This is a genomic window from Roseibium sp. (assembly GCF_965233565.1).
Taxonomy (GTDB): domain Bacteria; phylum Pseudomonadota; class Alphaproteobacteria; order Rhizobiales; family Stappiaceae; genus Roseibium.
Window position 1 is genome coordinate 114,792 of the sequence record NZ_OZ247494.1, and the last position, 56,856, is coordinate 171,647.

General features: G+C 58.4%; 57 protein-coding genes, 1 tRNA gene and 1 riboswitch (2 of these 59 running past the window's edge). Of the genes, 29 read left to right on the top strand and 29 right to left on the bottom strand.

The annotated features are described in order from the left end of the window. From ACO6TG_RS00455 to ACO6TG_RS00530, 16 genes are all read right to left on the bottom strand, one after another. A protein-coding gene (locus ACO6TG_RS00455) for a hypothetical protein (protein ID WP_422376396.1) crosses the window boundary here: on the bottom strand, positions 1-24 show its beginning. 198 nt of this gene lie to the left of the window's left edge; 24 of the gene's 222 nt are visible here — the first part of the coding sequence; the start codon lies at positions 22-24; its stop codon lies off the left edge, out of view. Then, the gene (locus ACO6TG_RS00460) at positions 21-467 is read right to left on the bottom strand and encodes a hypothetical protein (RefSeq protein WP_422376397.1); all 447 of its coding nucleotides are present in this window, start codon (positions 465-467) and stop codon (positions 21-23) included. The genes ACO6TG_RS00455 and ACO6TG_RS00460 overlap by 4 nt, the downstream gene beginning before the upstream one ends. A 4-nt stretch (positions 468-471) precedes the next feature. Further along, on the bottom strand, positions 472-1,710 hold the full coding sequence (locus ACO6TG_RS00465) for an agmatinase family protein (protein WP_422376398.1): 1,239 nt from the start codon (positions 1,708-1,710) through the stop codon (positions 472-474). An 11-nt stretch (positions 1,711-1,721) separates the two neighbouring features. Then, entirely contained in the window at positions 1,722-2,549 is an 828-nt protein-coding gene (locus tag ACO6TG_RS00470) for an ATP-binding cassette domain-containing protein (protein ID WP_422376399.1), read from the bottom strand. Continuing rightward, positions 2,546-3,367: an ABC transporter permease gene (locus ACO6TG_RS00475; RefSeq protein ID WP_422378970.1), complete on the bottom strand. Its 822-nt coding sequence runs from the start codon at positions 3,365-3,367 to the stop codon at positions 2,546-2,548. Before ACO6TG_RS00475 ends, ACO6TG_RS00470 begins: the two co-directional genes overlap by 4 nt. A gap of 63 nt (positions 3,368-3,430) precedes the next feature. Continuing rightward, positions 3,431-4,501: a putative urea ABC transporter substrate-binding protein gene (locus ACO6TG_RS00480; protein ID WP_422378971.1), complete on the bottom strand. Its 1,071-nt coding sequence runs from the start codon at positions 4,499-4,501 to the stop codon at positions 3,431-3,433. Between the two features lie 110 nt (positions 4,502-4,611). Then, positions 4,612-4,728, bottom strand: a riboswitch (guanidine-I (ykkC/yxkD leader). Between the two features lie 227 nt (positions 4,729-4,955). Continuing rightward, a complete protein-coding gene (locus ACO6TG_RS00485; protein WP_422376400.1) occupies positions 4,956-5,999 on the bottom strand; it encodes a glycosyltransferase family 4 protein in 1,044 nt (347 codons plus the stop codon). A gap of 263 nt (positions 6,000-6,262) precedes the next feature. Further along, entirely contained in the window at positions 6,263-6,451 is a 189-nt protein-coding gene (locus ACO6TG_RS00490) for a hypothetical protein (RefSeq protein ID WP_422376401.1), read from the bottom strand. A 54-nt stretch (positions 6,452-6,505) separates the two neighbouring features. After that, positions 6,506-7,093, bottom strand: coding sequence for an SRPBCC family protein (locus ACO6TG_RS00495; protein ID WP_422376402.1), 588 nt, complete (start codon positions 7,091-7,093; stop codon positions 6,506-6,508). Positions 7,094-7,114: 21 nt separating this feature from the next. Continuing rightward, positions 7,115-7,918 carry an XdhC family protein gene (locus ACO6TG_RS00500; RefSeq protein WP_422378821.1) on the bottom strand — a complete coding sequence of 268 codons (804 nt, stop codon included), beginning with the start codon at positions 7,916-7,918 and terminating at the stop codon, positions 7,115-7,117. An 86-nt stretch (positions 7,919-8,004) separates the two neighbouring features. Further along, complete coding sequence (locus ACO6TG_RS00505; protein ID WP_422376403.1) at positions 8,005-9,207, bottom strand: vWA domain-containing protein; 1,203 nt, start codon at positions 9,205-9,207, stop codon at positions 8,005-8,007. Positions 9,208-9,211: 4 nt separating this feature from the next. Continuing rightward, positions 9,212-10,093: an AAA family ATPase gene (locus ACO6TG_RS00510; RefSeq protein WP_422376404.1), complete on the bottom strand. Its 882-nt coding sequence runs from the start codon at positions 10,091-10,093 to the stop codon at positions 9,212-9,214. A 208-nt stretch (positions 10,094-10,301) separates the two neighbouring features. Further along, positions 10,302-12,722 (bottom strand): aerobic carbon-monoxide dehydrogenase large subunit, encoded by a 2,421-nt coding sequence (locus ACO6TG_RS00515; RefSeq protein WP_422376405.1) that lies wholly within the window; start codon positions 12,720-12,722, stop codon positions 10,302-10,304. Then, on the bottom strand, positions 12,719-13,228 hold the full coding sequence (locus ACO6TG_RS00520) for a (2Fe-2S)-binding protein (RefSeq protein WP_094070767.1): 510 nt from the start codon (positions 13,226-13,228) through the stop codon (positions 12,719-12,721). Before ACO6TG_RS00520 ends, ACO6TG_RS00515 begins: the two co-directional genes overlap by 4 nt. 23 nt (positions 13,229-13,251) lie before the next feature. After that, the gene (locus ACO6TG_RS00525) at positions 13,252-14,118 is read right to left on the bottom strand and encodes an FAD binding domain-containing protein (protein WP_422376406.1); all 867 of its coding nucleotides are present in this window, start codon (positions 14,116-14,118) and stop codon (positions 13,252-13,254) included. Between the two features lie 426 nt (positions 14,119-14,544). Further along, a complete protein-coding gene (locus ACO6TG_RS00530; RefSeq protein ID WP_422376407.1) occupies positions 14,545-15,807 on the bottom strand; it encodes an MHYT domain-containing protein in 1,263 nt (420 codons plus the stop codon). A gap of 231 nt (positions 15,808-16,038) precedes the next feature. Between ACO6TG_RS00530 and ACO6TG_RS00535 the strand changes: the two genes are divergently transcribed. After that, the gene (locus ACO6TG_RS00535; protein WP_422376408.1) at positions 16,039-16,803 is read left to right on the top strand and encodes an SDR family NAD(P)-dependent oxidoreductase; all 765 of its coding nucleotides are present in this window, start codon (positions 16,039-16,041) and stop codon (positions 16,801-16,803) included. A 103-nt stretch (positions 16,804-16,906) separates the two neighbouring features. Beyond that, complete coding sequence (locus tag ACO6TG_RS00540; protein ID WP_422376409.1) at positions 16,907-17,269, top strand: MerR family transcriptional regulator; 363 nt, start codon at positions 16,907-16,909, stop codon at positions 17,267-17,269. A gap of 112 nt (positions 17,270-17,381) precedes the next feature. Here ACO6TG_RS00540 and ACO6TG_RS00545 read toward each other — a convergent pair whose 3' ends face one another. Beyond that, the gene (locus ACO6TG_RS00545; protein ID WP_422376410.1) at positions 17,382-18,068 is read right to left on the bottom strand and encodes a hypothetical protein; all 687 of its coding nucleotides are present in this window, start codon (positions 18,066-18,068) and stop codon (positions 17,382-17,384) included. A 38-nt stretch (positions 18,069-18,106) separates the two neighbouring features. Then, positions 18,107-18,592, bottom strand: a complete 486-nt coding sequence (locus ACO6TG_RS00550; RefSeq protein ID WP_422376411.1) for a hypothetical protein — start codon at positions 18,590-18,592, stop codon at positions 18,107-18,109. Positions 18,593-18,973: 381 nt separating this feature from the next. On the opposite strand from ACO6TG_RS00550, the gene ACO6TG_RS00555 reads away from it, so the two are divergent. Continuing rightward, the gene (locus ACO6TG_RS00555; protein ID WP_422376412.1) at positions 18,974-19,750 is read left to right on the top strand and encodes a hypothetical protein; all 777 of its coding nucleotides are present in this window, start codon (positions 18,974-18,976) and stop codon (positions 19,748-19,750) included. A 106-nt stretch (positions 19,751-19,856) separates the two neighbouring features. Here ACO6TG_RS00555 and ACO6TG_RS00560 read toward each other — a convergent pair. Further along, positions 19,857-19,946: transfer RNA gene (locus tag ACO6TG_RS00560), tRNA-Ser, on the bottom strand. Between the two features lie 774 nt (positions 19,947-20,720). Here ACO6TG_RS00560 and ACO6TG_RS00565 point away from each other — a divergent pair. From ACO6TG_RS00565 to ACO6TG_RS00600, 8 genes are all read left to right on the top strand, one after another. Continuing rightward, entirely contained in the window at positions 20,721-21,839 is a 1,119-nt protein-coding gene (locus tag ACO6TG_RS00565; RefSeq protein ID WP_422376413.1) for a septal ring lytic transglycosylase RlpA family protein, read from the top strand. Positions 21,840-21,911: 72 nt separating this feature from the next. Continuing rightward, positions 21,912-23,108: a D-alanyl-D-alanine carboxypeptidase family protein gene (locus tag ACO6TG_RS00570; RefSeq protein WP_422376414.1), complete on the top strand. Its 1,197-nt coding sequence runs from the start codon at positions 21,912-21,914 to the stop codon at positions 23,106-23,108. Between the two features lie 189 nt (positions 23,109-23,297). Beyond that, positions 23,298-23,984 (top strand): dTMP kinase, encoded by a 687-nt coding sequence (gene tmk / locus ACO6TG_RS00575; RefSeq protein ID WP_422376415.1) that lies wholly within the window; start codon positions 23,298-23,300, stop codon positions 23,982-23,984. Beyond that, complete coding sequence (locus tag ACO6TG_RS00580) at positions 23,984-25,054, top strand: DNA polymerase III subunit delta' (protein WP_422376416.1); 1,071 nt, start codon at positions 23,984-23,986, stop codon at positions 25,052-25,054. Before tmk ends, ACO6TG_RS00580 begins: the two co-directional genes overlap by 1 nt. A gap of 139 nt (positions 25,055-25,193) precedes the next feature. Continuing rightward, complete coding sequence (locus ACO6TG_RS00585) at positions 25,194-26,000, top strand: TatD family hydrolase (protein ID WP_422376417.1); 807 nt, start codon at positions 25,194-25,196, stop codon at positions 25,998-26,000. Continuing rightward, a complete protein-coding gene (locus tag ACO6TG_RS00590; RefSeq protein WP_422376418.1) occupies positions 25,997-26,833 on the top strand; it encodes an MBL fold metallo-hydrolase in 837 nt (278 codons plus the stop codon). Before ACO6TG_RS00585 ends, ACO6TG_RS00590 begins: the two co-directional genes overlap by 4 nt. Then, a complete protein-coding gene (locus ACO6TG_RS00595) occupies positions 26,823-27,377 on the top strand; it encodes a regulatory protein RecX (protein WP_422376419.1) in 555 nt (184 codons plus the stop codon). Before ACO6TG_RS00590 ends, ACO6TG_RS00595 begins: the two co-directional genes overlap by 11 nt. 217 nt (positions 27,378-27,594) lie before the next feature. After that, on the top strand, positions 27,595-28,902 hold the full coding sequence (locus ACO6TG_RS00600; protein ID WP_422376420.1) for an ISNCY family transposase: 1,308 nt from the start codon (positions 27,595-27,597) through the stop codon (positions 28,900-28,902). Between the two features lie 34 nt (positions 28,903-28,936). Here the strand turns inward: ACO6TG_RS00600 and ACO6TG_RS00605 are convergent, their stop codons facing one another. Continuing rightward, the gene (locus ACO6TG_RS00605) at positions 28,937-29,614 is read right to left on the bottom strand and encodes a hypothetical protein (RefSeq protein WP_422376421.1); all 678 of its coding nucleotides are present in this window, start codon (positions 29,612-29,614) and stop codon (positions 28,937-28,939) included. 1,007 nt (positions 29,615-30,621) lie between these two features. Here ACO6TG_RS00605 and ACO6TG_RS00610 point away from each other — a divergent pair. From ACO6TG_RS00610 to ACO6TG_RS00630, 5 genes are all read left to right on the top strand, one after another. Further along, positions 30,622-31,422 (top strand): hypothetical protein, encoded by an 801-nt coding sequence (locus ACO6TG_RS00610; RefSeq protein WP_422376422.1) that lies wholly within the window; start codon positions 30,622-30,624, stop codon positions 31,420-31,422. A 110-nt stretch (positions 31,423-31,532) separates the two neighbouring features. Then, positions 31,533-32,624, top strand: coding sequence for a D-alanine--D-alanine ligase family protein (locus ACO6TG_RS00615; RefSeq protein ID WP_422376423.1), 1,092 nt, complete (start codon positions 31,533-31,535; stop codon positions 32,622-32,624). A 43-nt stretch (positions 32,625-32,667) separates the two neighbouring features. Further along, complete coding sequence (locus tag ACO6TG_RS00620; RefSeq protein ID WP_422376424.1) at positions 32,668-33,180, top strand: hypothetical protein; 513 nt, start codon at positions 32,668-32,670, stop codon at positions 33,178-33,180. A gap of 47 nt (positions 33,181-33,227) precedes the next feature. Next, positions 33,228-33,629 (top strand): NUDIX domain-containing protein, encoded by a 402-nt coding sequence (locus ACO6TG_RS00625; protein WP_422376425.1) that lies wholly within the window; start codon positions 33,228-33,230, stop codon positions 33,627-33,629. 122 nt (positions 33,630-33,751) lie between these two features. Then, on the top strand, positions 33,752-34,171 hold the full coding sequence (locus tag ACO6TG_RS00630) for a nucleoside deaminase (protein WP_422376426.1): 420 nt from the start codon (positions 33,752-33,754) through the stop codon (positions 34,169-34,171). A 20-nt stretch (positions 34,172-34,191) separates the two neighbouring features. Here ACO6TG_RS00630 and ACO6TG_RS00635 read toward each other — a convergent pair whose 3' ends face one another. Next, positions 34,192-34,848, bottom strand: coding sequence for a DNA topology modulation protein FlaR (locus tag ACO6TG_RS00635; RefSeq protein WP_422376427.1), 657 nt, complete (start codon positions 34,846-34,848; stop codon positions 34,192-34,194). Between the two features lie 93 nt (positions 34,849-34,941). On the opposite strand from ACO6TG_RS00635, the gene ACO6TG_RS00640 reads away from it, so the two are divergent. After that, a complete protein-coding gene (locus tag ACO6TG_RS00640) occupies positions 34,942-35,838 on the top strand; it encodes a bestrophin family protein (RefSeq protein WP_422376428.1) in 897 nt (298 codons plus the stop codon). 9 nt (positions 35,839-35,847) lie between these two features. Here ACO6TG_RS00640 and arfB read toward each other — a convergent pair whose 3' ends face one another. Next, positions 35,848-36,309, bottom strand: a complete 462-nt coding sequence (gene arfB / locus ACO6TG_RS00645) for an alternative ribosome rescue aminoacyl-tRNA hydrolase ArfB (protein WP_422376429.1) — start codon at positions 36,307-36,309, stop codon at positions 35,848-35,850. Further along, on the bottom strand, positions 36,306-36,986 hold the full coding sequence (locus ACO6TG_RS00650; protein WP_422376430.1) for a TetR family transcriptional regulator C-terminal domain-containing protein: 681 nt from the start codon (positions 36,984-36,986) through the stop codon (positions 36,306-36,308). The genes arfB and ACO6TG_RS00650 overlap by 4 nt, the downstream gene beginning before the upstream one ends. A gap of 506 nt (positions 36,987-37,492) precedes the next feature. Here ACO6TG_RS00650 and ACO6TG_RS00655 point away from each other — a divergent pair. The 12 genes from ACO6TG_RS00655 to ACO6TG_RS00710 all read left to right on the top strand — a co-directional run bounded on the left by ACO6TG_RS00655 (position 37,493) and on the right by ACO6TG_RS00710 (position 50,189). Continuing rightward, positions 37,493-38,821 (top strand): aspartate aminotransferase family protein, encoded by a 1,329-nt coding sequence (locus ACO6TG_RS00655; RefSeq protein WP_422376431.1) that lies wholly within the window; start codon positions 37,493-37,495, stop codon positions 38,819-38,821. A 65-nt stretch (positions 38,822-38,886) separates the two neighbouring features. Continuing rightward, on the top strand, positions 38,887-39,174 hold the full coding sequence (locus ACO6TG_RS00660; protein ID WP_422376432.1) for a cupin domain-containing protein: 288 nt from the start codon (positions 38,887-38,889) through the stop codon (positions 39,172-39,174). Between the two features lie 9 nt (positions 39,175-39,183). Beyond that, entirely contained in the window at positions 39,184-40,440 is a 1,257-nt protein-coding gene (locus ACO6TG_RS00665) for a Zn-dependent hydrolase (RefSeq protein WP_422376433.1), read from the top strand. Positions 40,441-40,470: 30 nt separating this feature from the next. Beyond that, positions 40,471-41,253 carry an endo alpha-1,4 polygalactosaminidase gene (locus ACO6TG_RS00670; RefSeq protein WP_422376434.1) on the top strand — a complete coding sequence of 261 codons (783 nt, stop codon included), beginning with the start codon at positions 40,471-40,473 and terminating at the stop codon, positions 41,251-41,253. A gap of 255 nt (positions 41,254-41,508) precedes the next feature. Next, positions 41,509-42,609, top strand: a complete 1,101-nt coding sequence (locus ACO6TG_RS00675; RefSeq protein WP_422376435.1) for an acyltransferase family protein — start codon at positions 41,509-41,511, stop codon at positions 42,607-42,609. Between the two features lie 43 nt (positions 42,610-42,652). Next, positions 42,653-44,110 carry a dihydropyrimidinase gene (gene hydA, locus ACO6TG_RS00680; RefSeq protein WP_422376436.1) on the top strand — a complete coding sequence of 486 codons (1,458 nt, stop codon included), beginning with the start codon at positions 42,653-42,655 and terminating at the stop codon, positions 44,108-44,110. Between the two features lie 7 nt (positions 44,111-44,117). Then, positions 44,118-44,765: a DUF2268 domain-containing putative Zn-dependent protease gene (locus tag ACO6TG_RS00685; protein ID WP_422376437.1), complete on the top strand. Its 648-nt coding sequence runs from the start codon at positions 44,118-44,120 to the stop codon at positions 44,763-44,765. A gap of 64 nt (positions 44,766-44,829) precedes the next feature. Then, positions 44,830-45,636, top strand: coding sequence for an ABC transporter ATP-binding protein (locus tag ACO6TG_RS00690; protein WP_422378822.1), 807 nt, complete (start codon positions 44,830-44,832; stop codon positions 45,634-45,636). A 233-nt stretch (positions 45,637-45,869) separates the two neighbouring features. Next, on the top strand, positions 45,870-46,793 hold the full coding sequence (locus ACO6TG_RS00695; protein WP_422376438.1) for an ABC transporter permease: 924 nt from the start codon (positions 45,870-45,872) through the stop codon (positions 46,791-46,793). After that, entirely contained in the window at positions 46,790-47,944 is a 1,155-nt protein-coding gene (locus tag ACO6TG_RS00700; protein ID WP_422376439.1) for an ABC transporter permease, read from the top strand. The genes ACO6TG_RS00695 and ACO6TG_RS00700 overlap by 4 nt, the downstream gene beginning before the upstream one ends. A gap of 556 nt (positions 47,945-48,500) precedes the next feature. Continuing rightward, positions 48,501-49,328 carry a nucleoside triphosphate pyrophosphohydrolase gene (mazG, locus tag ACO6TG_RS00705; protein ID WP_422376440.1) on the top strand — a complete coding sequence of 276 codons (828 nt, stop codon included), beginning with the start codon at positions 48,501-48,503 and terminating at the stop codon, positions 49,326-49,328. 114 nt (positions 49,329-49,442) lie between these two features. After that, a complete protein-coding gene (locus tag ACO6TG_RS00710; RefSeq protein WP_422376441.1) occupies positions 49,443-50,189 on the top strand; it encodes a hypothetical protein in 747 nt (248 codons plus the stop codon). A gap of 13 nt (positions 50,190-50,202) precedes the next feature. Here ACO6TG_RS00710 and hflX read toward each other — a convergent pair whose 3' ends face one another. The 6 genes from hflX to ACO6TG_RS00740 all read right to left on the bottom strand — a co-directional run. Then, positions 50,203-51,483: a GTPase HflX gene (hflX, locus tag ACO6TG_RS00715; protein ID WP_422378823.1), complete on the bottom strand. Its 1,281-nt coding sequence runs from the start codon at positions 51,481-51,483 to the stop codon at positions 50,203-50,205. Positions 51,484-51,603: 120 nt separating this feature from the next. After that, entirely contained in the window at positions 51,604-51,861 is a 258-nt protein-coding gene (gene hfq / locus ACO6TG_RS00720; protein ID WP_173006241.1) for an RNA chaperone Hfq, read from the bottom strand. 186 nt (positions 51,862-52,047) lie between these two features. Beyond that, complete coding sequence (locus ACO6TG_RS00725; protein WP_422376442.1) at positions 52,048-52,911, bottom strand: D-amino-acid transaminase; 864 nt, start codon at positions 52,909-52,911, stop codon at positions 52,048-52,050. Positions 52,912-53,013: 102 nt separating this feature from the next. Continuing rightward, entirely contained in the window at positions 53,014-54,390 is a 1,377-nt protein-coding gene (gene trkA, locus ACO6TG_RS00730) for a Trk system potassium transporter TrkA (RefSeq protein WP_422376443.1), read from the bottom strand. A 53-nt stretch (positions 54,391-54,443) separates the two neighbouring features. Continuing rightward, positions 54,444-55,811, bottom strand: a complete 1,368-nt coding sequence (locus ACO6TG_RS00735) for a sigma-54-dependent transcriptional regulator (protein WP_422376444.1) — start codon at positions 55,809-55,811, stop codon at positions 54,444-54,446. After that, on the bottom strand, positions 55,801-56,856 hold the end of the coding sequence (locus tag ACO6TG_RS00740; RefSeq protein ID WP_422376445.1) for an ATP-binding protein. Its footprint extends 1,209 nt past the window's final position; only the last 1,056 of its 2,265 coding nucleotides appear in the window; its start codon lies beyond the right edge, outside the window — the gene reads right to left on this strand; it ends in the stop codon at positions 55,801-55,803. The genes ACO6TG_RS00735 and ACO6TG_RS00740 overlap by 11 nt, the downstream gene beginning before the upstream one ends.

The window sequence follows — 56,856 nt, forward strand, 5'->3', positions numbered from 1 at the left end:
GGCAATGGTCAGGGTGGTTTTCATTCTGAAAAATCTCCTTGGGTTTGGCGCTTGAGAAGAATGTCGAGAAGGTCGATGTCAGACCGCTCGCTGAGCGAGACATAGGTGAAAGTCATGGTTTCCCGCGCCTGGACCATGCTGCCTGGGAAGGGCATGTAGACCAGTTCTCGCGAGGCAAAGGCCGGCGACGCGGTGCCGACTTGCCAGTTGCTCTCGATCCGGGCGTCTACCAGATGCTGTTCCAGGCCGTCCTGTCCCTGCCGGTGAAAAGGGACCCCTGAGAGGCGGAGATAACTTGTCTTGTCTTCTGCTGCCCGGAATCCGTCGATGAAACTGACCGAAAGAGCTTGCAGCTCCTCGGCGCGGTCGGAATTCGAGCTGCCATGAACATGCGAATGCAGGTGGTCGGCAGCAGCATGATTGTGGTCATGCGGATGGTGGTGATGATGAGAATGGCTGTGTCCCATGACGTCACACCACCTCCGGTCCGGCCGGAATGGAAACCGGCTTGTCGATGATCGCCTTGTGCGCACCCATCTTGCCGTGAGAGACAAGCGTTCCCAGCACATCGACAATTACGCGAGTAGCGAGCAGGGCGGTGATGTCGGAACAGTCATAGGGCGGCGAGACCTCGACAACTTCAAGACCACAAATGCCCTCCTTGGCGACCAGGGAAACGAGTTCCAGCGCTTCGCGCGGCAGGAACCCACCCGGCTCCGGCCAGCCGGTCCCCGGCACAAAGCCGCAATCAACGCTGTCGATGTCGAACGAGATGTAGACCGCGTCGGCATCCTTCCAGGCAAGCTCCAGAGCACGGGCAGCGGTTTCCGCCAGACCAAGTTCTTCCACATCGCGCATGGTGAAGATGTTGGTGTTTCGCTCGCGAGCCACCTCAACCCCTTCGCGTGGGACCTGCCAGCCCCCAATGCCGATCTGGACAAGGTTCACCGCCGGCACATTGACCAGATCCGTTGCATGGAACCAGGGTGTAGTGTGCATGCGTTCATCCAGGTCCTTTTCCTGAATGTCGATATGCCGGTCGAAATGCACAATGCCGATGCGTTTCGAGGTGCACTGGGCGATGCCCCGCACACAGGGGAAGCCGATGGAATGGTCCCCGCCGATCATGATCGGCAGAGCCCCGGAAGAGGCGACGTGGGAAACGGCCCGCGTAATCTGGTCAAAGGTCTTTTCGATATTGGCCGGGATTGTGAAGATGTCACCGACATCGCAAAGCGTCATCTGTTCGCGCAGATCGACACCCATCTCGTAATTGTAGGGCGTATAGAGCGCAGAGATCTTGCGCACGCCCTGAGGACCGAAGCGGGTGCCCGGCCGGTAGGTGGTTCCGCCATCGAAGGGAATGCCGATTACAGCGGCATCATAGGCGCCAACCTGTGTCACGTCTTCGATATAGGGAGCCTTCAGGAAGGTATTGATCCCGGCGTAATGGGGCAGTTCGCCACGCGCGAAGGTCGGGATCGATTTGTCGGTCAGGCTGTCCGATCCGGTCAGTCCCATTCGAAGCGCCCAGGCCTTTTCCTTTTCCCAGGCAGCTGAAGGCAACAGGCCTTCCTTTTCGGCAGCCTTCCAGCCTCTGAGTTGCAGCTTGTCGAAGTCCGGATGATGTTGGCGGCTGGCCGGCAGGCGTGACACGGCACCGGCTGCCTTGTGATACGTCTGCGGGCCCGCGAACTGAAAAGCGGTCATGGAAGTCCTCATCAAGGGTTGGTGACAGTTTTTGTTGAAGAAGGAAACGTTTCCGGCAGCCGCAGCGCACCGGCGAGCATCTCCGGATCGGGTTGGGTCTGGGTAGTGGCGTCCGTCAAAGGAAGATCGTAGGTGATCGTGGCGCCATAGGCCTGCGGGGCCTGCGGATCGTGCCGGATCTTGTCAAAGACGAGCAGCCTGGTTCCGAGCTTGAAGGCTTCGTGAATGTCATGTGTGACCATGAAGATGGTCATGCCGAGGTCCCGCCAAAGACCGAGCAGAAGCTCGTGCATGTCGACGCGAATGCCCGGATCAAGGGCGCCAAAGGGCTCGTCCAGCAGGAGGATGCTCGGTTTCTTGACGAGTGCCTGCGCAATTGCGAGCCGTTGCTGCATGCCGCCGCTGAGTTGGGCCGGGTATTTGTCCGATGCGGCATGAAGCCCGATCCTGTGAAGAAGCTCGTCGATCTCTTCCAGCGCGGAACCTCTTGCGGCACCAAACAGGCGGCCGGTCCATTTCGCGGCTTCGAATTCGCGGGCCAGGATCAGGTTTTCCGCGACGGTCAGATGTGAAAACACGGAATATTTCTGAAACACGATGCCCCTGTCCGGGGTCGGCTCATCCGGGAGCGCCTGACCGTCCAGCAAAATTTGACCGCGGCTTGGCAGCTCCTGGGACAACAACATGCGCAAGAAGGTGGATTTACCGCATCCGGAGGCGCCGACGATGGTACAAAATGAGCCGCTCTCGACGTCCAGGTCCACGCGCTCGAGAACCGGAATACCGTCGTAAAGCTTGGCTAGGCTGCGTACAGAAAGCTTAACGGAGGAGGAGGTCATAGCGCATCTCCTCCCAGATGGGCCCAGCGGAAGCTTCGGCGGGACAGAAAACGCAGCAACTGGTCGAGCAGGAAGGCCAGCAATGTGATCCAGACGACGTAAGGCAGGATTACATCCATCGCGAGGTAGCGCCGGACCAGGAAAATCCGATAGCCGAGGCCAGTCGTGGACGCGATGGCTTCTGCCGAGATCAGGAAGATCCAGGCCGGGACCAGACCGAGGCGCAAAGCCGTGATCAGCTTCGGCAAGACCTGCGGCAGAACCAGGCGCGTCACCATTTGCCAGACGCTGGCACCAAGGGTCTCCGCCTTGATGATCAACTCGCGTGGAATGTCCAGAACGGCCTGGGCCATCGAACGGATCATCACGGGTGCTGTCCCGATGACAATCAGGGCTATCTTGGCAACTTCGCCAAGTCCGAAAGTGATGAACAGGATCGGCAGGATCGTGATCGGCGGGATCAAAGAGAAAGTTGCGAGATAAGGGGCAAGGGCGCTGCGGACATGGGGAATGAACCCGATCGCAATTCCAAGAGAGAGCGCCAGCATTGTCGACACGGCCATACCGGTGCCGAGACGCCAGAGACTGTCATAGGTGTCGAGCCAGAGTAGCAGGTCGCCCGATCGCCGGTCAGGAACGGTCGCCATGCGCCAGAACGCATTCGCCATGCTGTCCAGCGAAGGCAGCAGCTTGTCCGCCGGGTTGTCGAGCCGGCGGTAGTGACTGGCAATGGCATAACCGATCACTGTAAGCGCGAAGGGCAGCAGCCCGAGCGCCAGCGAAGTTACGCGCGAAGGTTTGCGATTGATGATGCGCATTGGAAAACTCGCCCCGTCGATGCGCCCGGAAACAAGGTCCGGACGCACCCGTTTCAATCGAACTCAGAGCGTGCCTTCGGCAGCCATCGCCATGAAACTCGGATCGAACTTGAGTTTGACATTGCCGCTGTCGCCGTAGACCGATCCGTCGGGGAACGAGACACCGACAAATTCCGGGCTGGGCGCACCTTCGCCCAAGATGCCCTTTTCAAACAGGAATTCCGCCACGAATTTCATGGTTTTCGGAAGCTCTGGCGACTCGGTGAAGGCGACCGCTTCGGCGGGCGTGTAGAACATCTTGGTTGTGGCAAGCTGGGCATCATACCCGGCCAGGTCCGTCCCGGATGCTTCGGCCATCGCTGTCCGCGCGGCAATGCCTTCTTCGCTGTCTGAAGACATGATCCCCATCAGCTCATACCAGGCACCGACCAGCGCCTTGCCGAAGTTCGGGTTGTCCGCGAGCGTTTCCGTGTTGACCATCATGACGTCGATGATTTCACCGGGAATTCCGGAACTGTCGAACACCTTGGTCGCATTCGGCTGGGCTTCGATTTCAGAAAGAAGCGGGTTCCAGGTGACCACCGATGTAACGTCGGGCGTGGCATAGGCCGCGATCATGTCGGCGTCAGACGTGTTGACCACGGTCAGGTCACGTTCACTCAACCCCACGGTGTCGAGTGCACGGGCCAGAAGGTAGTGCGATACGGACAATTCAACGAGGTTGACGGTCTGGCCCTTGATGTCGGCCAGCTCGGTCTTGTCTTTCAGGATGATGCCGTCATTGCCGTTTGAATAGTCGCCGACGATCAGGGCGGTCGTGTCTACGCCGCCACCGGCCGGAATGGACAGGGCATCCATGTTGGTCATCGAGCAACCGTCATAACCCCCGGCTGTATACTGGTTGATGGATTCCACATAGTCGTTGATCTGCACGATCTCGACGTTGATATCGTACTTGTCGGCCCATTTCTTCATGATGCCGCTGTCCTGGAGATAACCCCAGGGCATCCAGCCGACATAGATCGACCAACAGACCTTGAAGTCGGACTTTTCTTCTGCCTGCGCAGGCATGTAGGACATGGGCAGCGAAAGCGCTGCGGCGAGAAGGGAAGCTTTGGCAATCGATTTCAGCATCTGTGCGCGTCTCCTGTCATGGGCCGGACCGAGAAACGGTCTGGTTTCCGTCATGAGATTTCTGCGCACGTCCGGGAGCCAGGTTCGCGCGCGCGAAACCTCGTGCAGTTGTCTCCCGGGTTTTTGTCCCGCCGTGTTACCGGTCTATGTCGGCAATGCACCATTTCGACCGGCTTGCACCTCTCGGTCCTGCGTCGTGTCCGACCGGATCCCTAGGCGCGCTGCACGATTACATTTCAGCAAAAGCGGTGCCAATTTTGACGATGAGAGGATTTATTTCGTTTTTACAGGCACTTAGGTAAAGGCATCTGGTCGGCTGAGGATGACAAGAAGAAATGCAGCCATGAATTTGAGTAAAAAACAGGCATCTGTGAGCAGAAACACGCCACGGCGCGGCAGGTGGGACTCAGGATTGACGAACGCTACAGGTGCCTGAATCAAACAACGGCACAAATCAGGCCGCCTTGTTCCGCTTTCCCTTTTCAAACGCCTCCTGGGCGCGTTCGATATTGTCCAGGAACTGATCCGTGCAGGCGGACCAGCTCTGTTCAAGGGCGACTGCCCGGCAACGCTCGCGCGGAACATCGAGAGCCTTGAGGCAGGCTTCGCGCAGGTCTTCCGAAAGGAACCCGACCTCATTACCCCCGATCACGTCGACCGGCCCCATGACAGGATAGGCCGCCACAGGCGTACCGCAGGCCAGGGCCTCCAGCAAAACCATTCCGAACGTGTCCGTTCTGGAAGGAAACACAAAGACATCCGCAGCCGCAAAATGACTGACCAGCTCCGGTCCGGTTCTGGCCCCAGCAAAATAGACATCGGGATAGCTGCGTTTCAGGCTTTCAAGCTGTGGTCCGTCTCCGACAATGACCTTCGAACCTGGCAGATCGAGGCTCAGGAACGCTTCCAGGTTTTTCTCCACCGCAACCCGGCCGACATTCATGAAAATCGGCTTTGGCAGATTATCCGGTAACACGGACGAAATCTTCGGCTGGAACTGCTCGGTATCCACACCGCGCGACCAACGCATCAGGTTGCCAAAACCACGTGTCTTCAAATCGGTCTCCAGCATGGTGGTCGCAACCATGCAACCGGAGCCGGAATTGTGAAAACGGCGTAACCAGGCATAGAGCGGTCCGAGCGGCAGCGGCATGCGGGCGGCGACATATTCCGGAAAGCGCGTGTGATAGCTGGTGGTAAATGTCCGGCCCATCTTGCGGGCGGCAGACGCAGCAAGAAGGCCCAGCGGGCCTTCGGTTGCGATATGCAGATGCTCGCAGGCGCTATCCTCGATGCGGCGCATAAGCGTGCGACGCCGTGTCAGCGACAGGCGAATTTCCGGATAGGTCGGGCAGGGGACTGTTCTGAACGCCTGAGGCGTCAGAAACTCCGACCGAATACCGCGCCTCGTCAATTCCCGAGCCGTGTATTCCAGCGTGCGGACAACACCATTGATCTGCGGATACCAGGCATCCGTGACAAACAGAACCGACGTCATGCGATGATGGAATGCATCTTGAGTGACCGGGGAGGCCTCGCACCACAGTCAAAGAATTTGCACAGGATCGTTTCGCTCAAATGCTTCTTCCAACAGCTTGTACTGGACTTCTCGTGTCGTTGACACGCGACTCATCTTGATGTTTCGAACAATAGACCGTTGAAACATAGGCGAATAGCGACGCAATTAAAGTCCAGTGCACATAATTCTGGTGGCAAGGCAAGCATTTTTCAATCTGGCGTCCCCACAAACGGGGATGTTTCTTAGCTGGCGAAAGAACAGATCTGTAACAGCGGGGCCAGGTGATCCTCTGCGAAGCCGAGGCAGCAGGAATGTGCGACGGCCAGAAATGCGGTCAGGACAATGCCTGTTCCCAGAGCCAATTGAAGCGACGGATCGCGCCGGATCTCGCGAATGCCGGTCTCCTGTTGTGCGTCCAACTGGTGATACATCTATGTTCCTCCCGATCTGATCCGGCGCTGTGTCGAACAGCGCCGGAGAATTGCTCATTCTGCGGCTTCCGACACCTTGTCGTCTTCGTCTGACGGTTTCTTCTTGCCTCCGAATAGACCGCCCAACCAGCCTTTCTTTTCAGGGGTATCAGCGGCTTCTGCGGACTCTGCAGTTTCCGGATTTTCTTCTTCGCTGGTTTGCGGCGCAACCTGTTCGCCAAAGGCCGTGAAAAACTCGCCTGCCAACCGCTTGGCGGTGGAATCAATCAGGCGTGCCCCGAGTTGTGCAAGCTTTCCACCGACCTTTGCATCGACATCATAATGCAGGATCGTTGCGTCCGGCCCGTCTGCTTCCAGGCGGACCTTTGCACCACCACGTGCAAAGCCCGCCACACCGCCGGATCCTTCACCCTCGATCGTATAGCCATTGGGCGGATCAAGGTCGTTCAGCGTGACTTTTCCGCCGAACGTCGCTTTAACGGGTCCGACCTTCAGCTTGACCTTTGCCTCAAGTTCCGTGTCGGAATGCTTGATCAGTTCCTCGCAGCCGGGAATGGCAGCTTTCAAAACGTCGGCGTCGTTCAGGGCCTCCCAGACCTTGTCTATCGGTGCGGCGATCCGCTGGCTATCGTTCATCTGCATGCAGAAGGTCTCCGTCAGGTGTTAGATGTGTTGAATTGTGCTTTGGCGCTGGTCTTTCCGGCGAACCATCAGGATTTCCGCCAGGATCGACATTGCGATTTCCTCCGGAGTGATCGCACCCAGATCAAGGCCCGCAGGCCCCTTGATGCGCTCCAGATCGAGTTGTGCCAGCCCCTTGTCCAAAAGTTTGGTCTTCAGGGAGGCCATCTTGCGCCTGCTGCCGACAAAGGCGATGTGCCGGGCAGGGACCTTTAGCGCCTCTTCCAGCGCTGAGAGGTCGCCGCGCCCCTGGGTGGAAACGATGATATACGTGTCTGCCGGAACCGGCGCCACCGCCTGGAAGCCTTCCACCTTGACCACAGCTCCCTGCACCGCCTCAAGGTCCTCAGACGGCGCACAGACCGTGATGTCAAAGCCTATGCCTGGCCCCTGAAGTGCAAGTGCCTGCGCGACAGGACTGGCGCCATAGATGACAAGGGCGGGGCGGGGCAGGACAGGTTCGATGAAAATGTCCATCGTGCCCTGGCTTGGGCACATGTTTTTCGCGAACTGCACCCCCTCGCGTTCTTCCCCCGGTTCAACACCGAGCTCTGCCAGCAAATCGGCAGGCTGAATGGAAATCAGCCGGGTCTCGCCATCCTCGAAGGCTGCCTTGGCTGCCATGATCACGGCCCCCCGCGCGCAACCGCCACCGATCCAGCCACCGACAATGGATCCGTCCCTGGCGATGACAGCCTTGGCGCCAGCCTTGGCAGCCGTAACCGAGATCGTCCTGACGACCGTTGCCAGAACAAAAGGTTCCTTGTCGCCCTGAAGCCGGTTCATCAGGGTCGCAAGATCGCGTGTCACTTCAGGCGTGGCCGACTGATGCGACCCGGGAACGGAATGTTTCAACGGAGCGTCTCCCATTGCTAGAGCCTTGCGAGATAGGGTTCGAGGGCCGCAAGGCTCTCCAGATTGTGGGCCGGAGCGAAGAGGTCCACGTGGGGCAGGGCTGCCTTCATGCCGGCCGTTGCCGGTTCATAGCCTTCCCAGCCGATCATCGGGTTGAGCCACACGATACGCCGGCACCGCCGGCGCAAACGCGCCATTTCAGCGGCCAGGGTCTCGGGTGCACAGGTGTCGTATCCATCCGACAGGATCATCACGCAGGTTCTGGAGTGAAGCACCCGGGCCGCATGCCAGCGGTTGAAATCTGCAAGAGCTTCGCCGATCCTGGTGCCTCCGCCCACGCCCTGTGCCATGAGGCCCATCCTGTCGAGCGCTCTTCCGGCATCCCTTTCAGACAGAGCGGACGAGACATGCACCAGCCGCGTGTGGAACAAAAACGCCTCGGCTTCCCTGAAGTTGTCGAGAATACCGTGAACGAAACGGGTGAAGACGCCCGTGTAATTGTTCATCGAACCGGACGCATCCAGAAGCACGACGAGACGAAGTTGGCGCTCGCGCGGTCCCTTATGAATGAGTTCAAGGGGCGTTCCGCCATGCGCGATAGAGTGCCGGATGGTTCGGCGCAGGTCGAGCCTCGGACCTTTCCGTTTCTGACGATCCCGACGGGTCAGACGCACGCGCATGGACCTGGCCAATCGTTCGGCCAGCTCATGAGCCTTCTTCTGAGCGTCCGGGTCCTGGATGTTCCTGAAGTCGACCTGGCCGAGATTTTCAGCAATGCTGGCACCTTCGCGACGGCCGGACGGCGTGTCGCCGGTCTCCTCATCCTCTTCGCCGGGCTTGCGCTCGACATCTCCGGCAAGCGTGTCCTGCTTTGTTCCCTGGGCGTCCATCAGTTCACGCACGGTCTTCATGTTCCGGCGTGTGCTTGTGCCGGACACCTTGACCCCGGACTTCACACCCCGACCCAGCCAGTAGGCGTCAAAAAGCTCATCGAAGCGCTGCCAATCCGAGTGGCGCCCGCAAAAAAGCGTCCTGAAAGCAGTCTTCAGCGATGACGGCCGATGCAGCATGGATGACCGGATCAGCGCCATCGCATCATCGGTCTCCGCGAGGCCGACCTTGAAACCGCTGTCCCGCAGAGATCGCACAAACCCGGCCAGCCGCATGCGCAGCACGGCACCGATATCTTCGCGGCTTTCAAGGGGCAGGGGTGTGCGCATCAGATCAGGCGACCTTTCCCAGAAGCCGGTCGGTCACATCCGCCGTAACCCTCGCCTTGTCCTCTCGGGTCTTGAGAACGCAAGTCAGGGTGTCGAAAACAAGTTCACGGCTCTCGTGGAGGTTCTTTGCTCCAAGGCCCAGCAAAGCCGCGGCCCAGTCGATGGTCTCCGCTACGCCGGGCACCTTCGCCAGGTCCTCCTTGCGCAATCGGCCCATGAGCTCTGCGATCTGGAACGCGAGCGCAGCATCAAGTCCCTCGACTCTTGACAGCAATATCCGGGCTTCCCGATCCGGTGTTGGATAGTCGACATAGTGATAGAGACACCGTCGGCGAAGCGCGTCCGATAGTTCCCTTGTGCCGTTGGAGGTCAAGACGACGCGCGGGACGGAGACGGCTTCCACCGTTCCAAGTTCTGGAATGGACACCTGGAATTCGGACAGAAGTTCGAGCAGAAACGCTTCGAATTCCTCATCGGCCCGATCGATTTCGTCGATCAGGAGCACCGGTGGTTGGTCCTTGCGGATTGCGGCGAGCAGCGGGCGTTCCAGAAGATACTTTTCCGAAAAGACCGCTTCTTCGACATCTTCCGCGTCGGCCGCCGTACCTTCTCTTGCCTTGATTGCAAGCAGTTGGCGCTGGTAGTTCCACTCGTAAATCGCGTCGGACTGGTCGAGCCCCTCGTAACATTGCAGACGAATGAGTTCGGCATCCTCAAGCCGTGCGAGTGCCTTGGCAACTTCCGTCTTGCCGACCCCGGCTTCCCCTTCAAGCAGCAGGGGACGGCCGAGCATTTCGGTCAGAAGCAGCGCGGTCGACAGTCCTTCGTCGGCCACGTATCCGGTCTCCGCCAGCGCTTTTGCCAGTTGCTCTTTGCTTTTGCTCATCGGGTCTGCAAACTCTTCGCTGAATTCATCTCGTCATGGCCGGACCGGATCCGGCAATCCATGCCGTTGCGGTGCCGTGAAATGTCGTTTCGACAAAACCGCTGAAACGGCATGGATCCCATGGTCTGGCCACGGGATGACGAATTTAGGCAGGGCCGCGGAACAGGCATCTCTTGTCCAGGCGCCTGTTTCGCGGTCCTGTTTCACATCAACCGTGTGCTCCAAGGTCCTTGGCCGCCTGCCAGATGCGCCATGAGTCATGCGGCATCTGGATATGGGTGGCGCCCAGGAACTGGAAGGCGTCGTTAACGGCATTGGAGAAGGCCGGTACGCCGCCGACATTCGGGCTTTCACCGACGCCCTTGGCACCGATCGGGTGATGCGGGCTCGGCGTCACCGTGTAATCGGTTTCCCAATGCGGGGTCTCGACTGCGGTTGGCAGGAAGAAATCCATGAAGGATGCGCCAAGCACGTTGCCCATCTCGTCGTAGCGGATCTCCTGTCCCATCGCGATGGCGAAGGCTTCCGTCAGTCCACCGTGAACCTGGCCCTCGATGATCATCGGATTGATGCGCGTGCCGCAATCGTCGAGCGCATAAAAGCGCCGTGTCTTGGAAACGCCCGTGTCCACATCGATATCCATCACACAGAAATAGGCACCGAACGGATAGGTCATGTTGGGCGGGTCATAGTAGCTGACTGCTTCCAGACCGGGTTCCATGTTCGGCGGCGGCGCATGGTAGGCCGCCCAGGCGATTTCCTTCATGGACTTGCGTGCCTGCGGATTGCCCTTCACCTGGAACCCGTCAATGTCCCATTCAAGGTCATATTCTGAGACTTCCAGCATATGAGCGGCAATCATCTGGGCCTTGTTGCGGATCTTGCGTGCGGCAAGGGCAATGGCAGCACCTGCAACGGGGGTGGAACGCGATCCGTAAGTGCCGAGACCGTAAGGCGCTGTATCGGTATTGCCTTCTTCGACCATGATGTCGGCTGCCGGAATGCCGATTTCCGTCGCGATGATCTGAGCCCAGGTCGTCTCGTGGCCCTGGCCCTGGGATTTTGTCCCCATGCGTGAGATCACCGACCCGGTGGGATGAACCCGGATCTCGGCACTGTCGAACATGGCAACGCCCAGAATATCGCAGTTCTTGGACGGCCCCGCACCGACGATCTCGGTGAAGAACGAGACACCGATGCCCATGATCTCGCGGGTTTCACCGCGCTTGAACGCCTCCTGCTTGGCCTTTTGTTCCGCCCGGAGCTCGCGATAGCCGATCGTGTCCATCGCCTTTTGCATGGCGGTGTGATAGTCGCCGCTGTCATATTCCCAGCCGAGTGCCGACTGATAGGGGAACTGTTCCGGCTTGACGAAATTCTTCATGCGAAGATCCGCCGGGTCCATGCCGAGTTTCTGCGCAAGCACGTCCATTGCCCGTTCAATGCAATAGGCAGCTTCAGTCACGCGGAAAGAGCAGCGATAGGCGACACCGCCCGGCGCCTTGTTGGTGTAGACACCATCGACTTCCAGATGCGCTGTCGGGAAATCGTAGGACCCGGTGACGATGTTGAAGAACCCGGCCGGCCACTTGGACGGATCGGCGCAGGCATCAAAACCGCCATGGTCGGCCAGCACATGTACTTTCAGGCCGGTAACGGTGCCGTCGCTCTTGGCAGCGATTTCCGTCGTCATGTGATAATCGCGCGCAAAGGACGTGGTGGAGAGGTTTTCCATCCGGTCCTCGACCCATTTCACCGGAACACCGGTGACGATGGACGCAACGATTGAACAGATGTAGCCCGGATAAGCGCCCACCTTGTTGCCGAAGCCGCCGCCGATATCCGGCGCGATCACGTGGATCTTGTGTTCCGGAATGGTGGACAGCAGTGAGGCGACCGTGCGGATGACATGCGGCGCCTGAAAGGTGCCCCAGACAGTCAGCTCGCCCTTCACCTTGTCCATGGAGGCGACACACTGGCAGGTTTCCAGCGGCGAGGGATGGGTCCGGTGATAGGAGATCAGTTCCTTGATGGTGACATCAGCCTCAGAAAACGCCTTTGAAGTCTCGTCCTTGTCGCCCACTTCCCAGGTGAAAATGTGATTGTGATGTTTGCGCGGCCCGTGCGCCCCTTCCATCTTGCCGTCGAGATCGGGTCGCAGAACAGGCGCATCCGCATCCATCGACTTGAACGGATCGGTCAGAACCGGCAGCTCTTCATACTCGACCTCGACCAGCTGAATGGCGTCGTCCGCGATGTAGCGGTTTTCAGCCACCACAAAGGCAACTTCCTGGTTCTGGTAAAGCACCTTGCCGTCGGCGAGCACCATCTGGACGTCGCCGGCAAGGGTCGGCATCCAGGCAAGATTGACGCCTTTCAGGTCTTCGGCCGTCAAAACGGCAATGACGCCCGGAATTTTCAAGGCTTCAGTGGCGTCGATCTTGGTGATCTTGGCATGCGCATAGGGTGAGCGAACAAAGTCGCCGAACACCATGCCCGGCAGTTTCAGGTCATCGACATACTGTCCCTGGCCCTGCGTGAACCGAACGTCTTCCACGCGTTTGCGCTTGCAGCCCATGCCTTCCAGGGCGGCTTCGCGCTGTTCCCGTCTCGGGGTCATGTCATTCATTCTGCAGCCTCCTGAAAGTCCGTGCCGTTCAGCTTGGCTGCGGCATACTGGATGGCCTTGACGATGTTCTGGTATCCGGTGCAGCGGCAGAGATTGCCGGCAATGCCCATGCGGATCTCGTCTTCCGTCGGGTTCGGGTTCTCTTTCAGCAACGTGTGCGCCCGCATGATCATGCCGGGCGTGCAATAGCCGCACTGAAGCCCGTGCATCTGGCGGAAGCCTTCCTGAAGCGCCGACAAGGTGCCGTCCGGATTGGCCATGCCCTCAACGGTGGTCAGGTCCGCCCCGTTTGCCTGAGCCGCAAACAGCGTGCAGGACTTGACCGACATGCCGTTCATTTCCACGGTGCAGGCACCGCAATGGGATGTCTCGCAACCGATATGCGGTCCGGTCAGGTCCAGGTCTTCCCGCAGAAAATGGATGAGAAGCGTGCGCGGCTCCACGAAGCGCTGCACTTTCTTGCCGTTGACGGTCATCGTCACCGGGATTTGTTCGATGTCACTCATGAATGTCTCCCATGGTCCCGGTTTCAACCAGCTGCACGGTCTGCGGCGCGCGCAAGAGCGCGTTCCAGCATCACGCCAGCCATTTTTGTGCGGTATTCCGCCGGTCCCCGGCCATCGGACGCCGGCTCAGTGATGGCTTCGGCAGCCGCAACCGCGCGTTTGACGGTGTCCTTGTCGAGGCTCGAGCCGGTCAGGATTTCGCCGGCTTCAGCGGCATGGAGGGGCGTGTCCGCCACATTGGTCAGCGCGATGGAGCAGGTCGCCACCGTTCCGCCGGACATGGTCAGTACGACAGCCGCTGCAGCGGTCGCATAGTCGCCGACCTTGCGCTTCAGTTTCTCATAGGCATAGCCGTGGCCCGCAGGTGGCACAGGGATTTTCACCGAGGTCAGGATTTCTTCCGGCGCGAGTGCAGTGAAATAGGCGGCTTCGTAAAAGTCGCGCGCTGAAACTTCCCGGGCTCCGTCCGGACCGGTCAGGACATAGGTTGCATCAAGGCACTGCATCAGGCCCGGCATGTCATTGCCCGGGTCGCCATTGGCGACATTGCCGCCGAGTGTTCCCATGTAGCGGATCTGTGGATCGGCAATGAGAAGGGACGTTTCACGAATGATGGGCAATTTTGCTCCCAGCAGATCCGAGTTGATCAGATCGTTCTGGGTGGTCATGGCACCGATACTGATCGCGCCACCTTCCTCTGAAATGCCTTTCAGATCGGATATGCCGCCGAGATCCACGAGATGTTCCGGCGCTGCCATGCGCAGCTTCATCATCGGTATCAGGCTGTGACCGCCTGACAGCGGACGGGCCTCGTCGCCATGGCTGACAAGAATGGCGACGGCTTCGGCCACGGTTGATGGCCGGTGATAGGTGAATTCACCAGGGATCACGTTCTTCTCCTCCCTCCTGCGGTCTCAAAGACGAAACCGTGAACCGGTGAAGGTGAGGGAAGACCAACTGTCTGGTTTCCGCCCGCTTCGCCGTTTCAACGCTGCCCCCGGTCGGGGACAGGTTTTCGCATGAGGAAAGCGTGCAGAAGGGTGCAGCGCACACTCAATGGCGCATGCATGGAGCGCTGCAAAAGTTGCACGGATAACGGGTTACTCTGCACGAAATACGGCAGTTTGCCTGTCGCATTTCGTGACAAGGAGATCGCCCGAACGTAACAATTCGTTAAAACGCAGACGGTTAGGAGCGGCAACTAACCTTTCGGGAAAACCACCCTGACGTGTACGCCGTTCGTGCAGGATTACATCAATGACGGTGATTTTGCGATCTTCTCGCAGCGCACACGCTTTCGGAGAGCACACAAAGGTCTATTGAGCTGCTGCCGGATGGTCCCGTGCGGGTTGCACCTCGGCAAGATCTGTCAGCTTCGCTTTCACGCGGCCCCAACGGGATCGGCTGACGGGAACCGTCTGGCCTTCGTCCCCCGCCAGAACCAGCACGCCGCCGTCACCGGAGCGGTTGAAGCTGGAGACCTGGTGCAGGTTCACGATGTGACTGCGATGCACCCGGCTGAAGACCTTTGGGTCCAGCTGCTGCTCGGCTTCACTGATGGAAAGCGGACAGAAAAACTCGCGGCTGCCGTCATAAAGCCGCGTGTAATGCGCATCGGCGTGAATGGCAAAGATCTCCGGAATCCCGATCTGGGCTTTTTGCCCGTCGCACTCGATCGGCAGGGTCCGTTTGGCTGTATTTGCCGCAGTGCGCACCGGCCTCGCTGCGGCCTGAAGCCCGCTGGCCGCTTTTCTCGCCGGTTCTGTTTCAGGCAATCGCGCGACGGAAGCCTCTTCCCCAGGAATTTGACTTGCAGCTTTTCCAACAACCTGCGTCTCTATCTCGGCATCGGGCGTGCTCACCGTGTCACTTGCGGCCTGGGCGGGCACCAGGGCCAGAAGAAACAGACCGGAGACGAGAAAGGCGACACAGGACACGACAATCGCCAACATGCCCGGGCTGAAAACCGGAGACAGTCCGGGGTCGGCTTTGGCCACCAGCTCATAGGTCAGCCCGGTCATGGCCGTGTAATGCATGGCTGCGATCGCCAGAGCCAGGACAATGGCTGAAATCAGGATGGGTGGGCGCCGCCCGAAGCCGAACAACAGCCAGATGGCAAGTCCGGCGGCATTGAAGGCGATCAGGAAACTGGCAAAGACATAGGCGGGATCGTGCTGCATGTGGAGCGAATCGTGCAGCGCATACATGCCGAGATAGTGCATGGTGCAGATGCCGCTGCCCATGACAAAGGCGGCAAGGCCCAAGCGAACGGGCGTGAGACGCGCATTGCTGGCAGCAAAGACCGCGATGCCAACTACCAGCACACAGACCAGGAAAGACAGGAGCGTCGGCAGCACCAGGAAATTGGCGGCAACCGGCAACCGGGCCGCCAGCATGCCGACAAAATGCATCGACCAGATGGCCAGCGCGAGCGTCAGTGCGGCCCCGGCCAGAAGCAGGCGCCGGCGCGCAGGATCGGCCCGGCCGACCTGGACGGCCAGGTTCAACCCGACAAAACTCCCCTGAAATGCCATCACGAGAGACAGCGCCACGAGCCACGGCTCGTGCATCACCGGCATGCCGACTTTCACCTCCCAGTCTTCCGAAGCACATGGCTCCGGTCTCCTCCTGCGGAAATGATAAGCGAAAGGGGAAGGGGCGGCAATTGGTCGTCTTTGAAAGACAAGAATATTTGCCGCCTCAGAAAAGCGCTCTGACCCGAACACTTTCCCCTTGACCCTGACACTAGTGTCAGGCCGCTAGGCCTGTCTGCACACCGTTTTCAAGACTTGCAGATTGGACAAGACAAGATGACCCAAGAACACACCTGGCAAGGCACCGTTGCAATCGTCACCGGAGGCAGCTCCGGCATTGGCAAGGCCACCGCATTGGCCCTGGCCGAGCGCGGCGCAAAGGTTCTGATCACCGGGCGCAGCGAAGAAAAACTTCAGGAAGTGTCAGCGCTCAAGAATACCATCGAGACTTTTCAGGCTGACAGTGCAGACCTAGAAACCGGTGAACGCCTTGTCGCAGAAGCAACCCGCCGTTGGGGGCGTCTCGACCTTGTCGTCAACAATGCAGGCGCCGGACAGCCACTGCCAATCGACGCCTATGAGGCCGACGCCATTGCCTCCATGTCTGCCGTCAACATCATTGCCCCGTCACAGCTGGTCAAGGCCGCACGGCCCGCGTTGCGCGAAACCAGGGGAGCCATTGTCAATATAGGGACCGCCGTCAGCCGCAATGCCGCGCCGATGCTTGCGCATTACGCCGCGACGAAAGCGGCGCTGGAACATCTGACCAGATCCTGGGCGACTGAACTGGCCGGCGACGGCATTCGTGTGAATGCCGTGGCGCCAGGTCCCGTCAAAAGCGGCGCACTGACGGGGATGATGGGTCTGCCGGAAGAAATGGCACGCCAGATCGAAGCGCAGGAGACAGAACAAATTCCGCTCGGCCGCCGCGGATTGCCATCCGACATTGTGCCGTGGATCCTGCAGCTGGGCAGTCCGGACAATGCCTGGCTGACGGGCCAGATCCTGACCGTTGATGGTGGCTGGTCGCTTCGAACCTGAGCAAGAACCTGCGCCGCACGGAGACCCGTTTCCGTGCGGCGTGGTGTTCGATCCGCCGTGCAGTCCCTACATAGATCTCGACACCTTCCGGAAAGGACACAGGATGCAAGCCAAGGAAGCCGCCGAAAAACTCGGGATCAGCCAGCGCATGCTGCGCCACTATGAAAAAGCCGGTCTCCTTTCGGTCGGCCGAACGGTCAATGGCTATCGCCATTACACCGAAACCGACCTGCGCCGCGCGGCCCGCATCCGAGATTTCATCGCCATCGGTTTTTCCACCCGGGAACTGCGCGCCATGAAGGCCTGTCTGGCAGACGAGGGGGCAGGGCCCTGCGAAGGCGGAATAGAACGCCTGACGGAAAAGCTGACCCACATCGACCAGCTTCAGGCCGATCTAGACCTCCGCCGCAACGCCGTACTGCAGCGCCTCACGGCATTGAGGCGCGATCTTGCGCTGGCAAGCTGACAGTTCAGCAAAGGCGAATTCTGGGTCCGGGTAAAAAAACAATCAAACGACCAGCCAAAATATAGATAGCCATCACTATCGCCCGAAACTGGAATTCTATGCTTCTCCGATATCAGGAAGCTGCCTTGAGCATTTTTTCTTCGCGCTCCTTCTTCCAGGGAAGACAATTGCGAAATTTTTGGTCCGACTGTCTTTTTTGCGCCTCATACCAATTCTTGAGATATGTCGCGTCTCCGTAACGTGCGTCAGACAAGAAAGTCATGTTGTTATGAAACAGAACTTCCCAACATGCCTGTCCCGGACCATCTATGAACCTGCAATAGGCCTCATCAGAAGACAGCAGTTCCGGGTTCGACAACGCGCTGAAACACATGTCCCGGTACACTTGAGCGCGTTCGGTCGGATTTCTGTTCTCTGTTCCCAATTGGTAACCGATGAAGACAGTTATCGTGAAGGCCAAAGCGGCAGGGACCGCAGCAACTCCCTTTCCCCCCTTGTTTTCAAATAGATAAACGGTGATACCGCCAATCAATCCCAAGACCGCTGGAATAATGTCGCCGACCACGCCGACGCGGCTCCAGCCTCCAGCCATGCCGACAGCCGTTCCAAGAAAGGCCATCGTGATGATTAGGAGTGCCAAATATCGTGAGGCCCTTGACCCAAGAACGGACTTGGACCGGAATCTCGTCCGTTTTCCAAACAGTTGAAAAAGGGCAATCAGAACAAATGAAACAACCAGGCTGACGATTAGATACGTCAGCAATCCATTTACAGATGTTGGCAAAACATAGAGCTGCAACGGTCATCTCCAACTTACTATTAAAAAGAATAAAAAAATCAGTTTCCTGAAACGGAACCGAGGGCACCGGGTTCCATTTCAACAATCTTGTTGAACTCTTGAATTTTGTTCAGTTGAAAAGTTCTGAGAGTTTGGTCGGAAACCGATGATTGGCCCCACATGCCCGGGTGCCAGTTTCCTCCAATAATGGACGGGTTCGAATGCATTGGTTTCGGGTCATAAACAATACCCGTCTGGCAACGCGCTTTTTCAGTCGCGTCTACGATTTTGTCACAGTCCTTTTTTTCCTCAGCCACCGAGATGACGGGGGAAAAGACCGTGAAAACGGCAATAATCAACAATAGCGTTCGAATGCGCGACATAAGTACAAACCACTCAAAAAAAGCAGGCTCAATTCTAGTTTGAAAACGCTTTTTTACGCAACCCCTTCTCAGAACCGGCAATGCTTTCTCGCTCTGTTTTAATAGTCGCAGAGTGACATCTGCGATCCGGACGGGTTCTGGAATCTCAAGACCGAAAAGCACCGTTTCTTGTGTTCGTGCCTCGCAGGGCAGCAGGGAACCAATGGTTCGAGAAGATTGTGCGCGGTTCGGGGGTGCTCAGATTTGTCGGAGTCGCAGTGTGGATTGTCGCGCGCCCGGAGCCGGTTGTCAGCTAGGTCAAACCCTAACTTCAAGCCCGTTTCGGGAAGGCGGAAACATGCGGCGATCTGAAGAAATCCGATTGTCGATTGTATCTAAACCGGTTTTGACGGAAGAGCCAGCAACTCGACCTGGACAAGCTTATCGGAAAACACGATCTGAGCACGTGTTCGTCAATGACACCGAGATTTCCGGCAAGTTGCGATGTCGCCATTGCGGCCGTAAAGGTGGTGCTTCGACGTTGATCCATGCCAGGGGGTGAGCATGAAATTGATGATGGGCGGATCAATTGTCTGGATCCTCGCAGGAATCTTAGTACTCGTTTCTTCTGCAGGATGTGAAACTTCGCCTGCAAGAGCTGTAGTAGCCTGCCTCACTGCGAACGAACTTGGCGACTTTCTCGCTGGTGTTTTTGCGCCACTGGCCTTTGCCTGGCTGGCGTATGCGGTTGTTATCCAATCAAAGGAGTTAGCCGCTCAAAAAGAAGAATTACGGCTAACGAGAAAGGAGATGGAGCTAACGCGAAAGGTCGCAATTGAAGCCGAAGATGCGACGAGAGCACAGGCCGAAGAGGCAAGGCGGAGTGCTGAGCTTTTCAAAAGTCAAACGCAGCTTATGGAGGAAGGCAAGAAAAGGGACCAAGAGGCTCGGTCACATGACGACTTTGATCACCTGGTTTCATCGCTATATGAGAGCATCCTGAGCGATGCAAACATGATGATCCCACCGGAAGAAAATTACATCAGGCGATCCTCTGGTGTGTCAGGCTTTAGAGCTGCACTAGGTAGTTGCATCGATACCTTTGCGGCGTGGCAATTCGCAGGAAGCTTCGAACTGAGTGAGGCGGAACTTCGAGGCTTCGTCAAAGCCTTTCACGTAAGCAAGGCGTTTGAGGCGCTGCTACCTGGCCTCTCAAAAGTTGACAAGCTGGTTTACGAAGAATGGGGGATAGCAAAGTTCAATGCCAAGGCTTCAGAAATCGCCAGCAGTCTCAACCCGAGTGACCTTGCAGATTTCATGGAACGCCATGCCATGGACTAACAACTCTGGGCGTCCCGTAAAACAGCAAGCCACAATTCGACCGGCACCAAGCAATAACGAGCTTCGCGCCGAAGGCCGGTCAAGCCGGTCAGTACAAGAAAGAAAATGGCGGTGAGGGTGGGATTCGAACCCACGGTACGCTCTCACGCACGGCGGTTTTCAAGACCGCTGCCTTAAACCACTCGGCCACCTCACCGGACAGCACGTGAAGCACCTTGGCGGTGCGGCTGCCGTTCCCGTTTCCTCTGTCGGGATTGGAAAGTCAAGAGATTGATTTCATTGACCAGCCAATAATCCGAAATACGTGTGGATCGGCAACGCTGCCCCCGCAGACAAGCGAAAGATCTCAGGAAGAAGGGAAGGGCTCCTTTGGGATGTTCCGGTGCCGCCGGCTTCAGGGTAGGGGCAGGACGTGCACAGCGGGCACCGGAACATCGCCAAAAGGCGTGGCCGCCGGTCCGGTGTCGTGGGCAGGGTTTTGAACCGGCGGCCGAAGCTGGAGGTGGGGTCCAGCATTGCTGTGACAGGGCGGTCATCAGCAATGAGTTGACCCTAGGCTGATTTGACGAGGCCGGATGTGACCTACGTCACACCAGCTGCGATTGACGATTTTTGTCCACCTGTGCCCCTACGGCAACAGTTGGCACAGGACACATTCGGGATGATTTTCTCAAAATATTTCAGTCTGTTACAAAGCCTTCCGGAAAGCTGAATGCTGCACCTGCGCTCGAAATCGGTGGAGAGGCAATTTTCACACGCTGATCTCTCTCGACGCCCGGTTTACTTTGAAGTAAGAAAGTTGCGCTTTAACAAAGGCATAAGCGGGACGTGCAGCGGGGGCAGTGTGTCTTGCGGGGACTGATCAACAGATCGGACTTGTGCCTTTAGGACCGGCGTGGACGAAAACCACACGCCGGAATAATTGCGTGAGCTGCGGGGCCGCCAGCGCGTAAGTGAGTAGGACGGCAGTATGCAAGGGACAGGCGGGCAATCCAGCCATATGGCAGAGACGTCTTTTGGGCGCGCAGCCAGGTCACCGGAAAAAGGCGCTCGAAAAGAGCGGTCTGTCTGGAAACAGGTGCGCACCAGTCTGATCACGATTGCGGCTGTCTCGGCCGTCGCGGCCTGCAGCTCCGCACCTCAGGAAAAAGCCAAGTTCAGCCCGAAAAAATACGGCGTCAAAGGCAGCCCGCGGGTCGTCGCCGCCGGTAAGCCTGTGCCGAAGGGTGGCGGCCGTTACGTAGTCGGAAAGAAATACAAGATTGCCGGCAAGTGGTATTACCCGAAGCATGAACCGAACTACAAGAAGACCGGCCTGGCATCCTGGTATGGCCCGACCTTCCACGGTCGCAAAACCGCCAATGGCGAGGTGTTCGACCGCAACGCCCTGACCGCCGCGCATACGACGATGCCCTTGCCGTCTTATGCCCGCGTCACCAATGTCAACAATGGCCGCTCGATGATCGTGCGCGTCAATGACCGCGGTCCGTTCCACGGCAACCGCGTCATCGACCTGTCCGAACGTGTTGCGGGCATGCTCGGCACGAAGGAATCCGGCGTCGGCAAGGTCAAGGTCGAATATATCGGCAAGGCGCCGCTCCACGGTCAGGATGAAGCCTACCTGATGGCCTCCTATCGTGGCCCGGGCGCTGTCGAGCCGGGCGCGACCATGCCGGGAACCCTTCTGGCTCAGGCACCGATCGTTACCCAGCCGGTGACCTTCGGCAAGGTACCGGCACCGGCCGCACGTCCTTACCAGACCGCAGCAGCGGCACCGGCACGCCAGCAACCACTAACCGTTGCTTTCGATCCTGCGATAGCGTTTGAAGCTGGTGCACCTTCCATTAAGGTGGCCTCGAACAACAGCTTTGAGCCGGTCGGCACCGCCTACACAGCTGAGCCGGCTCCCACCGGACAATCTCTCGGCGTGCTGAGAGTTCCGGCGCCCGGCACCTTGAGCGAAGGCAGCGCTGTTTCTTCCTTTGCCGCGAATCGTCGTATCTCGGACGCTCATTCGCTTCTGGCAGATCTTGGCGACACCGGCTTGTCCATGCGCCAGCTGACAGCCAAACTGCAAAACGGCGGCTAAGCGCTTTCGCGCCGGTTACGGCCGGCGCCACCTTGCCGCGATCTGAACGCTAACGGCAAGGCAGACGGATTGATGCATCCGGCACACAAGACTTCCAGTTCCTTTGGTTATTCAGTTGTTTTCGCCTTTCTGCTGGGGCTCGGTTTCCTGACAGGCCTGGTGGCAACGAGCAAAGCCGCTGAAACCATCGTCACCAAGGCGCCGATGGCGTTTTTATACGAACCGTCCTCCGGAACGATCCTATTCGCCAAGAACGCCGACCAGACCTTCAGGCCTGGCGCCCTCGCCAAGGTGATGACGGCCGCGACCGTATTCCAGGCGTTGAAAGACGGCGACATGTCTCTGGATCAGCTCTGCAAGGTCAGCGAGCACGCCTGGCGCACGGGGGGAGCGCCCTCCGGCCGCGGCGCCACCATGTTCGCCGCGATCAAATCCGATATTGCCGTTGAAGATCTGTTGAAGGGTCTTTTGGTCCATAACGGCAATGACGCCGCCATTATCCTGGCGGAATGTCTGGACGGCTCGGAAGAGGCTTTCGCGGGCCGCATGACGTCGCTGGCTGAAAAGATCGGCATGGAAAACAGCCGCTTCGCCAACCCGACCGGCTACGCGGAAAAACCCAGCCAGACCTCAGTCCGCGATCAGGCCCTCCTGGCCGAATACATCGTGGAGACCCACCCGGACCTCTACCAGATATTCCAGATGCCGGAATTCACCTGGAACAAGATCTTCCAGCGCAACAAGAACCCGCTTCTGGGCGAGATACGCAATCTCGACGGCCTTGGCGGCGGAAACGATGTTGAGGACGGTTATTCCGGTCTCGGCTCCGTCGACAGAAACGGGCGCCGGGTGATCGCCTCCGTTGCCGGGCTGACCTCCGACAAGCACCGCCTGCAGACTTTGAAGGAGGTTCTTGAAGGCGCGTGGGAATATTTCACCATCAAGACCGTCTTCACCGCCGGCGAAATCATTGCGGACGGCCGGGTGTTCGGCGGAACGCAAAGCAGCGTGCCGCTCGTTTCGCAAAACAATGTCGACGTGTTGTTGCCACGCGGCCCGACGCTCGATTACCGGATCCGGGTGGTCTATTCCGGTCCGCTCGCCGCACCCGTCGCCGAAGGCACGCCCGCAGGCGAAATCCGGGTGATCGGAAAAAATGGCATTATCTATCGTGCTCCGCTGGTGACCGGGGCGTCCGTCAAGTCGGGAACACTGATGGGGCGCGCCCTGGACGGGTTGCAGGAGCTGCTGTTCGGCTGGATCGGCTAGGGGTCTCCACAAAGATGACAGCGACAGGCTTTGCCACAAAGGGATCCGTCTCCGGGCAAGGACACGCTGCGCATCGACAGCGGATTGGCCCCCTTCACGACGCGATAGCAGAAACCTTTTGCTGTGAGGGAACTGCTGCTAAGACAGCGCGACGTGGAACAGCGTCGAGAATCGAGAGGCCGAAGGCGGTTGGCGGGACATTTCATAACTTTTGAAGGCGGTGAAGGCGCGGGCAAATCCACCCAGATCGCCCGGCTCAAAACCTGGCTGGAGGCGCAGGGAAAGACCGTGATCGTGACACGGGAACCCGGCGGATCGCCGGGCGCGGAGAAGATCCGGCAATTGCTTTTATCCGGCGAAGCCAAGGATCTTGGCCCCAGAGGCGAGGCGATGCTGTTCGCCACTGCGCGCGCCGATCACGTCGACACCACCATCCGGCCTGCGCTGGAGCGCGGCGACTGGGTCCTCTGCGATCGATACGCCGATTCCACAAGGGTCTATCAGGGTGAAGCCGGCGTTGACATTGCCTACCTGAAGCTTCTCGAAACGGCAGCTGTTGCCGGAACCTATCCGGATCTGACGATCCTGATCGACGTGCCGGCCGAAATCGGCCTCAGCCGCGTTGAGGTGCGCTCCCAGACCGATAACAGCGGTGGCCCAGACCGGTTTGAAGGCGAAACCATGAAGGTCCATAAACGCCGGCGGCAGATGTTTCTGGATCTGGCAGAAGAAGAATCCCATCGTTTTGCCGTCATTGACGGGTCCAAGGACCTTGAACAGGTCGAAACGGCGGTGCGGTCATCCGTTGCAACCGCATTTGCGTCGGAGTTGAGGCCGGACGGTGAAACGGCCTCGATCACGGAGGCGTCGCGCTGATGGCCCGGTCAAGCGCCCCGATCGAGATCCCGGAAGTCGATGCCCTGCCGGGCTATCCCTTGCCGCATGAGCGCAACCGCCTGATCGGTCACCGGCAGACAGAACTAAAGCTGCTCGACGCTTACCGCTCGGAACGCCTTCACCACGCCTGGATCCTCGGCGGTCCCAAGGGTATCGGCAAGGCGACGCTCGCCTTTCGGTTCGCGCGGTTCGTGATTGCCAACCCGGACCGCTTCGGCAGCAGCGTTGCTGCTGCGCAGGACCTCTCTGTGCCGGAAGGCCATCCGGTTTCGCGCCAGCTGACGGCCGGCGGACATCCCAACATCCTGCATCTGCGCCGGCCCTGGGATGACAAATCCAAGCGGTTCAAGGCTGATCTGCCGGTCGATGAAGTCCGCCGCACGGTCTCGTTCTTCGGAACGACGGCCTCTGCCAAGGCCTGGCGACTGTGCATCGTTGACGCCGCTGACGATATGAACATCAGCTCGGCCAACGCCTTGCTGAAAATCCTCGAGGAGCCGCCCGAGCGCTGCCTGTTCCTGGTTCTCAGCCACGCCCCCGGGCGGCTTCTGCCGACGATCCGCTCCAGATGCCGTCGCATCGATCTCGCACCGCTCAGCGAGACGGATATCGCAGAAGGCCTGCGTGACCTTGCAGGCGACAGTGTTCCTTCCGGTGAAGACCTCCATGAAATCGCCCAGTCTGCCGATGGCAGCCTGCGGTCTGCCATTACGCTTCTGTCCGGCGACGGTCTCGCGATTGCGCGCGGCGTCAAGCAGCTCGCAGAAACTGCCGGCCAGCTGGATCTGGCGAAGGCGCACGCACTTGCCGATCTGGTGGCGGCCCGCGGCCAATCGGACAACTGGGAGAGTTTCCAGCACATTGCCCAGATCTGGCTGCATGAGCGCATGCGCCAAAACCTTGGTGCCGGTGTACACCAGGCCAACAGGCTGATCGAGATCTGGGACCGGACCAACCAGGCTGTGCGGGACGCGGATGCGTTGAACCTGGACCGGAAGCAGGTGGTTCTGGATTTCTTTCTGGCACTGCGTGCCCACGCAGCCACCTGAACTGATTTCCGCGTTTTACCGATCCTGGCCACCATCCAAATGAGCCGCGAAACCTCTTCAGTTAACGTCCGATTCCATGTATCAAGACGCGCTGAAGACACCGAAAAGAAGCCCCAATTCCACGCTGTGCGGACCCTTTATGCTAGTAGACAGCCACTGCCACCTCGACTTTCCCGATTTTGACGGCGAGCGCGCCGAATTGATCGAGCGCGCCAGGAGCGCCGGGGTCGAGCTCATGGTGACCATATGCACCCATATTCGGAAATTCGACCAGATTCGTGCAATTGCCGAAGAGTATCCGAATGTCTACTGCTCCGTTGGCACCCATCCGCACAATGCGGGGACCGAACGTGGCATACCGGTCGAAGACATCGTGCAGCTCGCAGCCCATCCCAAGGTGGTTGCCATCGGTGAAGCCGGCCTCGACTATTTCTATGACAAGGCACCCCGCGACGCTCAGGCTGAAGGCCTGCGCATTCATATCGAAGCCGCACGGCAAACCGGACTGCCTCTGGTCATTCACGCAAGAGACGCCGATGAGGACATGGCCGCAATCCTGCGCGAGGAAATGGGGAAGGGGGCCTTCCCGGCCCTTCTGCACTGTTTTTCCTCTGGCCACGAGTTGGCCAAGACCGGAATTGAGCTTGGGCTCTATGTTTCATTTTCCGGCATCCTGACATTCAAGCGCTCCGATGAGCTACGCGCCATTGCCAGAGACCTTCCGGCTGATCGTCTGCTTGTGGAAACCGATGCCCCATATCTGGCACCGCAGCCCAGGCGCGGCAAACGCAATGAACCCGCCTACACGGCGATGACGGCAGCGGTCCTGGCAGAAACCCGTGGCGTCTCAGAAGAGGAGATCGCCCGACAGACAACGGAAAACTTCTTCCGTCTTTTCAAAAAGGTGCCTCAGGCAGCTTTCCAGACCGGAGCCGGCACTTCGTGAGCATCGAACTGACCATTCTTGGCTGCGGGTCTTCCGGCGGTGTTCCACGGATTGGCAACGACTGGGGAGATTGCGACCCGAGCGAACCCAAAAACAACCGTTCACGCTGTGCGCTACTTGTGGAAAAGCGTGTGGATAACGCTTGCACAACCGTGTTGATAGACACAGGCCCCGATATCCGGACCCAGCTTCTAAACGCAAGGGTTCAGCACGTTGACGCGGTGCTTTACACTCACGCCCATGCCGACCACCTGCACGGCATCGATGACTTACGGGCCTTCTGGGTGCGCAGTGGTCAAAGAGTGCCGGTCTTCATGGACGACGACACATATCAGCGCGCGACTTCCAGCTTTGGCTATTGTTTTCAAACGCCGCAAGGCTCCAACTATCCACCCATCCTGGAACGGCGGGAGATCCGGAACGGAGAGACGATTACAATCGAAGGCGCCGCCGGTTCCCTGCAATTTGAACCGTTTGAAGTTATCCACGGCGAGATGAAGGCGCTTGGCTTTCGGGTCGCGGAGGCCGCCTATGTTCCCGACATATCGGAATTCCCGCCAAGCGCCCTTAAAGGTATGAAAAACCTGGATGTTCTCATTCTGGATTGCCTGCGAAGACGGCCTCATCCCAGCCATTTCTGCCTGGCGGATGCTCTGGAATGGACAGAGAAACTCGCGCCGAAGAAAGCTGTTTTCACCAATCTTCACAATGACTTGGACTACAAGACACTAACAGATGAACTCCCGGCATCCATTGAGCCTGCCTTTGACGGCATGAAGATCAGGCTCAAGGGCCAAATGCGGCCGGGCACACCGGCACTTCATGCCGAATAAGCCGCGCTACAAACCTCCGACACCGGAACGGCTCACCAGATCCGCGCTCCATTACCTGGAACGGTATGCGACTTGCAGATCCAATTTGCGGCGCGTCCTGGAACGCAAGGTCAACAAGGCCTGTCAGGCACTGGAACTCGATCCGGACGACTTCGGTTCCATGATTGACACGGTGCTGGAGACTGTCACACGTAACGGGCTTGTTGACGATGCGGCCTATGCCGAAACCAAAACCGCAAGCCTTAGACGCCGTGGCGGCTCACGGCGAAAGATTGAAGCGCAGCTCGCAGCCAAAGGTGTCGACCGCGACACCATCGATGCCGTTCTGAACAAGGACGACCACAGTGACGAAGACGCCGCCAGAACCTTTGCCAGACGACGGCGGCTTGGACCTTTCAGAACCACAGGATCGAGAGCCGAACGGCGCGAACGCGATCTGGCAGCCATGTGCCGCGCAGGTTTTTCCTTCGAGATCGCCAAGCGCGTCATCGACGCAAAGGACGGTCTGGCAACCTCGGACGAAGAGACGCCGCGAGAGGACTGACAAGCCAGGTGACGGCGTGAGCTTGGTCAGACAACGTTGCGAGAGGCCGATGCATCGGCTAAGCCGCTGTTCCATATCGGCAAATAACCTAGTAGGTTTATGTTCCATAATATTGATTATGCGAATTTAAGATGTGAGCGCCGGTCTAAGATGTCACGGTTGGTCTATTCAGGAATGTCACACTTCCCGTTTTGTAGTTTGAGCTGGGAGATGCGGCATGGGATGGGTGTTGATGAGCGAACGTGACTTGCAGCGGATTGAAGTGCTGGCCCAGGTCGATGACGGCGATATCGGCGTCACGACGGCGGCCCATCTGATGAACATGTCCAGGCGGCACGTCTATCGTCTGCTGGACCGGTTTCGGTCCGAAGGTCCTGGTGGGATCCGGCACCGGGCTCGCGGCCGCCGTCCGAACAACGCCATCCATCCGGCCAAGCGTGAGTATGCGATGACCTTGGTGCGTGAGCGCTATGACGATTTCGGACCGACGCTGGCCGCCGAGATGCTTTTGGAACATCACGGTTTCAAGGTTGGCAAGGAGACGCTTCGTCAATGGATGATCGAAGATGGACTGTGGTTGTCGCGCAAGCAGCGCCGGCGTTTCCATCAACCGCGACTGCGCCGGGAATGTTATGGCGAGCTGGTTCAGATCGACGGCAGCGAGCACCGCTGGTTTGAGGACCGCGGCGCTCCATGCACGCTGCTGGTGTTCATCGACGATGCCACCAGCACCGTGATGGAATTGAGGTTTGTCCGGTGGGAAAGTGCCTTCAGTTATTTCGAGGCGCTGGAGACCTATCTGACGTCACATGGCCGGCCGGTGGCGTTTTATTCCGACAAGCATTCGGTGTTCCGGGTCAACAAGGCTGAGCGGGCCAACCGCACCCTTCAGGACCGTTTGGTAAAGGCTCTGAGGCTTGCCAATATCAGCACGATCGAGGCTGCGAACGCTTTCCTGCCTGAGTTTATGGAGCGCTACAACGCGCAGTTTTCCAAGGTTCCGGCGCGATCTGACAATCTCCATCGGGCGCTCAATGTGGAACCGGACCGGCTCCAGGAGATCCTTTGCTGGAAGGTAACACGCTATGTGACAGCACAGCTTGCGATTTCCTACGAGCGCAAGCGACTGATCCTGGATGAGAGTGAGGTAACGCGCGCCCTGCCCGGCAAATATGTCGAGGCCCGGGAGTTTGCTCACGGCCGCTTGGAGGTACTCTGGAACGGTGTTTCCCTGCCGTTCCGCATCTTCGACAAGGATCAGCGCGTGTCGCACGCGGCTGTCACCGAGAACAAGCGTCTGGGCGACGTTCTGGACTGGGTGAAGGAACAGCAGGAAGCTAATTTGCCACCGCCGAAGGTCAAGTCAGCCAGCGAGAAAGGCGGATACAAACGGCGTGGGCTTAAGCCGGGACGCAGGACGGATTTCATCAATGATCCGGAGGTGAATGCCAAAAGGAAGAAGGCACTTTCTCGCATTGACGCCGCTCAGAAGTTCTCACAACCCAAACAGGAGACAGCGCGCTAAATATAAACACATTGATACTGCTCGCCAGAGATCCTCATCTCTGAATCAGTTTCTTTTCCACGATGGTCTTGCTGTTCTTAAATCCGAGGTTCGAGTTATCTCGCAGGAGCTGAATTGCCGCTATATTTCTGTCGGCCTTAATTAGAGCGGCGACTTGTTTCTGAATCTCATCAGGTACCGACTTCAGTTCGTGGAACAATTGACATTCATTATCCGAACCTTCGCCAATAGCCTCGTAGGTACCAACACCCCACAGTTGAGCTCGTTCAAGTGCAGGACGAGCAGCATCGGTCCAAGCTGAACCACTATCGTGCGGTTCCAAGTAACCTACCTGCGTTAGCGCATCGCCAATCTGTTGATATTCGATTGGAACCGCAAAACATCGTTGATATGGCGTTGGGAAAATGTGTGTTCCATATTCGCCTGTATTAGCAACGAATACTGCAAGACATTCGTCAAAATCGATCAATTCATCAGGTGTCTTATCCAACGTTGCAGACAACTCTTCCGGCGCGATCAAAAAATATCCGGACCTATCCAGAACCCCTATCTTTTCAAGCAATGCATGAGCACTTTCCCTCGCAAATTCATGCTGGTGGTAGAAACAATACTCGCCAATGCCTCCCTTTTTGCTTTTCCAACATGGATTACCAATACTAACCGCTAACCAATGCAACATTGACTTAGCCGCCAAGTGACTTTTTCGCGACATAGTTGCCTCTTGAATTACATCCCTTTTTGAACTTTGGCATATGGCCGTCTGCTATTTTAGGTGGTTGATATTATCAAAACCACTGAGGGCTGTGCGATTTAGAGAATTCTCTGCAATAGGGACTGGCGCATTATCTTCCCGCAAGGCTTCCCTGCCCTTCGATATGTTGGGTCTGCGGGCGCTCAGCCTTGCTCACGCCTTGCCCTGTCACACCCCTGTTTGTGCCCTTTCTGCCTGGCCCAAATCGTGACCGTTCTCACTAGTGACAACATAAGATGAGCTGAACAGGACACCCACCTCTGCTGCGCCTGAGCACCCATATTGCCTGCTTCCCAAGATGACGACATGAACCTGGGCTTATCGTGGTCGATGTTTTAGGAACCCTAGATAGCTTTGCAGCGTCCTGACGCTGGAAATGAGCCCTCTGCAACAGGCAGCCAGCTTGGACCACCTGACCAGTCGTAAGCAACACGAGTTCGATCGGAGAGACACCGGTATGAGTTCCTTTTATGGTGTAGCCCCGTTGATTGGATTGTTTGACCTTCGCCGTATTCACGTGGTCAGCGCCGGTCACTGTGCAGCAATTCATTCTAGTCTGCCGGCCTTCAAATCGCACTCGCCTGGTCTGCTCGTCATCATAGCTGCGCAAACAGAATGCCCACTGTTCATCAGGTTCGTCTGTAAACGTCATGGCGCTGACGACGTGCGGCGCGTTGACTGGTTTGCGCTTGCACAACGACGTAGACTGGCGCGTCAGCGTCTTCGGCGAGAGCGTGGCAATTCAAAGACCATGTAGTTTTGCAATCTCCGACCGCCAAATCGCACTCCATTTTACACATTTATAAGATTTGCAATCTAAAGCTGTTTTATTCGTGTTAGTGACAGTTACATCTTTTCGGAATGCGCCTCACAACATCTCAAATTTGACAGGCCAAAAGGTCGGTTAAAATGCTTCGAAGTCCGAGATCTGACCAGGTGCATCGCCATGAAAAGCAGGATGGTCCCCGATGGCTTTTGGGAATAACAGACAAGGTCAGGCGTCCTATCGGGAGCGTCTTGCGTCCCAAAACCTCAATGTGACCCCTGCCCCTTCGTCAAGCGGCGGGTTTGGCGCAGGCTTTCTGGGTCTCGCGCTGGCGCTGTTCGTCGTCTCCTTTGCCGGCATGTGGGCCTTCCACCACCTATCGACTGGCGCCAGCGCCAAGCCGGATCCGACCCTTCAAGCCCTGTTAGCCTCAGAGCCCACTGCAAGGGCTCGTACCTACGACACCGAGGGAGCTGTGCCTTTTGCGCTTGCCGGAAAGACGTCGGTGAACATCACTGTCAACAGGACCGAAACCGGGCTGGATGCCATCGACAGCGAGTTGCATGAAAACTGTACGCGGCGGATCAGTGAAACCGCTGCGGAGTGGTCGGTCAAACGGGGTGTCGCAATTTTCAGGGTGCCGGAAGGGGCCGAGTTCCTGGCCTGTTCCATGCGGCATCAGCGCAGCCGGTTCTGCAAATCAGCCTATCGGGAGCGCCTGGTGCGCCGAATCGAGGAATATCTGCGTGCGCACAAGGCGCGTGAGAAACTGCTTGCACGGCACTCCAAAATGACCGAGCGCTTCGTTGCCGTTCAGCAGAACATTGACCAGGGTCAAAATGGCGACCCCCGCGTTCTCGATCTCGTTCCGGACGACCTCGCTAAGGCACTCGAGAGCCTGTCCGGCACAGGCCTGATCGGCAAGCGCGACTTCGGAGGTTTCTTCAAAACCGCACCGGAAGTCCTGCTGCCTTATCTCACGGATGTGCCGCGCCCCTGCTGAGTGACTGAAAGGAGGCTTCAAGTCCTCGCAGGCAGCCACATGTGCCTGTGGTACACGGAACCGCCATGTTTCAGGGTCATTGCTGACGTTTGACGAGAATCGGAAGAACAATGTCAGCAGCAAATAGAAGAACCCGCATCGGCGTCCTGTTTGGCGGCCTGTCCGCGGAGCACGAAGTCTCGGTGTTGTCAGCGACCAACGTTCTGAAGGCGCTGGCGCCGGAACGCTATGACGTTGTCCCCGTCTATATTACCCGGGAAGGTCAATGGCTGTTGAGCTCCTGCGAAAACGGCATTCTGGCGCAGCCGGCAAACGGTGCGCATCTCTGCTTTCTGCCAGGTGGCAACGGAAGGCTTGTCGCGCTTGAGGCCGACGGCCACTGCCGTGAACTGCCCCGGATCGACATCCTCTTTCCAGTTCTCCATGGCTTGCCGGGTGAAGATGGTGCTGTCCAGGGCTTGGCCGAAACGGCCCGAGTGCCCCTCGCCGGCTGCGGCATCGCCGGATCGGCAAATGCGCTGGACAAGGACCTTGCAAAACGGCTCTTGTCAGCCGCCGGAGTACCGACTGCGGGCTCGGTAACAATTCCGAAGGGCAGGCCGAAGAGCTTTCTGGAAATCAGCGAACAGCTTGGTCTGCCGGTCTTCATCAAACCCGCACGGCAGGGCTCGTCGGTCGGCGTGAGCAAGGTCATCACGGAAGAAGATTATGAGGCAGCACTCATCGAAGGTTTCCGTCACGACCATAAATTACTGGCGGAAGAGTTCATCCAGGGACGCGAAATTGAATGCGCCGTCCTGGAGGAGCCGGACGGGCACTTGTTCGTCTCCCGGACGGGTGAGATCGTTCCGGCTGAAAAGCATGGATTTTATACTTACGATGCCAAATATATTGATGGCGAAGGCGCGACCCTCATAGTGCCCGCGGACATTCCCCAAGTCCTTGAAGACAGCATTCGCGAAACGGCCGCCATGGCCTTCGACGCTCTTGGTTGCGACGGCATGGCAAGGGTCGATTTTTTCCTGTGTCCCGATGGCCGGCTGCTGGTCAACGAACTCAACACGATACCGGGCTTCACCGACATCAGCATGTATTCCAAGGTGATGGCAGCCAGCGGTGTCGACTACGCCGAAGTGATCGATCGCCTCGTGGCGCACGGACTGGCGCGGTCTGAGCGAAACACTTTCTTGAACAAACGATAGGTTAAGGACGAAAATGCCCGTTCTTGAGGTTCGTCGACACACCATGAGATCCAAACCCGGACAGCACCTGTCGCAACAGGGAGTGACCCTCGCGAGTTTGATTGGCAATTCCACCGGTCCGTTTGATCTGGTTTGGACCAGTGAAAAACCTCGTGCGATCGAGACGGCAATCGCAATGGGGTACACCCTTACCCGCCAATCCGCCGCCTTGGGCAACCTTCCAAAATCCATTCTTGATGCGGTGGCTTGGCCAAACGATCTCGAAAGCATTTCCAAGATCGTTCGTCGAAACAACGCATGTGAAAGGTTTGCTCGGGCGCAGGCCGAGGAATGGCGATCGATTGCAGGTGAGCTCAAGGACAATCAATCTGCGTTGATCGTTACCCACGGAGCAATCATCGAGTTGGGAGCGATCGGGTTTATGCCAAATGCAACCTACTCAACTTGGGGCGACGCCATCGGCTATTGTGAAGGTTTTCGATTTTCTCAAGTTGAGGGCTTGGAAACGTGCGAGCTATTGCGAGTGCCAAGCCACTTGCAACTGATCCACAACTAGTAACAATTTGAGGCACCCAGGGTCAGGGCCCAGTTTGAAGAGGTCTTATGACGCATATTGTAAACGGACTTCTCGTGAAAGATGAAAAGATACTTATGGCGCTTCGCTCGCCGGTGCGTCGGACCTATCCGGATATGTGGAGCTTTCCAGGAGGCCACGTCGAGCGGGAAGAAACACTTGAATGTGCTCTTGCTCGGGAATTGTCGGAAGAAACCGGCATTCAGATCGAAACGGCTACGTTTTTGAAGAGCTTTGAAATTGGCTCAACCGATAAAACTGAGCCAGTGACCTTTCATTTCTTTGTTGTCCGCAATTGGCAGGGAGAGCCCCAGAACCTGGGAGATGAACACAGCGAACTGCGCTGGGTGGAGTTCGCGAAAGCATCTTCTTTGCCGAGACTGGCTCTTCCCGTCTACACCGAATTGCTTTCATCCTTGCAGAGAAGCTAGTTCGTCCCTCTGCATTCCGAAGCTGCGCTGCAAAACCGTTTGGAACGGTCACGCTCGCGTTACATCATTTATTTAGCCTTCGGCGTATGAGGGCACTTCAATACATAGACCATCAAACCTTCATGTCCGCAGCCTTACAGGAAGCGGAGCAGGCAGGACTTGCGGGCGACCTGCCGATTGGTGCGGTGGTAATCTGCGATGGCGAGATTGTCGGCCGCGGCCGTAACCGGATCCGGTCCCGGTCGGACAAACTTCAGCATGCGGAAGTTGAGGCACTTGAAACTTCCAGACACGTGCGCGCTAGCCGACACGAGGATTGTGTCCTCTACACCACGACGGAACCCTGCGTGATGTGTCTGGGCACCATCATCATGGCGGATGTCAGGCATGTTTTCTTTGGCCTTCCGGACCCGGCCCGAGGCGGCAGCGACATGATGGCGCTTGTGCCCTACGCGGCAGATCAGATCCACACCTATGAAGGCGGTATTCTCGCGCGGGACTCAGAGCAACTCTGGAGACGTTTCGAACAGCGCCTGCCCTGAGGCGATCCTGCGGGTCAGGCTCAAGACTGCCACTTGGAGACCGCCTGCTCCACGTCGCTTTGTGTCCTGCAGTGCCAGACACTTTGCCCTTGCACAGAGTGAAGCTGGCTTGTGATCTGCGCTCTGAACCGGTCCCGCTTCATGAGACTTTGGAAGGCAAAACGATATTGCTGAAGCGGCCAGTCCCTGTTGCCCGAAGGAATTTCGGTGCGTTCCTTACCGAAGTTCCGCCAGGGCCGGCAGGCTAGTCTCCAAAGTCTGAGAAGTTCGGGCGGATCAAGCCAGATGACCGCTTCCGCCCGTGGAAGTGCTTTTCCCAGCACGCTTGGTCCCCCTTCCAGGAGCCAGGCATCCGTTGCAACAACCCGGGCCAACTCAGCGTCAATGTCCTGCTGTTTCCTCCGATGCCAGTCTTTGGTGAGTTTGATCGCATCAAATGCGACCAGGGGAACATCGGGACGGATCTTGTGAAGTCTCGCCGCCAGAAAGCTCTTACCAGAACCGTTTGCGCCAACGACAATCAATCGTCGCATCGTCACCCCCTGCCCGCAGGACCCGTTGCATTGCTGCGATATACCCAGCCGTTCTGCACTTCTTGTGACCACCTCACCTTTGGCAAGAACCCCTTGGGTGAGAATCAGCTTTAGACACGGCTTCCCTCTTAGATCCGACTCCATTACAGCGTTGTCACAGCGGCAAACTTTCTGGCGAGTGATAGCCAGAACTTTTCGTTCAAGGGCCGTTTGGCGGCAAACCCGGTGGGTGTAATCATGATTCTTCGAGATCCCCCCAATCACCTGAAACTGTTTTTTGTCATGCAGGGTTCCATCGTGCCCCGGATCGCGCCGCTGATTGCACTTGTTGCGGCATTTGCATTCCTTGTCGTGTTGCTCGACCGGTTTCTGGTGCCACTGCCGCATATCTCGCTCGCCGCAACGGGGGTTTTTGGCATCGCTCTCTCCCTGTTTCTCGGGTTTCGGAACAACGCAGCCTATGAGCGCTGGTGGGAAGCGCGCAGGCTCTGGGGGCAACTGGTAGCAGATATGCGCAGCCTTGGCCGCGAGAGTGACCTGTTTCTGCAAGACGATATCCTGCGCCGGCGGTTTCTGCGCTGCGCAATCCTGTTCACACATCTTCACCGAAGCGGCCTGCGCGGAACTGAAGACCCAGAGGCGCTCGAAACCTGGTCCGGTACAGATCAAGAGCTGAAAGCACTTGCCACGCCCTGCGCAGCCCTGAACATGGCAAATCAGGTGCTTTGCACGGCGGCATCGGCCAACCACCTCGACGGGTTCGGGCAAAAGGCGTTGAGCGAACGTCTTGCGGCAATCAGTCTGGCTCAGGCCGGATGTGAGCGGATCAGATCAACCCCTTTGCCGTTCGTCTATTCCCTGCTCGTTTTGCGCACGACCTGGATCTACTGCCTGGCGGTTCCCTTCGCTCTGATCGACGGCACCGGCTTCCTCGCCCCCGTCTTCGCCGCGGTCATTGCCTATGTGTTCTTTGGACTGGCGGCGGTGACGGAAGAACTGGAACATCCCTTTGCCGACGGGGCTCACGGTCTGCCGATATCCGCCATGACCCGCACGATTGAAATTGCCCTGGCGGAGCGGATCGGCGAACCGGTCCCCGAGCCGCTGAAACCGATTAACGGCGTTCTCGAGTGACAAACGCCGTTAATCGTCGAGCCGTCCGCCCCGCCCGCGCATCTTCTTGATCTGTCCACGCTGTTTCTTGGCGTCCAGCCGGCGCTTTTTCGAACCGAGTGTCGGTTTGGTCGCCTTGCGCGGCTTCGGTTTCTCCGTGGCCTTGCGCAGCAGGTCCAACAGGCGTTCAAGCGCGTCCTCGCGATTGCGCTCCCGGGTCCGGAACCTATCGGCCTGCAGCACGATCTCACCATTCAGCGTCAACCGGCTTCCGGCCAGCCGTGCTGCCCGGGATTTGACGTCCTGCGGCAGCGTCTCGTTGCCGGAAAGGTTGAAACGCAGCTGTACGGCCGTCGAGACCTTGTTGACATTCTGACCGCCCGGCCCTGAAGCCCGGATAAAATCTTCGCTCAGGTCATCTTTCAGGATATGGAGGCGGTCAGTGACGGCAATGCGGGAGGACGCACTGACATGATCGTCGTCGCTGCTCATTCTCCCGGACCGGTTTTCGCCGGCCAGTCGAGGCCGGCCCCATTGAGGATCAGCGAGGTAACCGCACTTGCTGTTTCTTCCAGGAAATCCGGGTCCGACAGGTCCCTGCCCGTCAACGCCCTGATCTGGACGGAAAAATCCGCATAATGCTGGGTTGTCGCCCAAATGGTGAAGATGAGGTGCACCGGGTTGACCCAACGCATCTTGCCAGCCGCGATCCAGTTTTCAATCACCTGGGATTTTTCGGCGACAAGTCGCTTCAGGTCCGTTTCGAGGATCGGCAGGATTTGCGGCGCGCCTTGCATCACTTCATTGGCAAAGAGACGCGAGGCTTCCGGAAAGCTTGCCGACATTTCGATTTTCTGACGGATGTAACCGGCCAGTTCCTCGGCCGGTTCCCCCTCAGGCCGAAGTGTTTTCAACGGCGCCAGCCAGACTTCCAGAATATGGGCAAGCGTTGCGTTGTAGATCGCCTCCTTGGAGGAGAAGTAGTAAAGCAGGTTTGACTTCGACATCCCTGCCTCGGCCGCGATCCGTTCCACCGTCGCACCGGAAAAACCTTTCCTGGAAAACTCCCCCAGGGCGGCGTCGAGAATCAAGGATCTGTTCTTTTCCTGGATCCGGCTCAGTCCGACCGGTTTTGATGGGTCCTGCGTCTGCCCGCCAAGTTCTGTCATCAATCGTCCCGCTTCCCGCCCCTTGGGTATTCTCTCAAACTCTTGCCAGAACGAGCCGATTCCGTCCAGTTTCAGCCCGTTTCAAGCCTGTCTGGATGCATTCTCAAGGTCAGTGACCAGAAATTAGTCAGGCCGACTTGATTTGCATCTTGACCATTTGGTCAAATCCCTCCTAGGGTAAATTGACCAGATGGTCAGAAGGCTAGTCGATCCCCTCACGCCCTGCAACGGGCCAATTTGCCGGACGCGCGGCAACTTGCCGGGACCTTTCCTTCGGATCGTCGACAAAATATGCCGGAAACCCGGCACAGGCCAAACGGCCAACCAGAGAGATTTGGCTCCTTCCGATACAGAGGCAAAGCCCAACGGAAGGACCGTGGGAACAGTTGGGGAGAGGACCAGCGCGAACGGCACTGCCTTTGGCCGGTGCCGCGTGCTATGGCTTCCTCCATATTGAATAGCAACAGTCGGCGCTTTCCGGAAAGGAAGGCCCGCAAGGAGGACGCATGTCAGCACCGAGCCAGGCTGCAACCAACAATCTCGAAGCCTTCTGGATGCCGTTCACGGCCAATCGCCAGTTCAAGCAGGCTCCGCGCATGTTCGTGTCCGCGAAAGACATGCATTACACGACGGCAGACGGCCGCCAGGTGCTGGATGGCACTGCCGGCCTGTGGTGCTGTAATGCCGGCCATTCGCGCCCGAAAATCGTCGAGGCGGTGCAGAACCAGGTCGCCACACTGGATTATGCACCTGCCTTCCAGATGGGTCATCCGAAGGCCTTTGAACTGGCCGCACGCCTCGCGGCCCTGATGCCCTCGCCGCTCGACCACGTCTTCTTCACGAACTCCGGTTCGGAGAGTGTCGATACGGCTCTGAAGATCGCGCTCGCCTATCAGCGCGCCATCGGTCAGGGTACCCGCACACGCCTCATCGGTCGTGAGCGCGGCTACCACGGTGTTGGCTTCGGCGGCATTTCCGTGGGCGGCATTGTCGCCAACCGCAAGCATTTCGGCTCGCTGCTGACCGGTGTCGACCACATGCGCCACACCCATGACCCGGAGCGGAACGCCTTTTCGCGTGGCATGCCGGAAAGCGGCGCCGAATATGCAGAAGATCTGATCCGCATCATCCAGCTGCATGATCCCTCGACAATCGCTGCCGTGATCGTCGAACCTGTTGCAGGTTCCACCGGTGTCCTGATCCCGCCGAAGAATTATCTGGAACGCCTGCGCGAGATCTGTACCGAGCATGGCATCCTGCTGATCTTCGATGAAGTCATCACCGGTTTCGGCCGTCTCGGCTCCCCCTTTGCGACCGACTATTTCGGCGTCACGCCGGATCTCGTGACCACGGCCAAGGGCCTGACGTCGGGTGTCATCCCGATGGGCGCTGTCTTCTGTTCTTCCGACATCTATGACGCGTTCATGACCGGCCCTGCGCACATGATCGAGCTGTTCCACGGTTATACCTATTCGGCCCACCCGATCGCCTGTGCAGCAGCCCTAGCAACGCTCGACACCTATGACGAAGAAGGCTTGCTGACCCGCGCTGCCGACCTGGCGCAATACTGGGAAGACGGCCTGCATTCCCTGAAGGATTGCCCGAATGTCATCGACATTCGCAATCTCGGCCTGATTGGTGCAATCGAGCTTTCACCGATCGCCGGTGAGCCGACCAAGCGCGCCTTCTCCGCCTTCCTGAAGGCCTATGATGACGGCATCCTGATCCGCACGACAGGCGACATCATCGCGCTCTCTCCGCCGCTGATCATCACGAAAGAACAGATCGACGAACTCTTCGGCAAGCTGCGCGATGTGTTGAACACGATCGACTGAAACCCATGAAGCGGGGGTGCGGTTCGGCCGCGCCCTCCCCCTGCAATCCGGAAAGGCATTGCGGCATGCCACGCCCCAAGGCGACAGCGGAAAACCTGATCGACGACGACCGTGTCCGTGTGACCCGGTTCGAATTTGCCCCGGGGGCCGAAACCGGCTGGCATCGGCACGACCTTGATTACGTCATCACGGCGCTCACGGACTGCCGGATGCTGCTCGAGGAACCCGGTGGCGAGACCCGGGAAGCGGTCGTCCCGGCCGGAACCGTTTACAGGCGCCACAAGGGCGTTGAACATAATGTCATCAACGGCGGAGAGGCTCCGATGTCCTTCGTCGAAACCGAGTTGAAATAGGAGATCATCATGGCAGCGCCCGGCGAAAACCTCAGGATCAACGCGGACCGGCTGTGGGACAGCCTGATGGAGATGGCCAAGATCGGCCCGGGCGTCGCCGGTGGCAACAACCGTCAGACCGTCACCGACGAAGATGGCGAAGGCCGCAAACTGTTCCAGAAGTGGTGCGAAGAAGCCGGCATGACCATGGGCCTGGACACGATGGGCAACATGTTCATGACACGTCCGGGCACGGATCCGGACGCCCTGCCGGTCTATGTCGGTTCCCATCTCGACACCCAGCCGACCGGCGGCAAATATGACGGCGTGCTCGGCGTGCTCGGCGGCCTGGAAGTTGTGCGCACCATGAACGATCTCGGTATCAAGACCAAACACCCGATCGTGGTCACCAACTGGACCAATGAGGAAGGCACCCGTTTTGCGCCGGCGATGCTGGCCTCCGGCGTCTTTGCCGGCGTGCACACCCAGGACTGGGCTTATGACCGGGAAGACCATGACGGCAAGAAGTTCGGCGATGAACTGAAGCGCATCGGCTGGGTCGGCGACGAGGAAGTCGGCGCCCGCAAGGACAAGATGCATGCCATGTTCGAGCTGCATATCGAGCAGGGACCGATCCTGGAAGCCGAAGGCAAGGATATCGGTGTTGTCACTCATGGCCAGGGCCTGTCCTGGACCCAGGTGACCGTGACCGGCAAGGACAGCCACACGGGCTCCACACCGATGCCGATGCGCAAGAATGCCGGTCTCGGCATGGCTCGTATCCTGGAGCTGGTCGACGAAATCGCATGGTCCCATGCCCCGCACGCGGTCGGCGCGGCCGGCCATATCGAGGTCTTTCCGAATTCGCGCAACGTGATCCCCGGCAAGGCGGTCTTCACCATCGACTTCCGCTCACCCGACATTGCCGTCATCAAGGATATGGAAGACCGATTGAAAATCGGCGCCAAGAAGATTTGCGATGACATGGGCCTGGAAGTCGACTTCGAGAAAGTTGGCGGATTCGATCCGGTCGAATTCGACAAGACTTGCGTCGAGGCGGTGCGCAATGCGGCCGAGCGACTTGGATACACGCATCAGAACATCATTTCCGGCGCCGGACACGATGCCTGCTGGATCAACAAGGTCGCTCCGACGGCGATGATCATGTGTCCTTGCGTTGACGGCCTGTCGCATAACGAAGCGGAAGAAATCTCCAAGGACTGGGCAAAAGCTGGTACCGATGTCCTGTTTCACGCGGTGGTCGAAACAGCGGGAATCGTGGAGTAATGCCGACGGTCTGAAGAAAAGGGTGGAAGCGTGGGCAACAGCGGAAAAGCACTGGCATTATTGGGTAGCCTGCTTCTGGCGCCCACGCCCGCCCTCGGCTTTTCCATCGGTGACAGCTGGGACTGGCAACTGACAGCCCCGGTCGATCTAAATCGCGATGTGGATGTTCTCGACCTTCACCCGGCTCTGGTCACGGCAGATGACATCGCCGGACTGCGTGAAAAGGGCATCAAGACCATCTGCTATGTCAGCGTCGGCACCCTGGAGCGGACCTCGCCTGACCGGACAGATTTTCCGACGGAAGTCATCGGCAACACCTATGAGGACTGGCCGGATGAAAGGTTCCTCGACATCCGGCGCCTGACCATCCTGCAGCCGCTGATGGCCGCCAGGTTCGAGCGCTGCAAGACTATGGGATTTGACGCCATTGAACCGGACAACATGGATGTCCACGACAATGACAGCGGCTTTCCGATCACGGCAGAGCACACCATCGCCTATGTCAGACTGCTGGCGGCAACAGCCGAAGGCATGGGGCTCAAGATCGCTCAGAAAAACGTGCCTGACCTGACGGAGGACCTGGTCGATACGTTTGACTTCGCGATTTCGGAAAGCTGCTATCAGGACCGCAGCTGCAAATCCTATTTTGCCTATGGCGAGGCAGGCAAACCGGTGTTCAACGCGGAATACACCGACCGGCCGATCCATTTCACCAAGGCCTGCGACATCGCGCAGAAATACGGCCTGTCGATGATCCTCAAGGACCGAGACCTGACGGCGCCGGCCCTGTGGTGCCCCAAGACCGATCGCTGACCCCGTTCAACCAGCAAAGAGACCCGAGCAACGTGAACACCGCCATCCAGACAGCACCTGCCGAACTCTCGTACTCCACGACCGCAGCGCGTCGGCTTGTGCGGTTCACGGCGATGCGGGTCGATGATCTCGGGCTGGACATTGGCACCACAGACTGGGTCGCCATCGAAAATGCGCTGATACTTTGGCCAGGTGAAGAGCAATCAGCTCCTCTTTTGTCAATGGTCTCAAGGGACAAAGGGAGGCCTGATGCCAATGTCTAGTGCCTCGGCAGCAACAAGCCCTGCTGGTGGCAGGTCGAAGCTGGAGTCGCTTCAGGCCGGACGCGGACTGGCTGCGCTCGCGGTCCTCTTGTTTCACATCAACATCATCTACACGACCGAGATCGACATGATCGACCGGCCCTACCCCATTCTCAATATCGGGGCGGCCGGGGTTGAGTATTTTTTCGTTCTGTCCGGCTTCATCATCGGCCTCATTCATGCCGGCGACATCGGACAGCCGGAAAAATTCGGCCGTTACGCGCTCAAGCGCTTCATTCGTATCTATCCGATCTTCTGGATCATCCTGACCGCCTTCATCTTCGCAAAGCTTGCGATCGGCCGGCCTGAAGCAAGTCTTGACAGTGGCCTCAGTTATTTCTGGTCCTATGCGCTGCTGCCCTTCGCCAAGGAGCCACCCCTGGTGGCCGCCTGGACCCTGTCTCACGAGCTCCTGTTCTACGCGGTGTTCGGTCTGGCGATCCTGAACAAGCGTGTCGGCAGCCTCGTCTTTCTCCTCTGGATGACGGCTTGCGCAGTGTCCTTTCTGCTGATCGGAACCGGCTTCACCGAGCTGCAACACCCCTTTGGTTTTCTGCTGGCGGACTACAATCTCCTGTTCGGCTTCGGCGTCTTTGCCGCCAGCCAGTACCGCTCCCTGACGGTGCGCGGTGCCTGGACACTGATCGGCTGCGGGCTCATCACATTCGTGATTGCCGGCTACCTGATGGTCGGCGCGGATCTGAGCAACCTGGAACTGCTGTTCGGCGGTGCCGCGGCCTGCGTTGTACCCGCCCTGGTGCGCCTGGAAGAACTGGGGTGCCTGTCAGTCCATTGGAGCCTGTGCCGCCTGGGCGATGCATCCTATTCCATCTACCTGATCCACGGACCAGCCGCGGTCGTGATTGCGATCCTGCTGGTCAAATTGGGCCTGGCAGCGCCGCTTGGTCTCAACGGGTCACTGCTGATCATGGGTGCAGGGGCCCTGATCGCCGGGCTGCTCTGCTACCAGCTGTGTGAGCGACCTCTGCTCGCCTACCTGTCAAAATCGCTGCTTCGGCGGCCGCAAACTGAAACCACGCAAAAAGCATCCTGAACAAACCGACCAGAACCAGATCAACACCAGAAGGGGACAAACAATGGCTAGCAAAGTGATCAAGGGCGGCACAGTGGTGACCGCGGACCTGTCCTACGACGCCGATGTGAAGATCGAGGGCGGCAAGATCGTCGAGATCGGGCCCAATCTCTCCGGTGACGAAACGCTCGACGCCTCAGGCTGTTACATCATGCCGGGCGGCATCGACCCGCATACCCACCTGGAAATGCCATTCATGGGCACGTTCTCGTCCGACAATTTCGACAGTGGCACCCGCGCGGCCCTGGCCGGCGGCACCACCATGGTGGTCGACTTTGCCCTGCCCTCACCCGGCCAGTCGCTCCTGGAAGCGCTGCAGATGTGGGACAACAAGTCGACCATGGCCCATTGCGACTATTCCTTCCACATGGCGATCACCTGGTGGGGCGAGCAGGTCTTCAACGACATGCAGGAAGTCGTCCAGAAAAAGGGCATCAACACCTTCAAGCACTTCATGGCCTACAAGGGGGCGTTGATGGTGAATGACGACGAGATGTTCGCCTCCTTCCAGCGCTGCGCCGAACTTGGCGCCCTGCCTCTGGTCCATGCAGAAAACGGCGATGTTGTCGCCACGCTGCAGCAGAAACTTCTGGCTGAAGGCAACAATGGCCCGGAAGCCCATGCCTATTCGCGCCCGCCGGAAGTGGAAGGTGAAGCCACCAACCGCGCCATCATGATTGCCGACATGGCCGGCGTACCGGTCTATATCGTGCACACCTCTTCCGAGCAGGCCCACGAGGCGATCCGCCGCGCGCGCCAGAACGGCATCCGCGCCTATGGCGAACCGTTGATCCAGCACCTGACGCTCGATGACAGTGAATACAAACATGCCGACTGGGACCACGCCGCCCGCCGCGTGATGTCGCCGCCTTTCCGCGACAAGAAACATCAGGACAGCCTCTGGGCCGGTCTGGCATCGGGCTCTCTTCAGGTCGTCGCCACCGATCACTGCGCCTTCTCCACGGAGCAAAAACGCACAGGCGTCGGCGACTTCACCAAGATCCCGAATGGCACCGGCGGCCTGGAAGACCGCATGCCGATGCTGTGGACCTATGGGGTCGGCACCGGCCGCCTGACACCGAACGAGTTCGTCGCTGTCACTTCAACCAATATTGCAAAGATCCTCAATATCTATCCGAAAAAAGGCGCAGTTCTGGTCGGAGCAGATGCGGATCTGGTGGTCTGGGATCCGAACAGGGAGAAGACGATTTCCGCTTCCAGCCAGCAGTCGGCGATTGACTACAACGTCTTTGAGGGCAAGGCGGTCAAAGGTCTGCCGCGCTACACGCTCACGCGCGGCCGGGTCGCCGTTGAAGACGGCACGGTCAATCACAAGCAAGGTCACGGCGAGTTCGTCGCACGCGAGCCGTTCCAGGCCGTCAACAAGGCGCTGAGCACCTGGAAGGAACTGACGGCACCGCGCAAGGTCGAACGCTCCGGTATTCCGGTCAGCGGGGTCTGATCACGCGATGACCTGGACCACCCATCTTTGCAATGCCGGCGGCAAGCTTAATCCTCTGAAGGACCGTATCCACGAGGCGATCGCGCTTGTCCGGGAGAAGGTTGAAGCCGTTGCCCGGCCGGTCAGCCTGGATGTGGTCGTTCAGGTCATCCCCGGCGGCGTCATTCCGGAGCGCGGTTTCGTCGGTCACACGCTCACGGGAGACCTGGTCTACCTGACCATCGACCCGGCCAATCAAAACCTGCGTGCAAATATGGGCGAACCGTTTGAGCGTATGATTGCGCACGAACTGCACCATGCCTTGCGTTTCGGCACGGTCGGATATGGCAGCACCCTCGGTGAGGCTCTGGTTGCCGAGGGCCTGGCAGGACTGTTCAGCCATCAGCTTTACGGCAATGCACCGGAACCCTGGGAAGCCCCGGAGACGTCGGATCTCGACCACCTGGAGGCCGCGGAGGCCGCCTGGGATGCGGCGGCTTACGATCACAGGGCCTGGTTTTTCGGATCCGGCGACTACCCGCGATGGCTGGGTTACAGGCTCGGGTACCGCCTCGTCGAAGCCTACCTGACAGCGCATCCGGCCCAGACCGCTGCCAGCCTGGCTGACGCACCTGCTGCCGATTTCCGATCCGTGGTGAAGTCGCTCGCCGCATAACAACAACAACGCCCTTGTCCAGAGGACCAGAATGACTGCTCTTGCCAGCGCAAAGGACACCGACATGGTGGATATGACAACAAGCGCCAGCCCGAACCGGGTAATCGACATCGACAACCTGTCGCTGACCTTTCAGACAAATGACGGCCCTGTTCACGCCCTGTCTGATATCGACCTGAAGATTGATGAAGGCGACTTTGTCTCTTTCATCGGCCCGTCCGGCTGCGGCAAGACCACCCTTCTGCGCGTGATCGCCGATCTGGAACGCCCGACCGCCGGCTCGATCACGGTCAACGGCGTTTCGCCCGAAGAGGCCCGCCTCAACCGCGCCTATGGCTACGTTTTCCAGGCTGCCGCGCTCTACCCGTGGCGCACCATCGCCAAGAATGTCGCCCTGCCCCTCGAGATCATGGGTCTTTCCAGAGCAGAGCAGCAGGAACGCATTGCCCGCAACATGGAACTGGTCAATCTTGCCGGCTTTGAGAAAAAGTTTCCCTGGCAGCTCTCCGGCGGCATGCAGCAGCGCGCTTCGATCGCGCGGGCGCTTGCCGTCGAACCGGATCTGCTCCTCATGGACGAGCCCTTCGGCGCCCTTGATGAAATCGTCCGCGACCACCTCAACGAGCAGCTCCTGCAGCTGTGGGCCAAGACCAACAAGACGGTGGTGTTTGTCACCCACTCGATCCCGGAAGCTGTGTTCCTGTCGACCAAGATTGTCGTCCTGTGCCCGCGCCCGGGCCGGATCTACGACGTCATCGAAAGCGATCTGCCGCGTGACCGTAATCTCGATATCAGAGAAACCCCCGAGTTTCTGAAAATCGCCCACAGGGTCCGAGACGGGCTCAGGGCCGGACATTCCTATGAGGATTGAGGTGTCACAAACCGCTTGTATCGTGATCGCCGGACTTGATCCGGCAAGTCAGGACGATCGGACGACCGCAAGACCTACGAGGTCGGCCCGGTTCCGGCACCCGGTCAGTTCTTCGTCCGGCTTCGTCTGAAAAACACCACGCACATGCTCACGGACTGGATTGAAGAAATCGAAGCCAAGGCCATCGCCGGAGCCATCAATCAACGCCTTGAAGCAACAAGGAGGCAGGCCGCATGACAGACGCCGCCCTTACCCCGACCCGCAGCACCAACCCATTCGCCGGTCTGATGTCCGGCACGGTCGGCCCGGTTGTCGTGGTTGTCCTGGCGATCCTCGCCATCTGGTACATCGCCGCCGTTGCATTGAACACGCCGTTTCAGCAGGAACTTTACAAGCGCGCCAGTCAGACGGATGTGCCGATGAGCCAGCTGGTCAGCGACACGCTGGCCCAGGAAAGGCCCGTCCTGCCGGCCCCTCACCAGGTGATCGTGGAGATCTGGAACACGACCGTCGAAAAGAAGATCACCTCCAAGCGCTCGCTGATCTATCACTCCGGCATCACGCTTTCTTCCACGCTGATGGGATTCCTGATCGGAACCACGCTCGGCATTTTGCTGGCCATCGGCATCGTGCATTCACGCGTGCTCGACAAGTCCCTGATGCCCTGGATCATTTCCTCCCAGACGATCCCGATCCTGGCAATCGCACCGATGATCATCGTGGTCCTGAACGCCGTCGGCATTTCCGGTCTTCTTCCCAAGGCGATGATCTCCACCTACCTGTCCTTCTTCCCGGTTACCGTCGGCATGGTGAAGGGCCTCAGATCACCTGAAGTCATGCATATGGATCTGATGCACACCTATTCCGCGACCCGCCTCCAGACGTTCTGGAAGCTGCGCCTGCCCTATGCCGTGCCCTATCTCTTTACCTCCATGAAGATCGGCATGGCCGCGTCTCTTGTCGGGGCGATCGTGGGAGAACTGCCGACCGGTGCCGTTGCCGGGCTCGGTGCGCGTCTCCTGGCAGGGTCCTATTATGGACAGACCGTCCAGATCTGGTCCGCGCTGTTGATGGCCGCCTTCCTGGCCGGTTCCCTGGTGGCGCTGATCGGCGTCCTTGAAAAACTCACCTTGAAACGCATGGGGATGGCGCGATGACAACGATGTCCGCTTCCAAACGCCGGTTTGACATGCCCGCCCTTCTGGCCTGGTTTGTCGTCGCCATGGTCGTTGTCGGCCTGTTCAGCCCGATCTTCGGACCTGATTACGGCATCATGGATGTTCCACGGCTGGCAATTTGTCTGGTCATCCTGGCAATTGCCGGTGTGCGCTACGAGCTCGGCTTCATGCGCAATCTCGTCGGCGACCTGATCCTGGGCCTGGTCACAGCCGTTGCCGCCTGGCTGCTGGTGTCCACGGTGACGAACCATGCCGGCGAAGCAAGGCTGGGTTTCTGGGCCCTGACGGTGGCCACCTGGGCTGCCTCCTGGCTCTTTGTCGAACGGCTCGCCATTTGGAAGGCGGCATCGCCGCTCGCCCAAAGACTGGTCAATCTGGCGATCCCGGCCATTTTCGGCATCACCCTGCTGGTACTCTGGCAGCTGATCGTCACAGGAGCCGGGGTTCCCAAGGTGCTTCTTCCCGCCCCCTCTGAAATCTGGGTCCGGCTGACGACCTCGGTGCCGACACTCTGGGCCGATTTCCAGCAGACCTTCCTGAAGGCCGTTCTCGCCGGTTACGTGATTGGCTGTGGCAGCGCTTTCATCGTGGCGATCCTGGTCGACCGGGTCCCCTTCCTGCGCCGGGGTCTTCTGCCCATCGGCAACCTGGTTTCGGCCCTGCCGATCATCGGCGTCGCCCCGATCATGGTGATGTGGTTCGGCTTCGACTGGCCGTCCAAGGCCGCCGTCGTCATCATCATGACCTTCTTCCCGATGCTGGTGAACACGGTCTCCGGCCTTGCCGCGTCCGACAGCATGCAGCGCGACCTGATGCGGACCTATGCTTCCAGCTACTGGCAGACCTTGTTCAAGCTGCGTCTGCCGATGGCGATGCCCTTCATCTTCAATGCGCTGAAGATCAACTCCACCCTGGCCCTTATCGGCGCCATCGTGGCGGAATTCTTCGGCACGCCGATTGTCGGCATGGGCTTCCGGATTTCCACGGAAGTCGGGCGCATGAATGTCGACATGGTCTGGGCGGAGATTGCGGTAGCGGCCCTCGCCGGCTCCCTGTTCTACGGCCTCATCGCCCTTCTGGAACGCGCCGTCACCTTCTGGCATCCCTCGGTCAGGGGGGGGCGTACCTGACTTTTCATGGTCCGAATTCTTGATTGCTGCGGTGGTCCTGTTGGTGTTCGCAGCCTTTCTGCTTGCGCCACTACTCGATAATTATTCGGAATATAGAAGAAGGCGCGCTCCCTATGACGGTTTCAAGGGGCATTCAAAGGCTATGCGGATTCTCATGGTGATTGTCGCCATTCTGGGCTTTGTTGGCTGGCTGTTCATGACTTTCGCAATGAACTTCTCCTAAAGCCCCTTGTCTGCCGCTTAGGCCCATAGGTTGCCATTCCCTCCACCGTCATTCCGGACAAGCGCAGTGAAGCTGCGCGCCGATCCGGAACCCAGACATCAGCGTGAGCGCAAGCGAACTCGAAACAAGAGGGATTTTGAGCGCTTTCAGCGCAGATGATGTCTGGGTTCCGGATCGGCGTTCGGCTGCGCCTTACTTGTCCGGAATGACGGTGGAGAGTTAGACGGCTCCGCGACGGCTGAAACCAGATATCCGGTTTCAATGGGTCTTAAGATTTGCCATAACCTCGCAAGACCCTTCCTGCTGACCTGACCAATTGACCCAAGGCCTTCCATGACCCCCAGCCGCGACATCTCCCGTCTTATCGAAATCATGGCCGCGCTCAGGACACCCGTGACCGGCTGTCCCTGGGACCTGGAGCAGAATTTCGCGACGATCGCGCCCTATACGCTTGAGGAGGCCTACGAGGTCGCCGATGCAATTGCCAAGGACGATCTCCTGGAATTGCGCGAGGAGCTCGGCGATCTGCTCCTTCAGGTCGTCTATCACGCCCGGATGGCCGAGGAGGACGAACATTTTGACTTTGGCGACGTGGTCGAAGGCATCACCAAAAAGCTGATCCGTCGTCACCCTCACGTTTTCGGCGATGAAAACGGCGAGAAACCGGACCTGGTGAAGGGGATCTGGGAACGGATCAAGGCCGAAGAACGGGCAGAAAAACGCGCTGAACGGGAAAAGCTGGGCCTTGCTAAGCCGAACAAGGGGTTCCTCGACGATGTGCCGACGGCATTCCCCGCGCTTCAGGAAGCTGACAAGTTGCAGCGCCGCGCGTCCAGGGTCGGATTTGACTGGAACGATGCGAGACTGGTGCTCGACAAGATCCGCGAGGAAACCCACGAACTTGACGAAGAACTTTCAAAGGGCACACCGGACAAGGACCGCATGACGGACGAACTCGGTGATACCCTGTTTGCCCTCGCCAATCTGGCCCGCCATCTCGACATCGATCCGGAAGAGGCCCTTCGGCGAACCAATCGAAAATTTCGCAAAAGGTTCTCGTCAATCGAGAACCAGGCCCAAAGGACTGGAACAACGCTGGAGGCCATGTCGCTGGAGGAAATGGAAGCTGCCTGGCAGGCTGCGAAAGGCAATCAGGAATAGAATTCTCAAACAGCTCTACTTTTCCTTTACTGTACGAATCGCCAGATTGCCTCTTTTTTGTGCTTCGCTCATGATGCGTCGGATCGAATTAACAATTACGAGCACGACGCGACCATGTGGCTGCGCCTATTTTCCTTCGTTATTCTGCTTGTTGGCTCAGGAAGTCAGCAAACGCGCGCGGAAACCTGGCGGATTGCCTCTCTCGAATGGCCTCCCTATGCGGGATCGGCCTTGCAGGATGGCGGACTGGCCGTCCAGGCCTTAAGAGCCGCACTTGCAAGGGCTGATATTGGTCTCGTTGTCGATTACATGCCCTGGACGCGCGCCCACACGATCGCCAAATCACCGGCCTATGTTGGTTATTTCCCGGCATGGCCTGAAGAGGTCCTCGAGGGGTTTGCCCCATCCCTTCCCGTCAGCCAGTCTGTGGTCGGGGCCGTGATGAACGCGGATACCAAGCTGAATTGGTCAAGTGTGGAGGACCTGTTCGACAGACACCGGATCGGCTTTGTCGGCAGCTACGTCTACCCGATCGAGATCCAGCGCGAGATCCTGGAGCATTATCAGGTTGAAGACGGCGCCGAAAACGAACACGACCTGGCGCGCGTGCTGGCGGCCGGCCGCGTCGATGTTGTCCTGACCGATCCGAACGTGCTTCGCTTCGTTGCCGGCGAATTGTCGATAAAGGCCCGTGACTACAAGGTACATGTCTTTCACGAACACCCGCTCGTGATGGCATTCACCAAGCGCACGGGCTTTGCCGAAAAGAGAGATCTCTTGAACAACCTGCTGACAATTCAGGCCCCGATCACCGTCTGTTGCCATCAGGCCGAGCCAGGCTCGAGTATCTCTGCCAACTAGGGCATTTCAAGGCCTATTGAATGAAAGAGGCGTAGGTCTCGCGGAAGGGCCCGCGCTGCTTGTCGCTGACACGGACCTCAGCGGTCACGAAATCTTCGGCATCGCTCCGCTCAAGCACCTCTGCCATCTGATAGAGCCTGGCGAGCAACGCCCCTTCCGCAACCGGCACTTTTACGGTCAGAATGTCGTCATGCTGTGCCATGAAGGTGTCGACGCGCGCAGACAATTGTTCAATGCCCTCACCTGTCAAGGCAGAGAGAGCAACAGGACCTTCCGCACCTGCTTCCGTCAGCAACTTGTCGCGATAGGCAGGGTCCAGACAATCAATCTTGTTCCAGACCTCGATGACCGGAGCCCCTGTCTGGGCATCCACGCCAAGATCCGTCAGCGTCTTCTTGACGTCTTCGGCCTGAGCATCGGTGTCGGTGTGGGAAATGTCCCGCACATGCAGGATCAGATCGGCTTCCAGAACCTCTTCAAGCGTTGCCCGAAACGCAGCGACCAGATGTGTCGGCAGATCGGAGATGAACCCCACTGTGTCTGACAGGATGACCTCGCGACCGTGGGGAAGCGTCACCTTTCTGAGCGTGGGATCGAGCGTCGCGAACAGGAGATCCTTCGCGAAGACGTCGGATTCCGTCAGTCGGTTGAACAGCGTTGACTTGCCGGCATTGGTGTAACCGACCAGCGCCACCACCGGCTGCGGAATCTTCTTGCGTTTCTTGCGATGCAGATCCCGGGTCCGGCGAACCTGCTCGAGCTGCTTCTGCAGCGCGATGATGCGATCCTGGATCTGTCTGCGGTCGGCCTCGATCTGTGTCTCGCCCGGGCCGCCCATGAAACCGGCGCCACCGCGCTGGCGCTCAAGGTGGGTCCAGGACCGTACGAGGCGGCTTTTCTGCCAGGTCAGATGGGCAAGATCCACCTGCAACCGGCCTTCTTTGGTCCGGGCTCGATCACCAAAAATTTCCAGGATGAGTCCAGTCCGGTCAATGACCTTGGTTTTCAGGCGTCGTTCCAGATTGCGCTGCTGGACGGGTGTCAGCGGGTGATCAATGACCACGAGATCAAGGTCCTCGCTGGCGACAATCCCAGCGAGCTCGGCAACCTTGCCTTCACCGAACAGCGTCGCCGGCTTCGGATTGTTGATTTTGACGACACCGGACTGAAGAATATTGAGATTGATCGCAGCGCTCAGCCCGATGGCTTCCTCCAGCCGGGCCTCGGGGCTGCGGTTGCCGCGCAGATCGCTGTTGCCGGCATCGCGTGTCACCAAGACCGGCTCGATAATCATCGCACGAAAGGGCTGGGGCAGACGATCCACCCCAGTGTCCTTCACTCTCAGCGATTTCTGCCCGGGTTCTTCCGTGCCGTTGGATTTAGAGAAATCGTCCGCGCGAGACTTCGGTTTCAATCAGCTTGCCTTTTCAGCGTTTTCCTCTGCCTGATCGAACAGTTGAACAGGTCCGTTTGGCATAATTGTGGAAATCGCGTGTTTGTAAACCAGCTGCGAGTGCCCGTCCCGGCGCAGCAAAACACAGAAATTGTCAAACCAGGTCACAACACCCTGCAATTTCACACCATTGATGAGAAAAATTGTCAGAGGAGTTTTTTGTTTGCGAACATGATTAAGAAAAGTGTCTTGGAGATTTTGTGCGCGCTCAGCCATCAGTCTTTTTATCCTATTTGCCCCGGATGCGGCCGAGCATCCGGCGTTTCAGCAGCTTAACGTCAAAAGCCTTTCTATTTCAAACACTAAGGTTTGACGTATTGTCTGCTTATTGTCTTGCCCACCAGTCGGGGCTGTCTGCCTCAGCCCGTCATTGTCTCGTTTTTTGGCCCAATAAGACCAATCGAATCATACCGCCTGCAAATCAGTAGCAGTATGGAACAGTTCGCGCAATCGCGTTGCGACTGAACCGGGATGGCCATTGCCGATCATTTTGCCATCAACACGTGTCACCGGCATCACGACACTGGTCGCAGCCGTGACAAAGGCTTCCTTTGCATCAAAAGCCTCTTCAAGACTAAAAGGCCTTTCTTCGAAGGCCAGCCCTTCCTTTTGTATTAGGTCAAGAACGACGGCACGCGTAATCCCGCGCAAGATACCACTTTCGGCCGGACGCGTGACGAGAGCCCCATCCTTGGTGACAATCCAGGCATTTGTAGACCCGCCTTCGGTGACATTGCCATCTGCATCCACATACCAGGCTTCCTTGCCACCGTTCTCCTTTGCATTCTGCTTGGCCAGCACATTCGGCAGCAGAGCAACGGTCTTGATGTCGACGCGCGGCCACCGGTTTTCCGGATAGCTCACCACGGCAATCCCTTCGGCCGCCTGTGCGGCAGCAGCTGCTGGATTGGCGGAGCGCGCCGTCACCACGATCGAAGGCGCAACAGTTTCCGGCGGAAAAAAGTGATCACGCTTGGAAACGCCACGCGTTACCTGAATATAGACGAGCCCGTTGCGCACGCGGTTCCGGCGCACGACCTGATGCAGGACAAACTCGACGGACTTGCGGGTCATCGGCCAGTCGATGCGCAACTCGGAGAGCGAGCGACCAAGCCGGTCCAGATGCCGCGGAATGTCGACGATCTTTCCCTGCCAGACTTCACAGACCTCATAGACACCATCGGCAAACTGATAACCGCGGTCTTCCACGTGCACCGCCGCATCGGCATGGCGCACATACTGGCCGTTGACATAGGCGATCCGGCTCATGTGTCCTCCAGAACGAGCGGTTCGATCTGAACCGATTGGTATTTTTGGAAGTTTTGACCTTTCGGTCAGGCAAATGCAAGAACTGAAGACGTGCGCAATGCCTTAAAAGAAGTCAAGACTGACACGGAACATCTGTTCGACCTGCCGCACGCGGTTGGCGACCGCAAAAATCACGATCCTGTCCTGTGCCTGGATCTGGAGATCGCCATTGGGTGTGAGCACCTCGCCGCCACGGAACACCGCGCCAACCCTGATCCCGGATGGCAGGTCGATCACCCTGAGGGGCTTGCCGACCAGAGGCGATGTATCCAGCGCTTCTGCTTCCACGATTTCAGCAGCACCGTTTTGCAGCGAATGAACGCCACGGATACGCCCCCTGCGCACATGCTGCAGGATCCTGGAAATGGTCACGGCGCGGGGGTTGATGAAGGCATCGATGCCGAGCGCGTTGGCAAAGGCGGGATAACTCGGATTGTTCAGAAGCGAAAGCGAGCGCCTGCAGCCAAGCTTCTTGGCCATGACCGAGGACAGGATGTTGACCTCGTCTTCGTTGGTCAGCGCCACCATCGTGTCCGCATCGTCTGCATCCGCCTCGTCCAGAATGGTCTGGTCCAGCGCACTGCCATGCAGGATCACCGAGCGCTTCAGGTCATCGGCAACGGCCATGGCGCGCTCGCGAGAGGCCTCGATCAGTTTGATCTTGGTACCTGTCTGACGTTGTTCCAGAGCCTTTGCGACATAGAGCCCGATATTGCCGCCGCCCGCAATGATAACGCGAGCCGCCTCCGGTTCCTCGTGACCGAAGATGCTCAGGGTCCGGCGCACCTGATCCCGGCGGGCGACCACATAGGCCAGATCGCCGGTCAGGATGGAGTCGCTGCTCTTGGGCACGAACAGCTTGTTGTTACGATAAAGACCGACAACAACGGCCCCGAGATCCGGAAAGAGCTCAGTCAGCTGGCGCAGAGGCGTATCGACAACCGGGCAGTCCTCTTCGCACATGATCCCGACAACAACGACCTGATCATCCGCAAAGCGAACCGTTTCGACCGCGCCCGGCAAGGCCAGACGGCGAAGCACCATTTCCCCGACTTCGATTTCCGGCGAAATGATCACGTCGATCGGCATGTTGTCGCGTGAAAACAGGTTGCGCCAACGACCTTGCAGATAGGATTGCGCACGTACGCGAGCGACCTTGGTGGGCACATTGAACAGGGAATGCGCCACCTGGCACGCGACCATGTTGACCTCGTCATAGAGCGTCACGGCCACGATCATGTCCGCCTCTTCCGCGCCGGCCTGCGCCAGAATATCGGGATGAGCGCCATGACCGACAAAGCCGCGCACATCCAGCTGGTCGCCAATGGCGTTGATCAGCTGGGGCGAGGAATCGATCACCGAGACGTCGTTTTGTTCCGCGGCCAGACGCTCGGCAATGCCGTAGCCCACCTGTCCCGCGCCACAAATCACGATTTTCATGGAAAGATCCCTTTCCCGGTCAGCCCGTTGTCACAATACACAAGCACAAGCCCTCAAGTCATGCCGAGGGTTTTCAGCTTCCGGTGCAATGCAGATCGTTCCATACCGACAAATTCGGCCGTGCGCGAGATGTTCCCGTCGAAACGCTTGATCTGGGCCTGCAGATATTCACGCTCAAAAATTTCCCGCGCCTCGCGAAGCGGCACGGACATCAGGTGCTCACCGGTGCCCGAACTCGGCAAATTCGGCAAGGTTTCGCCTATTTCCGCCGGCAACAGGTCGGCCGTGATGGTGCTGTCCGGCTCGCCCCGGCTCAGGATCATCAGACGTTCGACGTTGTTGCGCAGCTGGCGCACATTGCCCGGCCAGTCATGGGTCTGCAGCACCGCCATGGCATCGTCGCCGATCGGCCGCAGCGGGATGCCGGACGCGGTCGAAATCTGATCCATGAAGTGATGGACAAGAACCGGAATGTCTTCCCGGCGCTCGGCAAGGCCCGGAACCCGAAGCGGCACCACGCTCAGGCGATGATAGAGATCCTGCCGGAACAACCCGGACGCAATATGCTCTTCGAGGTTTTTCGAGGTGGAGGACAGGATGCGGATATCAACCTGCACCTTCTGTGTCCCTCCAACGCGCGAAAAGCTCTGTTCAACCAGAACCCGAAGGATCTTGCCCTGCGTTTCTGCCGGCATGTCGGCGACTTCGTCCAGATAAAGCGTACCGCTATGCGCTTCTTCCAGCGCTCCGACTTTCCTTAGGTTTCCGTTTTCGTCTTCAATGCCGAACAGCTCTTCTTCCATACGCGCCGGCGTGATGGTCGCGGCATTCAGGACGACAAACGGGCTCTTGTGGCGCGGCGACTGATCATGGATCATGCGGGCCGCCTGTTCCTTGCCGGCCCCTGACGGTCCAACGATCAGAATGCGGCTGTTGGTGCCGGAGATCTTCTGAATGGTCTGTCGCAGATTATGGGCTGCCGAGGAGTTGCCGATGATCTCGTTGCTGTCGCCGCTGCGTTGCTTCAGATCACGGATTTCCCGCTTCAGGCTGGAAGCCTCCAGGGCACGCTCGACGATATGGATGAGCCGGTCCGCCTTGAACGGCTTCTCGATATAATCATACGCACCGCGTTTGATGGCCGAAACCGCCGTTTCAATGTTGCCGTGACCGGAAATGATCACAATCGGCATATCCGGATCGGTTTCCTTGAAAAGGTCCAGGAGTGCCAGACCGTCCAGGCGGCTGCCCATGAGCCAGATGTCGAGAATGACAAGCGACGGTTTGCGTTCCTTGACCGCAGCAACGGCGCTGTCTGAATCATGCGCGGTACGTGTTCCATACCCGTCATCGTCCAGAATGCCCGCGATCATCTCGCGAATATCGGTTTCGTCGTCAACGACTAGAATATCATGCGCCATGGGCAGTCACTGCTTGGTTTTGCGGTTCGGTGTCCTGGTCAACATCGGCATGAACAGCCATTGTCAGTCGAACCAGGGTTCCCGTGTCGTCAGGGTTGTTTTTCGGGGCGTCGAGCAATTCAATGCCGCCGCCATGGTCTTCCAGAATCTTGCGGACAATAGCGAGGCCGAGGCCGGTCCCCTTTTCCCGCGTGGTCATGTATGGCTCCAGAAGCCGAGCCCGGTTTTCCTCGGGCAGACCGATGCCATTGTCAATAACATCAATAACAATTCTGTCCGAACCGTCGGTGTCGTCTGATTGAAGCCGAACCTCGACCTTGCCCTTGGGCACGTCTTCACCGGTCCGGGCGCCAACGGCTTCCGTTGCATTCTTGACCACATTGGTCAGAGCCTGCCCCACCAGACGCGCATCGAAGACAGCCGGAACGGCGTCAGGCGGGACATCCACCGTGACACTGATGTCGGGATTGGCAACGGACTGCATGAATGCGGCATCGCGGACCACTTCACGCATGTCGCCGCTCACTTTCTTCGGCTTGCGCATTCGGGCAAAGGAAGAAAACTCATCGACCATCTGACCGATATCGCCCACCTGGCGAACAATCGTGTCAATGCACTGGTCGAAAACCTGGCGGTCATCCTCGACCTTCTTGCCGTAGCGGCGGCGTATCCGCTCGGCCGACAGCTGAATCGGCGTCAACGGGTTCTTGATCTCATGGGCAATACGGCGGGCGACATCGGCCCAGGCAGAATTGCGCTGTGCGGATACCAGATCCGTGATGTCGTCCAGCGTGACAACAAAGCCCTGCTCCCGCCGGGTGGATTGCTCACGGGTGATGCGGACGTTGATCGTACGCAACCGTCCACCACGCGTGATTTCAATCTGGGTTTCAGGCAGCCGCTCATTGTCATTTGCCTGAGCATCGGCGACACAGTCGCTCAATTCTGGCACCACCTCGTCAAGCGGCTTGTTCAGGATCTGAACTTCGTCTAGCTGCAACAGCTCGAGTGCAGATCGGTTCACCAGCATGATAGAGGCTTCATC

Bases quoted from the DNA above. Each gene is read 5' to 3' on its own strand.
- ACO6TG_RS00460 (WP_422376397.1), bottom strand. From the start codon at position 467: ATGGGACACAGCCATTCTCATCATCACCACCATCCGCATGACCACAAT.
- ACO6TG_RS00465 (WP_422376398.1), bottom strand. From the start codon at position 1,710: ATGACCGCTTTTCAGTTCGCGGGCCCGCAGACGTATCACAAGGCAGCC.
- ACO6TG_RS00470 (WP_422376399.1), bottom strand. From the start codon at position 2,549: ATGACCTCCTCCTCCGTTAAGCTTTCTGTACGCAGCCTAGCCAAGCTT.
- ACO6TG_RS00475 (WP_422378970.1), bottom strand. From the start codon at position 3,367: ATGCGCATCATCAATCGCAAACCTTCGCGCGTAACTTCGCTGGCGCTC.
- ACO6TG_RS00480 (WP_422378971.1), bottom strand. From the start codon at position 4,501: ATGCTGAAATCGATTGCCAAAGCTTCCCTTCTCGCCGCAGCGCTTTCG.
- ACO6TG_RS00485 (WP_422376400.1), bottom strand. From the start codon at position 5,999: ATGACGTCGGTTCTGTTTGTCACGGATGCCTGGTATCCGCAGATCAAT.
- ACO6TG_RS00490 (WP_422376401.1), bottom strand. From the start codon at position 6,451: ATGTATCACCAGTTGGACGCACAACAGGAGACCGGCATTCGCGAGATC.
- ACO6TG_RS00495 (WP_422376402.1), bottom strand. From the start codon at position 7,093: ATGCAGATGAACGATAGCCAGCGGATCGCCGCACCGATAGACAAGGTC.
- ACO6TG_RS00500 (WP_422378821.1), bottom strand. From the start codon at position 7,918: ATGAACCGGCTTCAGGGCGACAAGGAACCTTTTGTTCTGGCAACGGTC.
- ACO6TG_RS00505 (WP_422376403.1), bottom strand. From the start codon at position 9,207: ATGCGCACACCCCTGCCCCTTGAAAGCCGCGAAGATATCGGTGCCGTG.
- ACO6TG_RS00510 (WP_422376404.1), bottom strand. From the start codon at position 10,093: ATGAGCAAAAGCAAAGAGCAACTGGCAAAAGCGCTGGCGGAGACCGGA.
- ACO6TG_RS00515 (WP_422376405.1), bottom strand. From the start codon at position 12,722: ATGAATGACATGACCCCGAGACGGGAACAGCGCGAAGCCGCCCTGGAA.
- ACO6TG_RS00520 (WP_094070767.1), bottom strand. From the start codon at position 13,228: ATGAGTGACATCGAACAAATCCCGGTGACGATGACCGTCAACGGCAAG.
- ACO6TG_RS00530 (WP_422376407.1), bottom strand. From the start codon at position 15,807: ATGCCGGTGATGCACGAGCCGTGGCTCGTGGCGCTGTCTCTCGTGATG.
- ACO6TG_RS00535 (WP_422376408.1), top strand. From the start codon at position 16,039: ATGACCCAAGAACACACCTGGCAAGGCACCGTTGCAATCGTCACCGGA.
- ACO6TG_RS00540 (WP_422376409.1), top strand. From the start codon at position 16,907: ATGCAAGCCAAGGAAGCCGCCGAAAAACTCGGGATCAGCCAGCGCATG.
- ACO6TG_RS00555 (WP_422376412.1), top strand. From the start codon at position 18,974: ATGAAATTGATGATGGGCGGATCAATTGTCTGGATCCTCGCAGGAATC.
- ACO6TG_RS00565 (WP_422376413.1), top strand. From the start codon at position 20,721: ATGCAAGGGACAGGCGGGCAATCCAGCCATATGGCAGAGACGTCTTTT.
- ACO6TG_RS00570 (WP_422376414.1), top strand. From the start codon at position 21,912: ATGCATCCGGCACACAAGACTTCCAGTTCCTTTGGTTATTCAGTTGTT.
- ACO6TG_RS00580 (WP_422376416.1), top strand. From the start codon at position 23,984: ATGGCCCGGTCAAGCGCCCCGATCGAGATCCCGGAAGTCGATGCCCTG.
- ACO6TG_RS00585 (WP_422376417.1), top strand. From the start codon at position 25,194: ATGCTAGTAGACAGCCACTGCCACCTCGACTTTCCCGATTTTGACGGC.
- ACO6TG_RS00595 (WP_422376419.1), top strand. From the start codon at position 26,823: ATGCCGAATAAGCCGCGCTACAAACCTCCGACACCGGAACGGCTCACC.
- ACO6TG_RS00600 (WP_422376420.1), top strand. From the start codon at position 27,595: ATGGGATGGGTGTTGATGAGCGAACGTGACTTGCAGCGGATTGAAGTG.
- ACO6TG_RS00605 (WP_422376421.1), bottom strand. From the start codon at position 29,614: ATGTCGCGAAAAAGTCACTTGGCGGCTAAGTCAATGTTGCATTGGTTA.
- ACO6TG_RS00610 (WP_422376422.1), top strand. From the start codon at position 30,622: ATGGCTTTTGGGAATAACAGACAAGGTCAGGCGTCCTATCGGGAGCGT.
- ACO6TG_RS00615 (WP_422376423.1), top strand. From the start codon at position 31,533: ATGTCAGCAGCAAATAGAAGAACCCGCATCGGCGTCCTGTTTGGCGGC.
- ACO6TG_RS00620 (WP_422376424.1), top strand. From the start codon at position 32,668: ATGAGATCCAAACCCGGACAGCACCTGTCGCAACAGGGAGTGACCCTC.
- ACO6TG_RS00625 (WP_422376425.1), top strand. From the start codon at position 33,228: ATGACGCATATTGTAAACGGACTTCTCGTGAAAGATGAAAAGATACTT.
- ACO6TG_RS00630 (WP_422376426.1), top strand. From the start codon at position 33,752: ATGTCCGCAGCCTTACAGGAAGCGGAGCAGGCAGGACTTGCGGGCGAC.
- ACO6TG_RS00635 (WP_422376427.1), bottom strand. From the start codon at position 34,848: ATGGAGTCGGATCTAAGAGGGAAGCCGTGTCTAAAGCTGATTCTCACC.
- ACO6TG_RS00640 (WP_422376428.1), top strand. From the start codon at position 34,942: ATGATTCTTCGAGATCCCCCCAATCACCTGAAACTGTTTTTTGTCATG.
- arfB (WP_422376429.1), bottom strand. From the start codon at position 36,309: ATGAGCAGCGACGACGATCATGTCAGTGCGTCCTCCCGCATTGCCGTC.
- ACO6TG_RS00650 (WP_422376430.1), bottom strand. From the start codon at position 36,986: ATGACAGAACTTGGCGGGCAGACGCAGGACCCATCAAAACCGGTCGGA.
- ACO6TG_RS00655 (WP_422376431.1), top strand. From the start codon at position 37,493: ATGTCAGCACCGAGCCAGGCTGCAACCAACAATCTCGAAGCCTTCTGG.
- ACO6TG_RS00660 (WP_422376432.1), top strand. From the start codon at position 38,887: ATGCCACGCCCCAAGGCGACAGCGGAAAACCTGATCGACGACGACCGT.
- ACO6TG_RS00665 (WP_422376433.1), top strand. From the start codon at position 39,184: ATGGCAGCGCCCGGCGAAAACCTCAGGATCAACGCGGACCGGCTGTGG.
- ACO6TG_RS00675 (WP_422376435.1), top strand. From the start codon at position 41,509: ATGTCTAGTGCCTCGGCAGCAACAAGCCCTGCTGGTGGCAGGTCGAAG.
- hydA (WP_422376436.1), top strand. From the start codon at position 42,653: ATGGCTAGCAAAGTGATCAAGGGCGGCACAGTGGTGACCGCGGACCTG.
- ACO6TG_RS00685 (WP_422376437.1), top strand. From the start codon at position 44,118: ATGACCTGGACCACCCATCTTTGCAATGCCGGCGGCAAGCTTAATCCT.
- ACO6TG_RS00690 (WP_422378822.1), top strand. From the start codon at position 44,830: ATGGTGGATATGACAACAAGCGCCAGCCCGAACCGGGTAATCGACATC.
- ACO6TG_RS00695 (WP_422376438.1), top strand. From the start codon at position 45,870: ATGACAGACGCCGCCCTTACCCCGACCCGCAGCACCAACCCATTCGCC.
- ACO6TG_RS00700 (WP_422376439.1), top strand. From the start codon at position 46,790: ATGACAACGATGTCCGCTTCCAAACGCCGGTTTGACATGCCCGCCCTT.
- mazG (WP_422376440.1), top strand. From the start codon at position 48,501: ATGACCCCCAGCCGCGACATCTCCCGTCTTATCGAAATCATGGCCGCG.
- ACO6TG_RS00710 (WP_422376441.1), top strand. From the start codon at position 49,443: ATGTGGCTGCGCCTATTTTCCTTCGTTATTCTGCTTGTTGGCTCAGGA.
- hflX (WP_422378823.1), bottom strand. From the start codon at position 51,483: ATGATTATCGAGCCGGTCTTGGTGACACGCGATGCCGGCAACAGCGAT.
- ACO6TG_RS00725 (WP_422376442.1), bottom strand. From the start codon at position 52,911: ATGAGCCGGATCGCCTATGTCAACGGCCAGTATGTGCGCCATGCCGAT.
- trkA (WP_422376443.1), bottom strand. From the start codon at position 54,390: ATGAAAATCGTGATTTGTGGCGCGGGACAGGTGGGCTACGGCATTGCC.
- ACO6TG_RS00735 (WP_422376444.1), bottom strand. From the start codon at position 55,811: ATGGCGCATGATATTCTAGTCGTTGACGACGAAACCGATATTCGCGAG.